The organism is Pseudomonas sp. ArH3a (assembly GCF_022648765.1).
In the GTDB taxonomy this organism is placed as follows: Bacteria; Pseudomonadota; Gammaproteobacteria; order Pseudomonadales; family Pseudomonadaceae; genus Aquipseudomonas.
Genome location: NZ_CP080330.1, coordinates 1,057,501 through 1,114,257, shown reverse-complemented (window position 1 = coordinate 1,114,257; position 56,757 = coordinate 1,057,501). Strand labels below are relative to the sequence as shown.

Genomic DNA, 56,757 nt, shown 5'->3' with positions numbered 1-56,757 from the left:
CAACTGCAAGTGGACGGCCTCCTGGACGGGATCGTCAATGGCAAGATACGCGCCAATACTCCCCAGTCAATGCTCGACAGGCTGGCGGTAGAACACCGTTTCCAGTGGTACTTGTACAACAACACCCTCTATATCAGCACCCTCGACCTGCAAGAGTCCGCGCGCCTGGAAGTTTCTGCCGAGACCGTCGCCGACCTTAAGCGAGCGCTGCTCGATATCGGCTTGCTCGATAGCCGTTTCGGCTGGGGTGAACTGCCTGATGATGGAGTTGTGCTGGTCTCTGGCCCCAAGCGCTACATCGAACAGATCAAGCAATTCAGCAGCCAGCGTAAAACACCCGACGAAAAGCAGAGCGTGCTCAGCTACCCGCTGAAATTCGCCAACGCAGGGGATCGCCAGATCGATTATCGCGGCGACAAAATCACCATCCCAGGCGTTACCAGCATGCTGCGTGGGTTATTGGAGCCTCGGTCCGCCTCCTCCCTTTCGACCACGCCACCAAGCCGCTCACAGCCCTCTCCCATCACACCCAACTTTCCCCGGTTGAACAACCCACTATTGGGGCAAATGCTTGGACAGACAGCGAACCAGGGGCAGTTGGAAACCGGCGCGACACTCACCCCGCGAGCGCCGGTGTCTGCCGGCAGAATCCGCGTCGAAGCCGATGTGCGCAACAACGCCGTATTGATCTATGACATTCCGGAACGGCAGGCGATGTACCGCGAGCTGATTGCCCAGCTCGACGTGGCGCGAAAAATGGTGGAGATCGACGCAATCATCCTCGATATAGAGCGCACCCAATTGCGCGAATTCGGGGTCAACTGGGGCAACAGTCACTTCAGTAGCGACACGAGAATATCGCCTGGGAGTTCATCGCAGCTGTCGATCACAAACCGTGATCTTTTCTTTGCCAAAATACGCGCACTGGAGCAACGTGGCCTGGCAACCATGGTGTCCAACCCGTCGGTCCTCACCCTGGAAAACCAGCCGTCAGTGATTGATTTCAACCGCACCCAATACCTGACGGCAGGCACAGAGGTCGCGACCGTTCTGCCCATCACTGTCGGTACCAGCCTACAGGTGGTACCGAGGGTGATTACCACCCGAGGCACCCATCAGGTTCACCTTTTGGTCGATATCGAAGACGGAAACTTCGACGAGTCAAACCCGGATCGCAAAGGCCCGGATGTACGCCGGGGCAATGTCAGTACCCAGGCGGTCATGGCGGAACAGCGCTCGCTGGTGATCGGTGGGTTCCATGTCACCGAAAGCACCGACAAGCGCAACAAGATTCCCCTGTTGGGGGATATACCGCTGTTGGGCAAGGCGTTGTTCTCCTCCACCGAACGCAAGAACAACCGGCGCGAACGCCTGTTTATCCTGACGCCACGCGTGATCGGTGACCAAGCTGACCCTTCACGTTATTTGCCGCAGGACGACCAGGCAGAGCTGCAAGCCGCACTCAAGCCACTGGCCAGGCGTTATGCCGCACACGAGCCGGTCATCAAACGCAGTGACATCACCAGCACCCTGGCGCATCTCGTCAGCGGGGAGGTTCCCCTGGCATTCAAGGCGGCCCCCATGCCGCTGGGCCTGGGCACCTTGTGCAACACCCGCGATCTACTGGCAATGAACACCGAACGCAGCCAGTGGTATGCCGGCCCGCAGTTCAATGTGGCGGTGATAGTGCTGCGTAACCAGTTCAAGCGCACGGTGCGGATCGACGAAAAGGAGTGCAGCAATTCGCAAACCTTGGCCGTCACCGTGTGGCCGCGTGCCTGGCTCAAACCGGGTGAAGAAGCCGAGGTGTTTATCGCCATGCGCCCGGTGGTGAAGGATGAACACATCGGCGTGCCCCGTCCCTCCTTGATCACTCCCGCTCAAAAGGCCAAGCCATGAAACGCCGTTTGTTGTGCCTCACCCTGATCAGCACCGTGCTGCTCATCGCCGGCTGCAGCCCCACCTGCAGAGGCGACTCCTGCTCACGCCCGCAAGCGACCAAGGATAAAATGGTGATCTGGTGGCCACCGCAGATGCGCGTCGAGCCAGGGCCCTCCGGTGAACGGGCGGACTACCAAACGATCTCGCTGGAACGCTGAACCTTCGGTTACTTCTCAACGATCAACACCAGGTGTTCCTGGGCTAACGGGTGAGCAGCATTGCTGCTCACCCGTTCTTGCTTGCGGTATACACCTGGCACCGATCAGCGCTGCTCAAGCTCCGGCAACTCCAGGGTTTCGCGCTTGGCTTCATCATCAAGCTCACGCAATGTGCGATAGATCAGCGCCACCGCCTGCAAGGTTTCGCGAGGGATGCTTGTTCCCAGTTTGTTCGTGTAGAGCGTGCGGGCCAGCCATACACACTGAATCACCGGAACCTCGGCAGCCTTCGCCTGCCGAATCAATTCACGTGCTCCGTCGTCCGTGCCTTTGTTGACCAACATCGGCAACGGCGTCTTACCGGGGCGGTAATACAGGGCGACAGCAAAGTGTGTCGGGTTGACCACCAGCATGTCGGCTTCCTCCAGCTTGGGCAATTTGACCTTCGGTTCCTCCTGGGCCAATTGCTGCGCCAACGCGCGGCGCTGCCCCTTCACATGGGGGTCACCCTCCATATCCTTGTACTCTTTAACCACCTCGACTTGGGTCATGCGCATGCGCTTGGCGAAGAAGTGCTTTTGCATCGTCAGGTCAATGAGCGCCAACACCAGCAATAGCCCCAGGCAGGTATGCAGCAAGTGGCGGAACAGAATGATCAGCGCAAGGATGTAGGTTTGCAGGTCGCTGTTGGCCAAGTTCATCAATGTGCCCAATGAAGGCCTGATGACCACGTACAAAACCACCCCTAACAGCACCGCCTTGGTAATGCTCATCAACAGATTCATGACCGATTGGGCGGAGAACATCTGCTTGAGCTGCTTGAGAGGGTTGAGACGATTGAAATCCAGCTTCAAGGTCTCTGGCGCAAACAGGAACCCGAACTGCATCCAGCTGCTGATCAGCTTCGCGGCAATGGCCATCCCAACCATCAACAGGGCGAACGAGAAAAACATCAACAACCCTTCAAACAGCACCTCCTCCAGCGCTCGAGTGAAGGGCTGAGCCATGCTCGACATCGGCAACACCATCAGTTGCTGAAAGCGTTGCAAGCTCGTTTCGGCGGTGAACAAAGCAACCTCGCTGATCGCTGTCAGCGCCAGCAACTTGCTGACATCCTGGCTTTGGGAAACCTGGCCTTTTTTGCGTTGATCGCGCAGTTTCTTGGCAGACGCCGGGTGCTTCTTTTCACCGGAGTCACTCATGGCGTCGAGACCTGGAACATCACTCCGAGTGAGTGCTTGAGGTCACCCAGTAGGTTCAAGCGCCCGACGATCAGGTCCTGCAGCAACGCAAAGTACAACAACAGAATACCGATACCCGCCAGGCTTTTGAGCGGTGGTGCCAACGTGCTCACCTGTAATTGCTGACTGTAGACCCCCAGTAGTGCGATACCGAACTCCAGAAATAACAACACGGCAATAAAGGGCGCAACGTAAAGCATCATGTGGGTAAAGGTATCGCCGAGTATGCCAAGGAACGTACTGAAACCATTGACTGCCGGCAGCGGCACCCAGGCCGTGGCCGGCCAGATCAAATAACTGTCCCAGATCACTTGGGTAAGCACGCTCAAACCCAGGACAGCGATCAACAAGTAAATCACCAACTGCTTGAACAGATGCCCGATGGGCGTTGCGTCCGGCCCCAGTGAAGGGTTGAGCTGACCACCCGCCAGGGCGCCACGCTGGTTATCCAACAGCGCGCCGACTGACTCGAACATCCAAAAAGGCATAGCCAACAGGACACCCAGCAAAATGCCCAAGGCGGCCTCCTTGAATATCAGGCCGATGATCATCAGCGCGGAGTAGTCCTGGTCCACCAGTACAGCATGGATACCTGGCGCCGGAATGAATGCCATGACCATCACGATGACGTGCCGAGGCATGCCGCGTATATGTTGGAAGCAGAACGCCGGCACCAGAATGGCACAGGGGTAGATCCTCGCCATGGCCACCAGCAGGCTTGGCAGATAGTCAAGATAAGGCAGCACGTGCAGGCCCTCAGTTCAGCGCCGAGCGGGCGATCATGTCGAACATCAGGTTGATCAGTTGAATCAGCTCCACGCCGATCCAGCGTCCCGTCAATATCAGTGTGATACCCACCGCGACCAGCTTGATGCCAAAGGGCAACGTCTGGTCCTGTATCTGCATCAGGGCTTGAACCAGGGACGTCAGCACGCCGACGACCACCGCTACGATCAGCGGCGGTGCCGACAACACCACCACCAGCAGCATGCCCTGCTTGAAAAGCACGATCGGTTCCATGGGCTACTCAAAGGTATGAAAGGAAAAGACTGTCGAGCAACCGCGACCATCCGGAGACCATCACGAACAGCAGCAATTTGAGCGGCAGGGCAATGGTCGCGGGCGAGACCATTTGCATCCCCAACGCCAAGAGCAGGTTGGACACAATCAAATCGATGACGATGAACGGAATGTAGATCAGGAAGCCGATCTCAAACCCCGCCTGCACCTGCGACAACACAAAGGAGGGGATTAGCAGGATCAGGTCGTCGCGCTGGGTGCTTTGCGCCATTTCCGGTGGCCACAAGCGCACGCTGTTTTCATGCATGTGGGTCAACACATCCGGATCAGTGTTGCGTTTCATAAACGCACGTAGCGGCTCTATAGCCACAAGGCCAGTCGCTTGAACCGTCTGAACATTGCTCATGTCCAGGGGCGCCCCCTTTAGGTTCTCGGCGATCTGGTAACCCATGGGGGCCATGATAAACAGGGTAGCGGCCAGCGCTATTCCGTTGATAGCCATGTTCGGAGGCACCTGCTGAACGCCGATGGCGTTGCGGGTGATCATCAGCACAATGACGATCTTCAAGAACGCCGTGCAAATGATCAACAGCATCGGCAGCAACGACAGCGCCGCGAAAAACAGCGCAATTACAATCGGGTCAACGCCCTGGAGTATCATCGGGAGAACACCACGCGAGACAATTTCAAGCCAAGACGTCCATCGACTTCCACCAACTGCCCCTGGCCAATAGGCCGTTCACCGTAATACAGGCCGGCCACGCCCGGGGCATACCCGCTGATGCCCAACACCGCACCGGGAGCAAGATTGCGCAGTTCGCCCAGGGTCAGGTTCAGGACACCACAGCGCACTGTCAGCGCCATACTCAAGTCATCAAAGAGCTCCCGGCCGAAAACATCCTCCACCGGTTGATCAAATTCAGGCCCCGGGACTTCTTCTATTAAAAACTCTTCGTCCATGGACGCTTCCTCTATCGCAATAAGGTTCAGGCATAACGGACCGGACTCATCGTCAATACGCCCTTGCAGCCGTTGACTGCCGATACTCAAATGACCACGGCCCTGTACATCAAAAAAGGCGCGTTCAAGCATCAGCACGTCACCCGCACGTACGCCACGCAATTGCGCAATGGGCAAACTCAAGCGGCCCAACGTCACGGCTATTGCCAGCGGAAACGATGCAGGTAATGGGCTGGCCGTCGACCGCCAAGCGCCAGCCGCACACATCGCCAGCAAGCTTTGCGGGGCCAGCCACAGGTAACCTGCGACCTTGGACGGCCCCAACATCACGGTAAAACGGCAACCAAAGCCCAACTTTTCAGGCGCCGGCAGCACGCGCAGATAACCGAACAACGCCCGCACCTGCGGGCTGAGGTGATGCTGGAACAATTCCCAGAACCAGGACTTCGGGTCGTTGCCAACCTCTGCCAGGGTTACCGGGCATTCGCCCATCAGGCTGAACATCGCATTGGGCTCCGAGAACGCCAGCACACCGAGGGCACTCTCGACACACAAAGGGCTTACCCCTTCAGGCGCGCGACCGGGTTCGAGCACAAATGCCCCCTCTTGATCGCCCACGTGGAACGGCATGCGTAACCCGCGCCCCAGTCGATGCAACGCCGCAACCCTTGCGCCCTCAACCAATGGCGGTGTCAAAGCGGACATGATCATGCGGGGCCCGCGCTTTTGATGTGGATATCGACAGGCTGCCCCAACGCCTCGACCAGCCTGTCCTGATAGCGCTTTTTCACCGTGCCGAGCCAATTCGCTGTGTGTTGTTCTTCGGCTTCCAGCTCGATGTTCCAGGCGCCAGGCTGCCGTTGGACACTGGCGTTGATCCGCCCCAGCCGTGGCACGTAAAGCACCGCCAGCAATGGCCATTGCGTGACGCCCTGAACGCGAAGCGCCAACTGCTCCGTCAATGCCTCGAGCATTACTTTATCCGCCGCAGCACTCTTCGTAGGCAAGCGGGAAGCGTAACCACCTTGGCCATCATCCTTGGCGAAAATTTGGGTGAATAACTGCACATGGACCCAGGGCACCACGGCCTCAACACCGGCCTCACGATCTTCCCTTGTCTCACGCATACGGGGCCGGTTAAACCTGCTCACAGGTAATCGTTTCATGACTCTCCTGCACCAGTAACTGGGATAATTCCGAAAGTTTTTCGACCTCGCGCAAGTATCGGGTGGCCTGTATTTGCATACTGTCGACGTGCACCACTTGCTGCTTCCGCTGCCCGTGTAATTCATGCAACTGCGCCTCTTCGCGCTGCGTACTGGCGGACAACGTGCGCTCCTGGGCACTCCACGATTTGAGTTCCTTAAACGAGAGCACTTGCCCTTGATGCTTGCTCAATAGCTGCGCAGTTTCTTGAGCTTCCTGCACACGCGTTTGCTCAAGGGCCTGCTGCGCCTGCTCAACTTGCAACTGCAACGCCCGTTGCTGCCTTTTAGCCTCACCCAATGCGCGCTCGGCCCTGTCCGCCCGGTGTTTGCGCAGACGCCTCAGGGTTTCCAACTCAGAAAGGAACATAGGCGGTCAGCTCCGTCAGTTGATCCAGGGTCGTCTCCATCGGTGAAGGCTCACGCAAGTCCTGGCGCAAAAAGCCATCCACTGCAGAACGGCTGTCCACCGCCAAGTCAGTCAGCGCATCGCTGCCGGCCTGGTACTCGCCCAGCTTCAGCATCAGCTCGATCTGCTGGTACGCCGACAGTAGGCGGCGCAGCCCCGTGCCCGCCTGGATATGCTCAGGCGTGGCGACGTTGCTCAAAATCCGCGAAAGGCTGGCCAGCACATCAACCGCTGGATAGTGACCGCGCTCTGCCAGCTTGCGGGACAACACAATATGGCCGTCGAGCAACGAGCGAACCTCGTCAGCCACGGGGTCACTCATCGAGTCCTGTTCGATGAGTACCGTGTAGATCGCGGTGATAACGCCGTCGCGGGTCAACCCGGCACGTTCCACCAACCGCGGCAACAAGCTGTATACCGATGGCGGCAAGCCGCCGCGGCCCAGGGGTTCACCGGCCGCCAGGCCGATTTCTCTTTGAGCGCGGGCAAAACGCGTCAAGGAGTCGATCAGCAGCAGCACCCGTTTACCCTTACGCCGATAGCCCTCAGCCAGCGCCGTGGCGGTGAACGCTGCACGGGCGCGCTCCATGCTTGAACGGTCGGACGTCGCACACACCAGCACAGCCTTGGCCCGCAATTGATCGTCCAGTTCATGGTCGAGAAACTCCCGTAGTTCCCGACCACGCTCGCCGATCAAACCAAACACAATCACATCGCACTCCACGTTACGGGCAATCTCCGCCAGCAACGTGGTCTTGCCACAACCTGCACCGGCAAACAGGCCCACACGCTGGCCCTCGCCAAGCGTCAGCAAACCATCGATCGAGCGCACGCCGGTCGCCAGGGCCCGATTGATCCTCGGCCGCTCGGTCGGCAACGGCGCCTCACACAACACCATGCTCGCATCCGGGCCGTCGGTGTCGACGAAGGCGCTTGGGCCAACGCCGGTAATCGGCCGCCCGAAACCATCCAGCACCTGGCCCAACAGCTCATCACTGACCCGTACCCGATGCGACACCCCCAGGCGCTGCACACTGGCACCCACGCGTATCCCTTCAAGGTTGCCCAAGGCACTGAGTACGGCATCCTGCTGATCGAAACCGATGATCTCAGCCAGCATGTATTCGTCGGCAGACTTTTCAACCTGGCACAAGTCACCGATACGCGCGCTGGGCAATCGGCACTGCAACAGCATGCCGTTGACGCGTTGGACGCGCCCGCGCATGGTCACCGGCATCAGGTTGGCCAGCGCCTGCGTCTGGCGCTCCTGCCAGGCATCAAGACGCGCCTGCATTTGCTCGTTCACCAACGCACCTCGTAACGCTGCGCGCCATCGAAAACCACCTTGCTATTGTCGATCAGCACCAGGCGCAAGCCGTCCACTTCATCACCGACGAACACCCGGCTACCCTCGTCCAGCACGACATGGCCATTGGGCCCACCGACGATTTGAACAATCTTGAACGGCAGGGCTCCGTCGCGTACACGTACGCGGCTGATCACTGGCACCGCGCTGTCAAACAGCTCACCAAAACGGCTGAGCATGCGCGACACCAGTTCCACATCGTCCTGGGAAACGTCGCCGTTAAGCGCGACTTGCCCATTGATCACCTGCAAGCTGACCCGTTGGCCCAACTCACGCTCACTGAGCATCTTCACCAACTGCTGGCGCACTTCAAACGGCGTGGCCAGCTCGTGTTTGGTTACTACGGGAGGCATCAACGAGGCCTGTGCCCCACGCTCCACCGAGGAGGCTATGCCTACCACTGCGACGATGATTGCAACCACCAGCACTACGCTGATCAGTCGTTTTTGCTGCGTGTGCGGGATCGACGATAACTGCAGCGCCCGCGGCGCTTCAGTAGTGCGCGGTGAGGGTGTTGGAGCGGGTACTTCAGGCCATGGTTGATCGGCCAAGGTGACGCACAGTCGGATAGCTCCGACTGAAAACGGTACGTTCAGTGCCAGGCTCGCGATCTGTGCCAGCACTTGTCCTTCATCGCCGTGCAGCAGCCCGGCCTCGGCCTGCACCGACCAGTTTGAGTCGATCAGTCGTAACCGCGCGTGATGCTCGGCAATGCCCGGATCATTCAGCATCAGGTCAGCGTCCGGGTGAGCACCGATGCTCCACTGCTCACCAAACAGCGGCAATGCAGCGCCCTGGTTCAGACCATTGAGCACCCGTAACTCAAACATTATCGAGCCCTCCCGTGCGTTGAACCTGGCTGACGATTCATGCCGCGGCACCCCGCATCAGCTCATCTTGACCAAGATCGAAGCGCCCTAATACTTTCACCTTGGACGTGCTTCCCAACTCAGCAAAGGACAGCACCGGCACATGGTTGAACTCTTCCAGCAGCAAGGTGCGTAAGGGGCTGCGAAGGTCCTGCGCCACCAACATCACGCTCTTGCTCTTGGCGCGTAAGGTAAAGGCCTGGTTGAGGAGGTTGATCAATGCGGCGCTGCTTTCGTTATCCAGTGCAAAGAACACATCGGTCTGGGTCTGACGCAACGCTTCGCGCAAGATGTTCTCGGTATGAGGCGACAGCAACCAGGCATGCAGGCCATCTTCCTCGCTGTACTGGTGGAAGATCTGCGCCTTGAGGGCAATGCGTGCATAGTCGGCGAGGGCATCGGGTTCACGCTCATGCTGGCCGTACTCGATCAGCGACTCCACAATCAGCCGCACGGCACGCAGCGGAACACCTTCACTGGCCAAGCGTTGCAACACCGCTGAAAACCGCGAGAGCGGCATGATGCGTTGCAGCTCCTGCACCAGTTCCGACTGGTTGTGCTCAAGCCAACCGAGGATCGCCTTGCTTTCCTGAATGCCCAGGAACTGCGGTCCGCTGAGCATCATCGCCTGTCTCATACGGTCGATGATCAGGCTCGTGGCGGTAAAGCGCTCCAGCTGCGGGTCATCAAGCAGAGGGTCATCAGGTGCCAGCCAGAGCCAGTCCTGTTCATCACGTTCGGCCAGCCCTCGTATTGCGTGCTCAGGCTCAATCGTCAGCGCCTTACGCTCGACGGCCAGGTAGTTGACAACCGATGCCTTGACCATCGGTACTTCATGCACGCAGAAACGCATTTCATCGGCGGCCAGTGAATCATCGAGTTCGACTTCGAACGGCGGCAATGTCAGGCCGATATTGGCGACGAGCGAATTTCGTGCCTGGCGGATTCCGTGAATAAGATCCGTAACCTCGGGAGTCCCGCGCAAGGCGGGGGGAAACTGCAACAGGTAAGGCCGCGATGGATCGAACCCGCGCAAGTCCTCTTCCCCGTTCTCTTCGGGCCGGACGGCTTCGGCAGCCTCATCAGCGGGCTTTTCCGCTCGCTGACGTTGGCGCATCAAGTAATAACCCAGGGAGCCGGTTACCGCCGAGAGCAGAATAAAAACCATCGTGGGCATGCCGGGCACTATTGCAAACGCGAGCATCCCTACCGATGCAATCATCCAGCTCTTGGGCTCACTGGTCATTTGCCGGGCGATTTCCGCGCCCATGTTAGTGATACCCCTGCGCCCATCTGGCGCCACGCGGGTGATGATCATGCCGGCAGTCAGGGAGATCAGCAGTGCAGGAATCTGCGCAATCAAGCCATCACCGATGGTCAGTACCGAATACAGTCGTATCGACTCGGCAGCGCTCAAGTCGTGTTGAAACATACCAGTGGTGAAACCACCCAACAGGTTGACCACGACGATAATCAAACCGGCGACGGCGTCGCCCTTGACGAACTTCATGGCCCCGTCCATGGCGCCGAACAACTGGCTCTCGCGGGACAATTGCTCACGTTTGTCCCGCGCTTGCATACCATCGATCAGGCCGGCACGCAGGTCACTGTCGATGGACATCTGTTTACCCGGCATCGCATCCAGGCTGAACCGCGCCGCTACCTCGGCGACCCGCTCCGAGCCCTTGGTGATCACCAGGAAGTTGACCAAGGTCAGGATCATAAAGATCACCATCCCCACCGCCAGGTTGCCGCCCACCACGAAATTGCCGAACGCCTCTACGATGTCACCAGCGTCCTGTTCCAACAGGATCAGCCGCGTAGTGGCGATCGACAGCGCCAGACGAAACATGGTGGTCAGCAGCAGAATCGAAGGAAACGATGAAAACGCCAAAGGCCCTGGCAAATAAAGCGCCAGCACGATCAACAGGCACGATATGCAAATGTTGACCGCAATCAGGATGTCCACCAGCCAGGTCGGCAGCGGGACGATAAAGATAAACACAATGCCCAGGACCACCACCGCGCCCAGCACTTCGGCACGCTGTGCCACTTTGAGCAAGACGTTGTTGATGGCCGACAGTGCAGTCACGCCAGCGTCCCCAGGTCACCGGCAAACTTCAGGGGGCCGCGCTCGACGCGGTCCAGTTCGCCCATCACCGCCAAAAAGCTGTCCAGGGCCCCCTGGCGTACGCGACTGTCGGGCCACAAGGCCAACGGCAACTCCCGAATCATCGGGTAAAGCGCGTTGAGGAGTACCACTTGCCGAATGGTCAGGCCACTGCCCAGATCATGCCCAAGTCGCAGGATTTCACCCGCATCGATACCGCTGCCGGCATACCCCAGCAGGCGCTGCAAAAGGCTCACGGAGTCATGGCTTATGCCCAGGCGCTGGATCAACGCCTGGCAGTCGGACAACACGGAGCCCAACTTCCCACAGCTCTGCAGGGCCAGCAACAAAGTGCGCAACCGCGGCGTGGTCATTGACGACACGAGGACCGCAATGTCGTCAGCCAAGGCTTTACGCATGCTACTGAGCCTGGCGGAAAACGTATCGCCACCGTACACACCTAGCAAGGCCTGCATCATTGTCACCAGGGACTGGCGGGTGGCCACGCTTGAGTAGTAGAGCGCCCGCAGCGCTTGGCGCTCCTGCGGATCACCACCGGCCTGCGTCAACGCCGTGGCAATTTTAAGGCCCGCCTGGATTTCCCCTTTGAAGCTGACCGTCAGCAGGGCAACCGCATCCCGCGCCAAGGTAGCGTCGGAGAGGCGTACTTCATTGTTCGCCTGGGCCTCCAAATGCTTGAGCACCACGAACGCACGAGCGGGGTCCCCCTCGGCAAGCTCCAGCAGCTTGTCGACACTGGGATGGTGCTGCAATTGGTGCCTGAACCGACGAGAAATAGCCGCCAAGGATTCCTGGGCCGGATGGCCCAACTGATCATAAAGTTGAGCAAGCTGCTCGGCGGGCGGAACGTGTATAGGCATCAACCGCGAGGCCCGATTGCTGGCAATCACTTCCTGGTCGAAGAACGGAGCAAGCTCATCGACTTTCGCTGAGGTGGGCGGCGAGACAGGCGCAGCGGCGGGTTGATCCAGGCGCTGGGTAGAGGGCGCATCTTGAAGGGATTCGACTTTCATAAGCATGCCAAGAAGGGAAGAGTGTGTCCCTATGTGGCGAGGCCTGCCGATACGGTTCCATCAAAACTCGACTTTCGACACTTTTGAAAAGACCGGCACAAATCATCAGCGCATTTTGCAAATTACTGCGCAAAAACGCTTCATCTCAATATATTTATTTATATAAATCAGAAAGTTGAGAGTTTTTTTCCTTTGGCACAGCCAGTGCAAAAGGGGTTCGCATCGTAAACATTTCGATAGCGTCTACCCTGAGGAAAAAATCATGAATATCCCTATTGAAGCTTTAGCCCACCTCGTTGGCAGCTCGCCTCAATTCATGCTTCACCTGACAGACGATCAACAAAAAAAACTTCGGCGCTTCATCCACAAACGCGTGCTCAACCACGAAGATGCAGACGACATCCTACAACTGACCTACCTGGAAGCTTGGCGCAACAGGGAGCGTTTCAGTGGACAGGCAACCCTCAGCACCTGGATGTGCGGCATTGCGCAGAACCTGGTCCGCAACCATTTTCGGCGCTTGTATGCCAAACCGGTGCATTGCGAATTCGATGAATCGCTGTGGCATGGCCAGGAGGAAAACAACAACCTGGATTGGGAGTTCGAGATCAACCGCCGGCTGGAAAAAACCCTGACGGCCATCGACCACCTGCCGGCAGAAATGCGCAAGACGCTGTACGCCTCGCTGGAAACCGACGGCAGCTACCAGGACACAGCCGACGTATTGGACATCCCTATCGGCACCGTTCGCTCACGCCTGTCACGGGCGCGTGAACACCTCAAGCGCGTCACGCACAACCCGCCGCAACCGTAAGGCGCTCTAAAGGGTAATCGTTGGGCGGCAGGGATATCTGCCCAACCGAATTACACCTGCGCACGCGCGGCAACTAGATCGCCAACTGCCCGACTGCCTCGTCGTCAACGAAAACCTCAGCGTTGAAGATACCCAGCTCTACCTCTCCCCCTGATCCGCAGCACCTCAGCCAACGCCTCGACTGCTGCGATCACCCGCAACCACGCGCGCAGTAACGCTAAACACCGATCAAATGTGAGAGCGGGCCTGCCTGCGATGACGGCGGCACATTCAACCTCGTCATCGGCTGACCCACCATAATCGCAGTCAAGCCCGCTCCCACAGGCGTTTTTTGTGTAGCCCAGAGACGTGAAAATCCCCGAGCCACTCGTCGCCAGACCCGGCATTTTCGGTTAAACAGTTGAAAGCGTAGATAAAAATTCAAAATAAACGCTTGACGCATTCCCGTTCTACGCGAATAATGCGCGCCACTTGGCTACATAGCTCAGTTGGTTAGAGCATAGCATTCATAATGCTGGGGTCCGGGGTTCAAGTCCCTGTGTAGCCACCAAGTACTAAAAACGGCTTACCGAAAGGTAGGCCGTTTTTTTATGCCTGAAGAAAAGCCCTGAGGCATACTCGCCCCCAACCACAAGGAGGCGATACGTGAACCCCCATTTCCCCACCCACGGCATCACCACCGAACGGCTGTCGCTGCAAGCCGCTCGCCCGTCTCACGCTGGCGCTCTGCAAACGTATCTGCTGCGAAACCGCGCTTACCTTCAACCCTGGGAACCCACGCACGGCGATGACTTCTTCGAACTCGACGCCATCACCCAACGCCTCAAAACCATGGCCGAGAAAACCGCCAGCGGCGAAGCGCTGCATCTGCTGATACTGCACGACGGCACAGTCATCGGCGTCTGCAACTTCACCAACGTCGTGCGCGGTGCATTTGAAGCCTGTCACTTGGGCTACGCGCTCGACGAATCTGCCCAGGGCCAGGGGCTGATGCACGAAGCGCTGAAAGCCGCGATTGCCCATGTGTTCGATGACATGAAACTGCATCGAATCATGGCCAACTACCGGCCTGAAAATGAACGCAGTGCGCGTCTGCTCAAACGGCTGGGGTTTGAGCGCGAGGGTGAGGCGCGGGCCTATCTCAAGATCAATGGCGTGTGGGCGGACCATGTGCTGACGGCGCTGATCAACGGCGCAAGCCACGCCTCATGAGCCTCCACGTATTCGCCATTATCATGCTGGGCGCCGCGCTCCACGCCACCTGGAATGCCGTGGTCAAAGGTGGCGTCGACAAGCTGTTGACCACCTGCCTGATTGCGTCAGTCGCCTCGTTGATCGCGTTGGCGGCCATCCCGTTTCTGACGCTGCCGGCGCCAGAAAGCTGGCCGTTCATCGGCGCGTCGGTGATTCTCCAAGTGCTGTATTTCGTGCTGGTCGCCTCGACATACCGCATTGCCGACATGAGCCAGACCTACCCGATCATGCGCGGCACCGCGCCGTTGGTGGTGGCGACGGTGAGTGTGTTTGTGTTGGCGGAGCCATTGTCGGCATTTGCCTGGCTCGGCATTGCGGTGATCTCTCTGGGCATCTTGAGCATGGCTGTAGCGCCGTTATCAGGACAGCGAAAAGGCTTGATTCTGGCGCTGATCAACGCGGGGGTGATCGCCAGCTACACCCTTATCGACGGCTTGGGCGTGCGCAAGTCCGGCACGCCGGTGGCCTATACACTGTGGATCTTCCTGCTGACCGGCATTCCGCTTGCCGCATGGGCTTTAGCGGCCCGGCGCGGCGTGTTCCGTGACTACGTAAGCCGTAACTGGCGCCTGGGGATCGTCGGCGGTGTGGGCACGATAGCGTCTTATGGTCTGGCGCTTTGGGCCATGACCGCTGCCCCCATCGCCACCGTTTCAGCGCTGCGGGAAACGTCGATCCTGTTCGGCGTGGGGATTTCGGCATGGGTGCTGAAAGAGCATCTGACCCGCGCTCGCATTGTTGCCGCATGTGTCATTGCCGCCGGGGCGATGCTGTTGCGCCTGGGCTGAGCAGGCCAGGGGGCGTGCGCTCAAAAAAACTGCGTATCTGTATTTTGACGCCCTCCTGACCCACTGTTAGTGTCCAGCCTCCACAAGACGGAGTGCCCCCGATGAAATTGGACATCTACCAAGTCGACGCTTTCAGCCAACATCCTTTCGGTGGCAACCCGGCAGCCGTCTGCCCGCTGACCGAGTGGCTGCCCGACGCACAACTGCAAGACATCGCCGCGGAAAACAACCTCTCCGAAACCGCCTATTTCGTGCCCCGTGGCGACTTCTATGAGTTGCGCTGGTTCACCCCGCAAGTCGAAGTGGACCTGTGCGGCCATGCCACGTTGGCAGCGGCGTGGGTGCTGATTCATCAACTGGCGGACGCACCTGAAGTGTTGCGCTTTGCCACCCGCAGCGGCGAGCTTCGCGTGACGCGCAATGGCGACGAACTGGCGATGGATTTCCCGGCTAAACAGCCTCAGCGCTGCGAGCCGCCCAGTGGACTGTTGAGCGCATTAGGGATTGAGCACGCCGAGGTGTTTGCCACCGATGACTACATCGTGCTGGTCGACGATGAGGCTCAAATCGCCGCCCTGACGCCAGACTTCGCGCGCCTCAAGGGCCTGCCCAAACGCGGGATCGCGGTGACGGCCAAAAGCACGCAGTTTGATTTTGTTTCGCGCTGGTTCGGCCCGAACGTGGGCGTCGATGAAGACCCGGTCACCGGCTCCGCACACACCTCGCTGGCACCTTTCTGGGCTGAGCGTTTGGGCAAGTCGCAATTGACTGCTGAACAGGGCGGCAAGCGCCGTGGGCAACTGCGTTGCGAGCTCAAGGGCGACCGCGTGATCATCTCGGGCCATGCGGTGCTCTACCTGCAAGGCGTGATTTACCTGTAAAAAGTACCACCCCAAGGACAACAGATCATTCTCAAAATGAACGGAGTTCAGCGCGTGTTTTTGATTTCCCGCCGTCAACTGTCAGTGATAGCCGCAGCCCTCGCCCTGGCCGGCTGTCACACCCCCGTCAATGAACAGCCGCCGGCACCGGAGTTGGGCTCGGGTTACCGCACCGACCTCACCACCCGCCACGCCGAGCGCCATATGGCCGCCGCCGCCAACCCACTGGCCGCCGAAGCCGGGCGCGAGATGTTGCGCCAAGGCGGTTCGGCAATTGATGCAGCGATTGCCATGCAGGCCGTACTGACGCTGGTGGAGCCGCAGTCTTCCGGCATTGGCGGCGGCGCGTTCATCATGCTGTGGGATGGCAAAAAAGTGCACGCCTATGACGGCCGCGAAACCGCCCCAGCCGGCGCAACTGAGCGCTTGTTCCTAAAAGCGGACGGCACGCCGATGGCGTTTCCCGAGGCGCAGATTGGCGGGCGGTCGGTCGGCACACCGGGGGTATTGCGTGCGCTGGAAATGGCGCACAAGAAGACCGGGCACCTGCAATGGGCCAGGCTGTTTGAACCGGCGATTCGTTTGTCGGAGCAAGGCTTCGCGATTTCGCCGCGCCTGCACGCGTTGATCGCGGCTGACCGTTACATCGCGCAATCCCCCGAAATGGCGGCGTATTTTCTGAATGCCGACGGCACGCCTAAAGCCACCGGCACCCTGTTGAAAAACCCGGCGCTGGCCGCTGTGTTCAAGCGCATCGCCAAGGAAGGACCGGACGCGCTGTATCACGGGCCGATTGCTGATGAGATCGCGCGTAAGGTCCAAGGCAACCGCAATGCGGGCAGCCTGTCACAGGCCGACCTCAAGGCCTACACCGCCAAGGAACGCACGCCGCTGTGCACCGACTACAAGCAGTATCAGGTGTGCGGCATGCCACCGCCGTCGTCGGGTGGGATTGCAATCGCACAGATCCTCGGCACATTGCAGGCAGTGGAAGCCCGCGCCCCACGCCAGGCCATAGCGCCGATGAAACCGATTAAAAGCGCATCGCCCGCAGGGCTTGAACCCACACCCGAAGCCGTGCACCTGCTTGCCGAGGCGGGTCGCCTGGCGTTCGCCGACCGTGGGTTGTACGTGGCCGATGCCGACTTCGTGCCGGTGCCGACCGCTGGCCTCGTCGCCCCAGACTACCTGGCCAAGCGCGCTGCGCTGATCGGCGAACGCAGCATGGGCATCGCCAAACCAGGCCAGCCTGTGGGCATTCAGGTGGCCTACGCGCCGGACCGCTCGCCGTTGCGCATCTCCACCTCGCAAGTGGTGGCGGTGGATGACCTGGGCGGCGCTGTGTCGATGACCACCACGGTGGAAGCGGCATTCGGTTCGCATGTGATGGTCCAGGGCTTTTTGCTCAACAACCAGATGACCGACTTCTCGTTCATCCCTGAAGAAAACGGCCAGCCGGTGGCCAACCGCGTCGAGCCCGGCAAACGCCCACGCTCGGCCATGGCACCGACCTTGGTGTTCGACCGCAAGAGCGGCGAGTTGCTGGCCACCGTGGGCTCACCGGGCGGCTCGCAGATCATTGAGTACGTGAGCAAATCCCTGGTGGCGATGCTCGATTGGAAGCTCGACCCGCAAGCGGCCATCAGCCTGCCCAACTTTGGTAGCCGCAACGGTGCGACCGAGCTGGAAGCAGGGTTGTTCAGCCCTGAGTTGAAACAGGCACTGAGGGACAAGGGCCATGCGTTGAGTGAGATCGATATGACCAGCGGCATCCAGGCCATTGTTCGCACACGCGATGCTCAGGGTAAGGTGTCGCTGAGCGGCGGCGCGGATCCTCGGCGTGAAGGCGAAGCGGTCGGCGACTGACTTTATTGAGCGCAGAGAGCCCCTTGCAACAGGCAAACAATCTCGGCGCCCTCCCCGGCGTCGACCACGGTTTTTGTTCGATCGATGATCCATTGCGGCCGGATGAGGTGTTCATCTGCAAGCAGGTGCACAGTGCGACGGTGATTGAATGGCAGCCTGATCAGGTGGCCAATACCGTTGAGGCCGATGGCGTGCTCACTCGCGCGCACCCGCCAATCTCAGTGATTACCGCTGATTGCTTGCCCATTCTTATTGCCGCGAAAAGTGGTGAAATGGTTGCCGCCGTGCATGGCGGCTGGAGGGGGTTGCAAAGCGGAATTATCGCCAACGCCGTGCAGCAATTTACCGCCGAGGGCATTGCCGTTGACCAGTTGCAGGTCGCTATCGGGCCGTCGATCAAGCCGTGCTGTTACGAGGTGAGCGAAGGGTTTATCGCCCAGTTTCAGGCGGACCAAGGCCACTTGTGGCGTGACGGACAGGCACCGTGGCGCTTCGAGCAGCCGGCGCCACGGCTGGCGCCGCAGATTGCACCGCCGCATGCGCGGCAGACGGGAAGTGCGTGGTTTGATTTGAGTGGATACGGGGTGATGCTGCTGCAAGCGGCGGGAGTTAAGCGTGAGCAGATCGAAGTCAGTGAGATGTGCACTTACTGCACATCACCGTCCTTCGCCAGCTACCGCAGGAGGACGCATCACCCGGAGGAGGCGAAGACGTTGATCTATTCGTGGATTGCTCGCAAAACCTAAAGAGCCTCTGTCCCCTATGGCTGGCAGGCTAACCGGCTTACTGTGGCGAGCGAGCTTGCCACAGTAAGTCGCGCGCCACAAAAGGTAGAGCGCCACAACAATCAGCGGCTTATCTTCAACCCCTTCCGCCCCGCATGCCGCTCCAGCGCCAGCTCAATCAACCGGCTTACCAGCTCGCTGTAACTCATCCCCGCCGCCTGCCACAGCTTGGGGTACATGCTGATGCGAGTGAAGCCAGGCAGTGAGTTGATTTCGTTAATCAGCACTTCGCCGTCGTCGGTGAGAAACACGTCGACCCGCGCCAGCCCGGCGCAACCCAACACCTCAAACGCTTCGATGGCGAGTTGGCGAATACGCTCGCTGGCCTCAACGCTGATATCGGCCGGCACCACCACTTGGGCGGCCTGGTCGTCGATGTATTTACTGTCGTAGGAATAGAAGCCGTTGCTCACCACGATTTCGCCGCAGCCGCTGGCGATGGGGTTGTCGTTGCCGAGCACGGCACATTCAATTTCGCGGCCTTGAACGGCGGATTCCACCAGCACTTTTTCATCAAAACCCAGGGCCAGCTCGACGGCGGCGTGGTACTCGGCGGCGTCGGCGACTTTGCTCACGCCCACCGAGGAACCCTGATTGGCGGGTTTGACGAACATCGGCAAACCGAGTTTGTTCGCCGCAGCCTCAAAGGAGGTGCGCGCCGCGTTGCCACGGGTCAGCGTGATGAACGGGGTGACGGCAATGCCGGCATCGCGCAGCAGGCGTTTGCTGATGTCCTTGTCCATGCACACGGCCGAACCCAGTACGTCGGAGCCGACGAAAGGCAGGTCGGCCATGCGCAGCAGGCCTTGCAGGCAGCCGTCTTCACCGAGGGTGCCGTGGACGATAGGGAAGATTACATCGATGTGTTGCAGCAGGCCCTGGCCCGAGGTTTCCACCACTTGCTGGCTGGCCTTGCCCGGCACCACCGCCAGTTCGCGGTTGGACTGGTTGAGGGCGATCAGCGCCGGGTTTTCCTGGTTGATCAGGAAGTTCGAGGTGTCGTTGAGGTGCCAGTGGCCGGCCTTGTCGATGCCGATTAGCACGGGCTCGAAGCGCGAACGGTCCAGCGCATCGACAATATTGCGCGCCGATTGCAGCGAGACTTCGTGCTCGGCCGAACGGCCACCAAAAATAATACCTACCCGCACCTTGCTCATGACTCGGCCTCACTATTGAAAGTAAGGCTTCTTACCATGAGCGGTCAGCGATTCGCTACCAGATGTGCGCCAAACAACAGGTAGCAGCCACCGGCAAACCGGTCGAGCCACTTGCGTGAACGGCTGTAAAGATTGGCCATGCGCTCGCTGGAAAACACCAGGGCTACGCTGGTGTACCAGCTGAACGACAAGGTGGTCATGGTGATGACCGCCAGCGCCAACAACGTTGGCGACGGTGACGGCGGCATGGTCGAGGCGAAGGCCGTGGCAACGAACAGTGCGGCCTTGGGGTTGGACAAGTTGCCCAGCAAACCGAAGCGCCAGGCAGAGAACAGCGAGCGCTGGGGCTCGTCAGGCAATGCGGCTTGATTGATAGGAGCCGAACGCTTGAACAGTTTCAGCCCCAGGTAGATCAGGTAGCAGCCGCCGATGATCTTGAAGGCCAGATAGAGCATGGGCGCAGCGGTGAACAGCGACTTGATGCCCAAGCCGCCTGCCAGCCCCCATATCACCGTGCCCGTGGCCACCCCGGCGGACGCCACCACGCCATGACGACGCGAGCAACTCGCCGCCAGTTGGGCAGTGTTGAAGAAGTTCGGCCCCGGCGTCACCACCGCGACAGCCCAAAGCAGCCCCAGCGACAGCAACGGTGCTGCGTACGGCAAGTCGGAGAACAGCATGGGGCGTCCCTCTTCGTCAGTGGTTAAACCTATTCGGCCGCCGGCTCAGGCGTGTGCACCAACAAGTCGCCAGGCTGGCACTCCAGGTAGGCACATATAGCATCCAACGTGCCCAGCCGTATGCCCTTGACCTTGCCTTGTTTGAGCAACGACAGGTTCTGTTCGGTAATCCCTATGGCGGCCGCCAGGTCTTTGGATTTGACCTTGCGCCGGGCAAGCATAACGTCCAGTTCAATCACAATGGGCATTTCGATCTCAAACAAAAGTACGGTTTTCAGAATCCACTTCACTGGCCTGCCACAGGATACGCGCGATTACCGCGATACAGGCAGCGAGAAACAACGCGACGAAGCTTGGCGCGGTGACACTCAGCGTAATCAATCGCTGGCCGACCGGCTCATTCATCGTGACCCAGACACTGAGCAACGGCTCGCATAAAAAGTCCAGCAGCACCCATATCGCCACTGCTCGCCCAACTTTGCCAAGGTGCTGCGCCGCGGCACTGGAGAAGTACTCACCCCGAGCGTAATTGCGAAACAGTTGGCGCAGATGGTTCAAGCCTGACGCCAACGCCATCAATGGGATGGTGGAAAGCACAATGCCACCCGCCGTCTGCCACCACGGGAACAGCGCAACTTTAGCGGCGTGCGCCTCGATCAGACGGTCAGTCAAGGCAAAGCCAAACCCCAGGCCATCGGCGGAGGAACCCAGCACCGGAAACAGCCACACGGCAGTGTTAAGCACCAGCATAACGACAAGCAGCAAAAGGGTAAGCAGCGACATGCGCTGACTGAGCTGGGCCAGACGTTGGGTATTCATAAACAACCTCGGTGAGTGAGTGAGCGCACAAAATAATAGATTAATTATCGTAAAACAATCATTTTTTAACGCAAAGCAATGCGATCATTACAAGAAGCCTCATCCAGATCACGCACAATCGTACAAGACCTCGGCAGACAACCCGCGCCAGACTGGGTTAACGTGTTTCCACCTCTACTTGTGACCAGTCACCATGGGCCAACCCACTTCTACCCTCGATTGGCTGCACCGCGCCCCGCACGCCAGCGGCCTGGACCGTATCGAAGCGTACTTTGCAGGCTTTGCGTTCGACCCGCATCGCCACGACACCTACGCCATCGGGCGCACGCTGTTCGGCGTGCAGAGTTATCACTACCGCGGCAGCATGACCCACAGCTTGCCCGGTACGACCATGGTGATTCACCCCGATGAATGCCATGACGGCCGCGCCAGCAGTGTAGAAGGCTTCAAGTACCGCATGATTTATGTGGAGCCGGCGCTAATCCAACAGATTCTTGGCGGCAGGCCGTTACCGTTTATCCACAACGGATTATCAACCGACCCGCGACTGTTCCGCGCCAGCGAAGTATTGCTGCAAAGCCTGGATTGCCCGATTGACCCGATGCAGGAACAGGACGCTCTGTACGACCTGGCCCAGGCGCTGAGCGCTGCATCGGGGGTGATCATCAGCCGTAAATCTTTCGATTACGTCGCCGCCGAGCGCGCCCGGGAATTTATCCACAGCGCCTTGGGCCGCAGCATCACCCTGGATGAAATGGCCGACCATTGCGGCCGTGATCGCTGGGCGTTATCGCGGGATTTTCGCTTGTTGTTCGGCACCAGCCCCTATCGCTACCTGACCATGCGGCGGCTGGACCTGGTGCGCAGCTTGCTCGTCCAAGGCCAATCGTTGGTGGATGCGGCATTGACCGCCGGCTTCACCGACCAGAGCCACATGACACGGCAATTTCGCAGCACCTACGGCATGCCGCCGTCGCGTTGGGTGAAGATGCTCGGGCGCTGAGCCTTTGGCTTGAAATGCAGTCAATGTGGGAGCTGGCTTGCCTGCGATAGCGGCGCGTCAGTCAACACATGTGTTGCTGAGCCGGCGTTATCGCAGGCAAGCCAGCTCCCACATTTTATCTATGTTGTTTCCAATATCGCGTGCGGCTCGGGCGAGCGTTGCTTGAGGCGCAACGCCAACACCGTGCCCACCAACGCAAATCACGCCGTTCGACCCCACCGACACCCGCACCGCCAGGCCCAACGCCCCGCCGATCTGCTGCCTGGCAGACGTACGCGGGTAAGGCTTACAGCTGACGCCCAACAATGGGCTCGCCGATGCTGAGGAAATTGCCGCCGGCGATATGGTGCAAGGTGCGTAACTCATCATGCCCTTCAAAGTGCCAGTGCCCTTCGCTGAACACGCGCTCGTCGGCATAGGCGGCCACGACTTCGCCGAGGAATAAATCGTAGGCCTGTTGGTTGTGGGGCTCGGGCAGCAGGCGGCATTCCAGCCAGGCGACACAACCTTCCAGCAGCGGCGCTTCGGTGTGTTCACCGTTGAACGTCTGCAGGCCGTAGGCGGCGAATTTGTCGGTGTCTGAGCCCGTGGTGTTGCCGACGGTCTGCACCAGATCGGCCTGGGCCACACAAGGCACTTGGAGCACGAAGGTGCCGGCGCCTTCCAGCAGTTGGCGGGTCCAGGTGGCCTTGTCCAGCACCACGGCGACTTTCGGCGGTTCAAAATCCAGCGGCATCGCCCAGGCAGCGGCCATGATATTGCGCTTGCCGTCGTGGGCCGCGCTCACCAACACGGTCGGCCCGTGATTGAGCAAGCGGTAAGCCTTGGACAACGGAACGGGGAGAAGGTGGGTAGGGCTCATGGAGGGGCGGCTCTTCAAGCAAGAAAAAACCTACGATACCTCAAGCGCAAGTCCCACGGGTTAGGTCGACAGCTGATTTGCGAATTGTCCTACCGCACTGACCACCTTTTTTGCACCGTCCTGGATCTCGACAATCACCGTGCCCGCCTCGGCCGCCAGCGCTAAACCTTGCTCGGCCTGCTCGCGGCCTTCAGTCATCAAGGACACCGCATCGCGGGCCATGTCCTGGTTCTGACGCACCACACCGACGATTTCCTCGGTGGCCTTGCTGGTACGCGAGGCCAATTGACGAACTTCATCAGCCACCACCGCAAAGCCACGGCCCTGCTCACCGGCACGTGCTGCTTCGATGGCCGCATTGAGTGCCAGCAGGTTGGTTTGCTCGGCGATGCCGCTGATGGTCTTGACGATGGTGCCGATCACTTGGGACTGCGCGTTCAGCGCCTCGATGCCATCACCGGCCTGTTGCATGTGCTTGGCCAGATCACGCATCACATCCACCGCCTGGGTCACGACGGTGCTGCCGCGCTGGGCACTGTCGTCGGTTTGCAGCGAGGTGCTGTAGGCGATGTTGGCGGCCTCGGCCACCGCTTGCTCTTGATTGACTTGATCGGTGATCACCGTGGCGAACTTGACCACTTTGTACAACCGTTCATTGGCATCCAGCACCGGGTTGTAGGTCGCCTCCAGCCACACCACACGGCCATGGCTGTCGACCCGTTTGAAGCGCGCGGCAACAAACTCACCGGCATTCAAACGTTTCCAGAAGTGCTGATACTCCGGGCTGTTGTATTCCTGTGGCTCGCAGAACATACGGTGATGTTTGCCCTGGATTTGCGCCAGGCTGTAACCCATGCCGCTCAGGAACCGGTCATTGGCGGTCAGCACATGCCCGCCGAGGTCGAACTCGATGACCGCGGTGGAACGCACCAGCGCGGTGATCAGGTTTTCGTGCTCGCGCGACGCCTCGATGGTGCGAGTGAGGTCGCTGGAATAAATCGAAAAATGTTTGATGCACCCGTCCGAGTTGCGCACCGGCTGCAGGATCGAACGCAGCCACGCTTCCTTGCCGTTGCCACGCATCAGGCGCACGGTGCCGGCGAAGTGTTCGCCCCGCACCAGGGCATTCTTGAAGCGCCGCTGGAATTCGTCCTGACGCAGATATGCGGGCACCAGCTCATCAATGTGGCGCCCCAGTATGTTTGTAGCCTGGTACGACAGTTCTTGCAGGAAGTTGGCGTTCGCCCACTCCACCCGGCCTTCGGCGTCCAGCGTCAGGCACAGCATTTCGCTTTCCAGGCTCTCCTTGACCTGCTGCAAGCTGGACAACTCTTCACGAAGAGCCGACAGCTCCTGCTTCAAACGGGTGTTGAACATGGGGCACCGATGGTCATATTGGGAGAGGATTCTCACCTGCATCGGCGCTGCCGGCGTTTTCTGAAGCGCTTTTTTGCGCCGCCCCCAACTGTTTTTTGGCCCGATCAACCACCGTTGTTTCGGCAGATGCCCATCACTTGATACTCAAGGGTATTGAGCTTGCCGCTGGAGTCTTCATAGGTCATGCGCGACGGCACCGGGTTGCACGAGCGGATCGGCGGTGTGACGTTGACCACGTTGGCAATGTCCAGCTTCATGCCATAGCGGTAGGCCTGTACCTCGGGCATCGGTTTGCCCTTTTTCTCGGCGTAGGCCGCCATGGCTTTTTCATTGCGCTCCATCATCAGGGCAAAGGTGCGATCACCCCCGCCTTCGGCCAACGCGCCAAATGACAAGACTGCCGTTAATACACCCAAGCCAATTTTATAAGCGTTCATAACAGGTTCCTCGATTGAAAAGTTCAGTAACGAGACTAATCAACCAACCCTGTCGCCATGTTCACTGAAACATTACTTATCTGTTAGGTGGTCGCGAGCTGCCAGAATTGTAATGTTCACGCAACGAGTTCGTTATCTGCGGTTTGCAACTATCAGCCTGGGCCAAATCAATAAGAACGCCCGATCCTATAAAAAGCTGAAAACTGCCGACACCCAGGAGCGAAACATGAGTATTGCTTACTACACCCTACCCTTTTCACTGATTGCCGCACTGCCTCTGGCCGCCGTGGCCGTGGAAGACAAACCCGAAGGTTTTATCGAAGGCAGCAGCGTGAGCGTGCTGGCGCGCAATTTTTACTTCAACCGTGATGACCGCAAGGGCCAGTCCAGCCCCACCGGCAATGGCTATTCCGAAGCCTGGGCGCAGGGCTTGATCGGCAAATTCGAATCGGGTTTTACCCAAGGTACCGTGGGGTTCGGCCTGGATGCGTTTGCCATGTATGGCCTGAAACTTGACTCGGGCACCGGCCGCAGCGGCGGTAAGGGCTCGTTCGGCGTGTTGCCGGTGGACAGCGACAACCGCCCCGAAAGCAGCTACAGCAAATTCGGCGGCGCGGCGAAATTACGCGTGCTGGACACCGTCATCAAGGCCGGCGACGTATTCCCCGCCACCCCCGTGGTGGCAGCCGGCGACTCGCGCTTGTTGCCGGAAAGCTTTCGCGGCGTCACCGCGCAAAATACCAGCCTTGAGGGCCTGAGCCTGCAAGGCGGACGCCTGAGCGGCATGAGCCAACCCAGTGAAAGTGGCATGAACAAAGGCTTTGCGACCTTCTATGCGGGCAAGGTCGACTCGCCGTGGATCGGCTATCTAGGCGGTGAATATGCCGTCAATAAACACCTTACAGTCAGCCTGTACAGCAGCCGTTTGAAGGACGCGTGGGACCAATACTACTTCGGCAGCGCCGCCAATTACCCGTTGACCGACGACGTCTCATTGTTCGGCGACTTCAACTATTACAAGGCCGTGGACGAAGGCAAAAAACGGCTGGGTGAGTTCGACAACAACATCTGGAGCGCCAGGCTTGGGGTAAAGGTCGGCGCCCACAGCGTGGCCGTGTCGCACCAGCGCAACAACGGCGATGACGACTTCGATTACTTGCGCCAATCGGACTCGATCTTCCTCAACAACTCGATCCAGTACAGCGACTTCAACTCGCCCAAGGAGCGCTCGTGGATGGCCCGTTACGACCTGGACATGCAGGCGTTCGGCATTCCCGGCCTATCATTCATGACCCGCTACGCCAAAGGCTCCGGCGCCGATTACAGCAACGCCAACTCGGTGTATATGCGCCGCGATTCGGCGGGCAACCCGCTGACGGACCAACGCCGCTGGGAACGCAACGTCGAGGCCAAGTACGTGGTGCAAAGTGGCAGCCTGAAGGATTTGTCGTTGCGCTTGCGCCAAGCCACCGTGCGCTCCAGTACTTTCGAGTCGGACTTGGAGGAAGTGCGCTTGATTGCCGAATACCCACTGGTGGCACTCTGAATAATCACCACGGTGAGTGCTTACATTCGTTCGCCCTTAACTAACATTTGCTCACAAATGCACAAGTAACAAGACTGTAATATTAGCCTCAGCTTCCCGTTAAGTTGAACGCCTATACTCGCGTCAACTTATGTGCACCGAGCAACATTCGTCTCTGAAGCTTTTTTGGAGCTCCTTTGGAAAGAGATGAATTTTTAACGCCCCTCGGGGCGTTTTTTTTTGCGCACCGGCACTGCGTTGCGACCGATGGTCGCAGTTGACCCTGAAGCTACTTCACCGTTCAGACTTTCCCTACTCCCAAAGCACCCGATTCCATAAGGAAATGGAGCCCTTCTTTCACCTAAAAAAGGTAAATACCCCATGCGTATCCTTGTCGTTGAGGACGAGCAAAAAACCGCCGACTACCTGCAGCAAGGCCTGAACGAAAGTGGCTATGTGGTCGACTGCGCGTCCAATGGCATCGATGGCTTGCACCTGGCAGGGCAGCACGCCTATGAGCTGGTCATTCTCGACGTCAACCTGCCGGGCAAGGATGGCTGGGAAGTGCTGGAGCAATTGCGCCGCAACGGCAGCCAACGCGTGATGATGCTGACTGCCCGTGGCCGGCTCGCCGACAAGATCAAGGGCCTGGACATGGGCGCCGATGATTACCTGGTCAAACCCTTCGAGTTTCCCGAATTGCTCGCGCGGGTGCGCACCCTGTTGCGGCGCAGCGAGCATATCCCACAGCCGGACGTGTTCCGTGTGCTGGACCTGGAACTGGACCCGCGTCGCCATCGCGCGTACCGCGGCAGTCGGCGTATCGACCTGACCACCAAGGAGTTCGCGCTGCTGCAGGTGCTGATGCGCCAGACCGGCGAAGTGCTGACCCGCACGCAGATTATTTCGCTGGTGTGGGACATGAACTTCGACTGCGACACCAACGTGGTGGAGGTTTCCATCAGCCGCCTGCGCGCCAAGGTGGATGACCAGAGTGAGGTCAAGCTGATCCACACCATTCGCGGTGTGGGTTATGTGCTGGAGGCACGGCAATGAAAGTCAGCAGTTTGTCGATGCGCCTGGGGCTGACGGTCAGCCTGATGGGCGCAGGCCTGGTGCTGTTGCTGGCAACCCTGGCGTACCTGGCCCTGACCCACGAGCTGGAAAAACTGGCGCGCAAAGGCCTGGAAAGCAAGATGGAACAGATCCAGCACAGCCTGTCACAGGGCCTCAACGCCAGCGGCATCCGCGCCCGCCCGCACTCGCTGATGGACCTGGTGATCGGCCATGACAATTTCTACCTGACCATTGTCGGCACGGCCCCCGATAACAGCGTGTTACTGAGCGCCGGCGCCAAGCCTCAGGAACCGTTGCTGACCGACTTCACGCCGCGTGAAACTCTCGGTTACCTCAACTGGGCCGACAGCGATGGCAACCAAGTACTCAGCGCTTCCAGCCTAATGCGCCTGGCCAGCGGCGAACGCGTGCGCGTTTTGCTGTCCCTGGACCGCAGGGACGACCAGGCACTGCTCAGTGCCTACCTGCGCGCCACGGTGATCGCGTTGCCGATGCTCTTGATATTGATCGGCATGGGCGCCTGGTGGCTGGTGCAGCGCGGGCTGGCGCCGCTGAAGCAGTTCAGCCGAGTGGCGGCCAAAGTCACCACGCAGGACCTGACCCATCGCCTGTCCGTCGACAACCTGCCGCACGAACTGGGCGAGCTGGCGCAAGGCTTCAACGTGATGCTCGACCGCCTGGACGCCGGGGTGCAGCAGCTGTCGCAATTCTCCGATGACCTCGCCCACGAACTGCGCGCGCCGCTGACCAACCTGATGGGCAAGGCCCAGGTGACGCTGTCGCGCGAACGCCCGCCGGAGGCCTACAAAGCGGTGCTGGAATCCAACACCGAAGAGCTGGAGCGCCTGGCGCGTATCGTTTCCGACATGTTGTTTCTGGCCCAAGTCAGCCACCCGGCGGCGCGAGCTTCGTTTACTGCCGTGTCGCTGACGGCTGAGGCAAACCGGGTGATGGACTTGTTCGCCCTGAGTGCCGAAGACAAACAGCTGACCCTGACCCTCAGCGGCGAGGCCCAAGTACACGGCGATCGCCTGATGATTCAACGTGCCCTCTCCAACCTGCTGTCCAACGCCATCCGCCATAGCCCATCGGGCGCGCATATTTCGTTGCTGGTGGAGGCTTACGACAACAACGTTTCGTTGTCCGTCAGCAACCCAGGCTCGGGGATCGAAGCGCAACACCTGCCGTACCTGTTCGAGCGTTTTTACCGTGTCGACAGCAGCCGCGCACGCACTGAGGGCGGCACCGGCCTGGGCCTGGCGATCGTACGGTCGATCATGACCCTGCACCAAGGGCAGGCTGATGTGCGCAGCCTGCCCGGTGGCTTTACCTTGTTCCGCCTGGTGTTTCCTCAAGTCTAAGCCGCCTCTAGGCTGAGCCTGATCGGTGTGGCAAGCGCACCTGTTGTGGCGAGCGGGCTTGCCACAACAGCCCCGCTCGCCACAGCAAGTCCATTCAACACAGCAAGCCCGCTCACCAGCTACTCGTCATTCCTCCTTGCGATGCGCCCACTGATACAACGCCGGCAGCACCAGCAAGGTCAGCAACGTGGAAGAAATAATCCCGCCAATCACCACCGTCGCCAACGGGCGCTGCACCTCGGCGCCGGTGCCGGTGGCCAGGGCCATTGGGATAAACCCCAGGGACGCCACCAGCGCCGTCATCAGTACCGGGCGCAAACGGGTGAGCGCGCCTTCGTTGATCGCCACCGACAATGAGCGCCCTTCCTCGCGCAGGTTGCGGATGAAGGCAATCATCACCAGCCCGTTCAACACCGCCACACCCGACAACGCGATAAAGCCCACCCCCGCCGAGATCGACAATGGAATATCGCGCAACCACAGCGCCATGATCCCACCGGTCAACGCGAACGGAATCCCGGTAAACACCAGCAGCCCGTCCTTGAGGTTGTTGAACATCATAAACAGCAGCCCGAACACCAGCAGCAACGCCACCGGCACCACGATGCGCAAACGTTCGGAGGCTTCCTTCAACTGTTCGAACTGGCCGCCCCATGTCGTCCAGTAACCCGCCGGCACCTTCACCTGGCTGCTGATGGCCGTCTCGGCCTCATCAACAAACGAACCGATATCCCGCCCGCGCACGTTGGCGCTGACGATCACCAGACGCTTGCCATTCTCGCGACTGATCTGGTTCGGCCCGAGTACCAAATCCAAACTGGCAACCTGGGACAAGGCGATAAAACCCAACTGCCCCGACGCGTTACTGGCCAGCGCCGGTACCGGGATCAACAGCCGTGATAGCCCGTCGATATCGGTACGCAACGCGTCGGACAAACGCACAACCATGTCGAAGCGGCGGTCACCTTCGTACAACGTACCGGCCTGGCGCCCACCGACAGCGACGGCAATGGTGTCCTGCACATCGCCCACATTCAGGCCGAAACGCGCGGCCTTGTCGCGGTCAATATTGATCGTCAGTACCGGCAGCCCGGAAGTCTGTTCCACCTTCACTTCCGAGGCGCCCTCAAGCTTTTGCAGGGTCTCGGCGATTTCCCCGGCGGTCTTGTTGAGCACCGCCATGTCGTCGCCAAACACCTTCACCGCCACATCACTGCGCACCCCAGAAATCAGCTCGTTGAAACGCAGTTGGATCGGTTGCGACAGTTCATACGCACTGCCCGGCACAATCGCACTGGCGCGCTGGATATCTTCGATCAGCGCTTCACGAGATTTCTTCGGGTCCGGCCATTGGTCCTTCGGCTTGAGCATCACATAGCTGTCGGAAATATTCGGCGGCATAGGGTCGGAAGCGATTTCCGCGGTGCCGGTACGCGCGAAGACCCGTTCGATTTCCGGCACCTGAGCCATCAAGGTTTTTTCCAGCTGCTGCTGCATCTGCACCGATTGCGTCAGGCTGGTGCCCGGCACACGCAAGGCTTGCTGGGCGAAGTCACCTTCACTGAGGCTGGGGATAAATTCGCTGCCCATGCGGCTGGCCACCACGCCCGAGGCGACGATGGTCAGCACCGCCAAGCCAAACACCAGAGGGCGGCGCGCCATCACCCAATCCAGCACCGGCGCATAGACCCGACGTGCCGTGCGCATCACCAGGTTTTCTTCTTCCTTGACCTTGCCAGTGACGAACAGCGCGATCGCGGCTGGCACGAACGTCACCGACAGAATCATCGCGCCGAGCAGGGCAATCACCACGGTAAAGGCCATGGGGTGGAACATCTTCCCAGCCACACCCGTGAGGGCGAAGATCGGCAGGTACACCACCATGATGATCAGTTGCCCGTAGATCAAAGCCCGTCGAGCCTCCTTGGCGGCCGCGAACACTTCGTGCAGGCGTTCGCTGCGGGTCAGCAGGCGGCCATGGCGCTGCTGCGCATGGGCCAGTCGGCGGATGGCGTTTTCGACGATCACCACCGCGCCGTCGACAATAATGCCGAAGTCCAGCGCGCCAAGGCTCATCAGGTTGGCGCTGACTTTGTTGGTGAACATTCCGGTAAACGTGAACAGCATCGCCAGCGGGATCACCATCGCAGTGATCAACGCCGCGCGGATGTTGCCCAGGAACAGGAACAGCACGGCGACGACCAGCAGCGCACCTTCGAAGAGGTTTTTCTTCACGGTGGCGATGGCTTTTTCCACCAGGTTGGTGCGGTCGTAGACGGTGACGGCCACCACGCCTTGGGGCAGCGAACGGTTGATCTCTTCCAGTTTTTTCGCCACCGCCTGGGACACGGTACGGCTGTTTTCACCGATCAACATAAACACCGTGCCCAGCACCACTTCACGGCCATTTTCCGTGGCGGCACCGGTACGCAGCTCACGACCGATTTCGACGTGCGCCACATTGCGCACGCGAATCGGCGTGCCATCCGAGGTGGTGATGACGATATTGGCGATGTCATCGATGGACGCCACTTGCCCCGGAGCGCGGATCAACAGTTGCTCGCCGCTGCGCTCGATGTAACCGGCGCCGACGTTGGCGTTATTACGCTCCAGCGAAGTGACCAAATCGGTCAACGTCAGGTTGTAGGCCGCCAGACGCTTGGGGTCCGGGGCGATCTGGTATTCCTTGGCAAAGCCGCCGATGGTGTTGATCTCGGCCACGCCCGGCACATTGCGCAGTTGCGGCTTGATGATCCAATCCTGGATCACCCGCAGGTCGGTCGGTGTGTAAGGCGTACCGTCTTCTTTGAGTGCACCGTCTTCGGCTTCGACGGTCCATAGGAAAATCTCCCCGAGACCGGTGGAAATCGGCCCCATCGCGGTTTCGATGCCGGTGGGCAATTGTTCGCGGGCCACTTGCAGGCGCTCGTTGACCAATTGGCGGGCAAAGAACAGGTCGGTGCCGTCTTTGAAGATCACCGTGACCTGGGACAAGCCGGAGCGCGACAACGAGCGCGTCTGCTGCAAACCCGGCAAGCCGGCCATGGCGGTTTCAATCGGAAAGGTGATGCGCTGTTCGGTCTCCAGCGGCGAAAACCCGGCCGCCGCCGAGTTGATCTGCACCTGCACATTGGTGATGTCGGGCACTGCGTCGATGGGCAACTTCTGATAGCTGGCGATGCCGACACCGGCCATCAACAGCACCGCCAGCAGCACGATGATGCGCTGTTCGATGGCGAATTGGATAAGGCGCTCAAACATGGGAAATCACTCGCAGGATCAATGGGCGTGCTCGGCCGAGCCTTTACCCAGTTCGGACTTGAGGATGAAGCTGCCTTCGGTCGCCACTTGCGCCCCGACGTCGAGGCCTTTGCGTACTTCGACATAGCCGTTTTCACTCACGCCCAGTTCGAGGTGGCGGGTGATGAAACCGTCCGCAGTGCGCACAAACACCGAAGGTTTGTCCTCGACGGTCTGGATCGCGGTTTGCGGCACGGTGACCTTGGCCTGGTAGGTGTCGGTGGCCAATTGCACGGTGACAAACAGCCCGGGGCGCCAGGCGTCGTCGGGGTTGGGCACGGTCACGCGCACGGTGGCGGTACGCGTCTGCTCGCCGAGCAGGTTGCCGACGTAGGCCACGGTGCCTTGTACTTCAGTGCCCATTTCCGTGGAGGTGACTTTCACCGGTTTACCGACGCGCACCTTGTTCAAGTCCTTGGGAAACACGCCGAAGGTGACCCACACCTGGGACAAATCCGAGAGCGTGAAGGCATTGCTGGTTTCGCCCACCACCTCACCGACGCCCAGGTGTTTTTCCACCACCACACCGGCGAATGGCGCACGCAGCTCATAGCGATTGCCGCCCGCCAGAACGGCACTGCCGCTGAGCGCCGTCATCTTCTGACGAGCGTTGTTCAAGGCGATTTCAGCTTCCTGCAAGGTCTGGCGCGCCAGCAGGTAATCTTGCTCGGCGGAGATCTCGTCCTTCCACAGTTGGCGCTCGCGCTGGAAAGTGGTGCGTGCCAGTTCGACACGACGCTCACTGGCCGCCAGCTCGCTGCGTTGATCAGAAATCTGCTGGCTGGAGATCACCGCCAATAGTTCGCCTTTCTTCACCGACTGGCCGAGGTTGACCTTGACCTCCTCCACCACACCGGCCGCACGCGGGACGATGTGCGAGGTACGGTCCTCGTCAAAACGCACTTCGCCCGGCAGCGTCAGCAGGGTGCTGATCGCGCGGGGTTGGGACTGGGCGAGTTGGATACCGGCAGCCTGGATCTGCTGCTCAGTGAGTTCGAGTTTGCCTTCTTCTTCCTCTTCGGCATGGGCAAAACCAGACAGCATCAGGCCCAGGGCGACGGCAAGCGCCACACCGTGTTTATGCTTCATAAAAGACTCCAGAAAAAATCAAAACCGGGCGAGGTCGCCGTAAATCCGTTCGATGCGTACCCAGGCGTCAGTCGCCTGGGCGGTCGCCGTGAGGTATTGGGTGCGGGCTGCGATCAAGGTGCGCTGGGCGTCGAGCACGTCGAGGAAGTTGAACTTGCCCATCTCGAAGCCACGAGTGGCGCTGTCCACCGCGCTTTGGGCGGCGGGCAGGATTTGTTGGTTGAACGTGCGCACTTCAGTGTTGGCGGTTTGCCACAGGTCCAGGGCCTGACGGGTTTCGGTGCGCAGGCGCAGCTCAACGGCATTGCGCAGGTCGCGGGCCTGATCGGCGCGGCGGCTGGCGGCGAGCACGTTGCCCTGGTTGCGGTTGAACAGCGGGATCGGCATCGACACGCCCACCAGGTTCACCCGCTCACGCACGCTGGCGTCGTACTGGCTGCCGATCGACACATCGAGGTCAGGAATGCGCTGGGCTTTTTCCAGGCCCACGCTGGCTTCGCTCTGGATAATCTGCATGTCGGCCAGGCGCAGTTCGGTGGTTTGCTCAAGTCGCGCCAGCAATTGTGCGGAGGCCGGCAAGGGCGGTGCGGATTGGCTTTGAGTGGCCACGGCCTGGAAGTCGGGGGTGGCGCTGCCGGTGCTGGCGGCAAGGCGGCGATAGGCATCGCTCAGGCCGACCTGCGCGCGGTTCAACTCCAGGCGGATCTCCGACAGCTGCACCTGCGCGCGCGTGGCTTCCACCGGCGATGACTTGCCGGCGGTGACGCGGCCCTTGGCGACCACTAGGCCGCGCTCGGCAAGCGCCATCGAGCGTTGCGCCAGGTCGAGGCGTTCCTGGGCTCGCAGCGCGCCGTAATAGCTGTCGATCACATCGGCGCGCAGGCCATTGCGACGCTGCTCAAGGGTCAGCGCGGCGGCATCCTGGGCACGTGTCGCCACGTCAATCCGCGCACCGCGCTTGCCGCCCAGTTCCAGGGTTTGGCTGAGTTTAATCGTGGTGGTGCGCGTGTTGCGGCGCGTGTCTTCGGCATCCCATGAGGCTACCGGGTTGGGGATCAAGCCAGCCTGTTGGCGACCGCCTTGGGCAATCTCGATTTCCCATTGCGCGGCAGCCAGGTCGGGGTTGTTGGCGAAGGCAGCTTGCAGGGCTGCATCAAGCGTGAGGGTTTGCGCCTGAGCAGCACTGGCTGCCACCCACAACGCAGTCGCCCCTAACAGTGTTCTAACGGCCAACAGTGTTCTAACGGAAAGTGCCATAACGAGAGTTCCAGGCCCAGAAAGTCGCTGAGGTTTCCCAGCGAGGGCAATGTAACTTTCGGTACTTATCAGGGCGGTGGGCGGAACATTACAAATCTGTTAGCCGGGATCAGGCATGCACGTCGTCATGTTCATCGTGCTCAAACCCCTCGCCTTCCACCTGCAACGTGACGTGGGAAATATCGAATTGTTCGTGCAGCAACTCCGTCACCAGCGTGAGGATTTGTTGTTCGGTGCCCAGCGCCGAGTCCGCCACCAAGTGCGCACTCAGCACATTCTTGCCACTGGTCAGGGCCCAGATATGCAGGTCGTGCACGTCCTTGACCCCAGGCACGTTGCGGATGCCCTGCTCGACCTGATCAATATCAATGCCGTCGGGCACGCCTTGCAGCAGCACGTTCATGCTTTCCTTCAGCAAGATCCAGGTGCGTGGTAATACCCAGAAACCAATCCCTGCCGCCACCAAGGAATCGACCCAGCCCCAACCGGTGAGCATGATCACCAGCGCCGCGATGATCACGCCAATGGAGCCGAGCATGTCGCTCCACACTTCCAGGTAGGCGCCTTTGACGTTGAGACTTTCGCCGCTGCCGGCACTGAGCAGGCGCATCGAAATCAAGTTGATGATCAGCCCCAACACCGCGATCACCAGCATGCCGGTGGACTGGATTTCAGGCGGCGCCTGCAGCCGTTGATAGGCCTCATACAGAATGTAAAAGGCCACGGCAAACAGCAGCAGCGCATTGAACGACGCCGCCAGAATTTCGAAACGCGCATACCCGAAGGTGCGCTTACGGTCAGCGGCGCGCTTGGCCATCTGGATGGCAACCAGGGAAATCGCCATCGCCAGGGTGTCCGTCATCATGTGGGCCGCGTCGGACAACAGCGCCAGGCTGCCGGTGACGAAGGCGCCGATGACCTCGGCGATCATAAAACTCCCGGTTAAGCCGAGCGCCATCCACAACTTGCGTTCGTGACCTGCGCGTACCTGGGCGTGATTGTGTCCGGCGCTCATGTGATGTCCTCGTCATAACGGAATGGGCTGATCATAGGGCCATAAAACCATAGCACCGGCACGCCTTGCGAAATTGTCATTCAGCTGTCAGCCAAGCGTTAACCAGGCTCGCACCAAAACTGCGCAATAGCGCTGTGGCACGGTTCTATCAGGTATGCTTTTCGGACAGGAAACAAAAAGAAACAAATTAGCCAACCTGTTCGATAAGGAGCCCCGTTTTGGAGTTATCGACTGCCGCGTGGATGGTTCACGACACCCGCCTTATGTTCTGCGTGCTGCTGGCGATCGTCAGCATCATTGTGTTGATCAGCGCGACCAAGCTGCCGCCGTTCCTGTCGATTCTGATCGGTACGTTTATCGCCGGTGTCGGCGCCGGGTTGCCCCCGGAAGAAGTCGCCAAAGCCTTCAGCAAAGGCGCCGGGGCGATCCTCGGTGAAGCCGGGATCATCATCGCCCTGGGCTCGATGCTCGGTGCGTTGATGGCCGAATCCGGCGCGGCCGACCGCATTGCCACCACCCTGCTCGGGCTGGGCAAAGGCAAGTCGCTGCCCTGGGTAATGGCGCTGGTCGCCATGGTGATCGGCCTGCCGCTGTTCTTCGAAGTCGGCTTGGTGATGATGGTGCCGATCATCTTCGTGATGGCCAAACGCTCGAACCAACCACTGCTGAAAATCGCGATCCCGGCGCTGGCCGGCATGACCACCCTGCACGCCCTGATGCCACCGCATCCGGGCCCGCTGATTGCGGTGAGCGCGCTGCACGCCGACCTGGGCCTGACTATGCTGCTGGGCTTTTGCCTGGCGGTGCCGGCGGTGATTCTCGCGGGCCCGCTCTACGGCAACTGGCTGTCCAAACGCCTGCACGTGGATGAACCGGCCGACATCGGCGCGCTGTTCAGCGCACCGCCCAAGGCGCCACGCCAGCCGAGTTTCGGGGTGTCGTTGCTGATCATCTTGCTGCCGGTGATTCTGATGCTCGGCAGCACCTTGGCCAAGGTTGCGATGTCGCCGGAAAACCCGGTGGCATTGACCTTGAAATTCCTCGGTGAGCCGCTGATCGCACTTGGCCTGGCCGTCATCGCCGCTGTGATCTGCCTGGGCTGGGCCGCCGGTATGCCACGCAGCGACGTCGGCAACACCCTGCGCAAAGCCCTCGCGCCTATCGCCGTGCTGCTGTTGACCATCGGTGCCGGCGGCGGCCTCAAGCAAACCCTGCTGGACGCCGGCGTCAGCCAGACTATCAGCAAGGTCGCCGAAGGCGCACACATGCCCTACTTGCTGCTGGCATGGTTGATCGCCGTGGCCCTGCGCCAGGCCACCGGCTCGGCGACCGTTGCTACCACTACCACGGCGGGCATTCTCGCACCGATGATGGCGGGTTTGGCGGCGACCCAGAGTTCATTGGTAGCGCTGGCGATTGGCGCCGGCTCGGTGTTCTTCTGCCACGTCAACGACGCCGGGTTCTGGATGGTGCGGGAGTACTTTGGCTTGCAGCTGAAGCAGACGATCTGGGTGTGGTCGGTGTTGCAGACCATCGTTTCCGTCGTCGGCTTGGTGGGTACGTTGGTGCTGTGGCACTTTCTGACTTAAACCTCAGGAGGCCAAGGTGTGGCGCTTACCAAAAATCGCCACACTCGCCACCCCCACCGCGCCCATCACCACGCAATAGCCCACGCAAATCCACGGGCTGGTAGGCATCAGCGCAATCAACAGCAGCGGCGTAGTACTCGCCCACAACGCGTAGGCAATGTTGTAGGTGAAGGAAATTCCCGACACCCGCACCTGCGCCGGGAATAGGCCGACCATCACCGACGGCACCGCGCCCACTACGCCGCAACTCAAGCCCGCCACGGCATATGCCGCGCCCAGCCATACGCCGCCGTTGATCAGGCTGGCGTACAGCACCGCAATGCCCACCGGCAGCAACAAGCTGTAGACCTGCACCGCGCGCCAGGCGCCGATGCGGTCCACCAGCAGGCCGGCCAGGACACAGCCGATATTCAGGAAGACGATGCCCAATGCGCTCAAGGCGAAGGTGTGGCTGGGGCTCATGCCGAAGGTTTTTTGCATCATGGTTGGGGTGATGACCACCAGCACCACCACCGCCGAGGTGAGCACGCAGGTGAGGATCATCGCCGGCAGCAACACGGCGCGATGGTCGCGCAGCACGGTGCGCAGAGGCAGTTCGGCGGCGGCCTGGCGACGCGCCTGCATTTCGAGGAACACCGGGGTTTCGTTGAGCCAGCGGCGCAGCCACACGCCGATCACGCCGAACACACCACCGAGCAGGAACGGGAAGCGCCAGGCGTAATCGAGGATTTCAGCGGGGGTGAAAACTTGCGCCAGCAGGGTGGCAGTCAATGCGCCGAGCAGGTAGCCGAAGGTCAGGCCGGCCTGCAGGAAGCCCAGGGCATAGCCGCGATGCTGGGTTGGCGCGTGTTCGGCGACGAAGGTCCAGGCGCTGGGCACCTCGCCGCCCACTGCCGCGCCTTGCAGCACGCGCAGCACCAGCAGGATCAATGGGGCGAAATAACCGATTTGCGCGTAGGTCGGCATGATCCCGATCAGCAGGCAGGGCAAGGCCATCATCAGGATGCTCAGGCTGAACACGCGTTTGCGCCCCAGGTGATCGGCGAAGTGCGCCATCAAAATGCCGCCCAGCGGACGCGCCAGGTAGCCGGTGACGAAGATGCCGAAGCTTTGCAGCAGGCGCAGCCACTCGGGCATTTCTGGCGGGAAAAACAGCTGGCTGAGGGTCAGCGCAAAGAATACGAAGATGATGAAGTCGTAGATTTCCAGGGCGCCGCCGAGGGCGGCCAGGCCCAGGGTTTTGTAGTCGGAGCGGGAAAAACGCTGCGCCTGTGGAGAAAAGGTGGCAGTCATGTGGAGGCTCGGCAGACAAACAAAATGGCGTGCAGGTTATGAGCTGAGCCCAATGATGGCAATCACGACAGATATATTTGTTTTCCTCATGGATCGATGAAAATAACTGCATTCCCATATCAATGGCCGTAGCGGAACATGCCGTAAAACTGCCAACACCATAATAAATACAAGAGGAAAGACTCGTGGCCGATGCTATCGAAGAAAGCCGCTATGCCCGATTTGCCCTGCGTTGTTCCAATTTCGCCGAACGCTGGTTTCCTGACTCCTGGGTGTTTGCCGCCCTTGCGGTGATCATCGTCGCCGTGGCGACCCTGGGCATGGGCGCCGCGCCGACCGAAGCCGCCAAAGCCTTTGGTGATGGGTTCTGGAGCCTGATCCCGTTCACCATGCAGATGGCCTTTGTGGTGATCGGCGGTTATGTGGTGGCCAGCTCACCGCCTGCGGTGAAACTGATCGACCGCCTGGCACGCATCCCGAAGAACGGCCGTTCGGCCGTGGCCTGGGTGGCGCTGATCTCGATGGTTGCCTCCCTGCTCAACTGGGGCTTGTCCTTGGTGTTCGGCGGTTTGCTGGTGCGCGCACTGGCCCGTCGCACGGATTTGCGCATGGATTACCGCGCGGCCGGTGCTGCCGCCTACCTGGGCCTGGGCGCGGTGTGGGCGCTGGGGCTGTCGTCGTCGGCCGCGCAATTGCAGGCCAACCCGGCCAGCTTGCCGCCGTCGATTCTGTCGATTACAGGGGTGATTCCATTCACCGATACCATCTTTCTATGGCAATCCGGGGTGATGTTGCTGGCGCTGATCGTGGTGTCGCTGATCATCGCCTACGCTACCGCGCCGGGGCCGAACAGCGCCCGTGATGCAAAAGCCTGCGGCGTCGACCCGGCCTTTAACCTGCCCAAGATTCAAGCACCAACCCGCCCGGGCGAATGGCTGGAACACAGCCCGCTGTTGACCATTTTGCTGGCCCTGCTGGCGGCCGGCTGGCTGTTCCATGAGTTTTCAACCAAGCCGGCAATCAGCGCCATCTCGGGGCTGAACACCTACAACTTCCTGTTCATCATGGTCGGTGCGCTGCTGCACTGGCGCCCACGCAGCTTTCTGGATGCGGTAGCGCGCGCCGTGCCGACCACCACCGGCGTGCTGATCCAGTTTCCGCTGTACGGCTCGATCGCCGCGTTGATGACCGTGGTCAAGGGCGGCGACGGCCAGACCCTGGCGCACCACATTTCGACCTTCTTCACGTCCATCGCCTCCCACGACACCTACGCGCTATTAATGGGCGTGTACTCGGCGGTGCTGGGCTTCTTTATTCCGTCGGGCGGCGGCAAGTGGATCATCGAAGCACCTTACGTAATGCAAGTGGCCAACGACCTGCAATACCACCTAGGCTGGGCGGTGCAAATCTACAACGCAGCTGAGGCGCTGCCGAACCTGATCAACCCGTTCTATATGCTGCCGCTGCTGGGCGTGTTGGGGCTCAAGGCGCGGGACTTGATCGGTTTTTCGTTTGTGCAGTTGCTGGTGCACACGCCGTTGGTGTTGTTCCTGCTGTGGGCGTTGGGGACGACGTTGAAGTATTTGCCGCCCGTCATGCCCTGACGCGGTCAGTGTGGGAGCGGCGGTGTGACTGGCTCGCTCCCACATTATTAACGACAAGCCGCAAGCTGCCGTTCTGATGCAATGTGTGGGGTTCGTCCCACTCTGTGTGTCGACAACGCCTGACTTCTATCGCCAGCGCCTTTGATTAACCTGACTCGGATTACCACTCACCAATCGCCAAGGAAAATCCGATGACGCCCCTGTCCAAATCACTGGAAGAGTTGATCAATGATATTTATAAGGACGACAACGTATCGGTCGTTGAGTACACAACCCTGCGAGACGATGCCGATCGGCGCATGGCTGCCGTGATCAAAGAGTTTGGTCTGCATAACAACGTGACAGCCTTCCAAAAAGCCATGGATGTCGCCATGCAACTGCTGCAGACCAGTGTCATCGATGCGAAGAAAGCCAGGTTGACCGATACCGGCGAAGCCATCGTCAAGGATGCGGTGACGGCCCAGGTTGAGTACTTGCGCGCGGGTAGCCAATTGGCGCTGCGCCTGTTGTAATCGCCCGATTCATTTCGCTGTCTTCGTTCGGTCATATTCGGTTGCTACCGTCCTGGCGAAACATCTTGCAACAACTAGCCAGCAGGGACTCCCAGTAATGAGTGACGAGCACCAAGACCGCCCTTCCTCCGATTCCACAGCTCTACCACCGGTGGATACCAGCCGCCGGCGCTTCCTGGGAGGCGCAGCGGTACTGGGGGTCGGCGCGACCTTGGGTGCCTGCGGCAATACCGGCGAGCCCTCGGGCAAACCGCAAGTGCGCCCACTCACGCCGCAAGAGCTGGACAAGGCCCTGCACGACAACGTGAAAAATGTGGTGGTGATCTACGGTGAAAACCGCAGCTTCAACAACCTGTTTGCCGGCTTCCCCGGCGTAGAGAGCCCGCTGTCCGCGCTCAAACCCGCCGACTACCAGCAACGTGACCGTGATGGCAGCCTGCTGCAGACGCTGCCGCAAGTGTGGGGCGGCGTGACTCAGCTTGGGCCGCAGACGATCGACGGCGTGGTTTACCCCGTCGCCACCCAATATCAAGAACACTTACCCAATGCACCTTACGCATTGAAAGGCCCGGACGGCGAAGACCTGCCGTTGAGCCTGATCACCCGCGACCTGTGGCACGTGTTTTATCAGAACCAAATGCAGATCAATGGTGGCAAGAACGACCAGTTTGTCGCCTGGGCCGACTCGGGTGCGCTGACGTTTGGCCATTACCCGCAAACGCGCTACTCACTGCGCCTGTGGGACGTCGCCAAGGAGTTCGTGCTCTGCGACAACTTCTTCCAGGGCGCCTTTGGTGGTTCTTACCTCAACCACCAGTATTTGATCAGCGCTCAAGTGCCGTTTTACCCGGATGCTGCCAATTCAGTGGCCAAATCGCAGATCGCCACGCTGCAGAGCGACGACCCGACCGACACGCGCCTCAAGCCGCTGGACAAGTCCCCGGCCAGTGCCATGACTGGCCCGCCACAATTCGGCCCCAGCGCATTGACGCCGGACGGCTACGCGGTGAACACCATGGCGCCGCCGTATTGGCCGACCTGGATCCGCGACCCGGAGCGCCCGGACTACGCCAAACCCGACTTGCCCAGCGTGCTGGTGCCGCAGTCTCACGAACACATCGGCGACAAGCTGTCGAAGAAAAACGTGGACTGGGCCTGGTATGGCGGTGCCTGGCAGGCGACGATCGACGAACACAAGGATTCGGCAGCGATCCCGAAGATTCCGAGTTTTCAGTATCACCATCAGCCGTTCAACTACTTCAAGCAGCAAGGCCCGCAAAACCCGGTTGAGCGCAAGAAACGCCTGCGCGACGGCGGCCTGGGCGATGAACCGAGCACCAACCACTTCCTGGCTGATGCCCAGGCGGGAACACTGCCGGCGGTGACCTTCTACAAACCCCAGGGCAACCTCAACATGCACGCCGGTTACGCCGACGTGGCCTCGGGTGACCGCCATATCACCCGCGCCCTGAAGGTGCTGCAGGAAAGCCCACAATGGAAAAACATGGTGGTGATCATCACCGTCGATGAAAACGGCGGCTGGTGGGACCACGTTGCACCGCCAAAAGGCGACCGCTGGGGCCCGGGCACGCGGATTCCGGCCGTGGTGGTCTCGCCATTTGCGCGCAAAGGCACGGTGGACCATACGGTGTACGACACGGCGTCGATCCTGCGTTTGATCACCCGGGTGTTCCAGCTGGAGAAACTGGACGGCCTCAAGCTGCGTGATGACGCGATGACCGCCCGCGGCCAGAAGCCCATGGGCGACTTGAGCAACGCGCTGGAATTCAAGGCGTAGGTTTTCTTATCCAATAGCGACACGCCTGGCGATTTAACACGCGATTTTCCTGGTCAGCCGCTACTGTGTGGAGGTGGGCTTTCAACCCGCGCAGACGGGCTTTCGCTGACAAGGAACCAACTATGTTTAAACCGACCAGGCTGTCCTTCACCCTGGCCGCACTGCTGGCCAGTGCGGTCGTACAGGCCGATATCGAAGTACCACTGGGCAGCACGCAACGCGTCACCCAGTTGTTCGCGTTCCCCAATAACTGCAACGTGATCTGCTTTCGGCCATGGACGCTGGAGCAGACTGCCGAGCACTACTTGAACCAGAGCCTTCAGCGCGACGGCTACAGCCGTGCCAAGGTCAGCGTGAAGACCCACGACGGCCAGGTCTCAGCCACCTTCAGCGGCGTGCCGGACCACTACGGGCAGCCGTTGACCACGTTGCTCAATACCGCTGACCTTGCCTACCAAGGCGCCAGCAAACTCAACGCCGACGGCAAGTGGGCCTACAACTGGTACCTGTTCCTGCCGCTGGGCATGGCGCTGGAACACCGCAAAAGCATCGAGTTGCTGCACTTCCCGCCTGACTATTCGCTGACCCAGGCCCAGGATTACCTGGAATCGGCCACCACTGACCGATGGGCCAGCTTGCTCACCGACAATGGCATCCCGGCCACCGAAACACCGGCTTACCAGACCATCATCGATATTGCACCGATCGCCGCGCCGTCCAACGCGGGTAAAGACCTGGAAAACGTCTACAGCTACTTCGCCGACTATCAGACACGCATGGTCAAGGAACTGAGCCTGCGCGCTAACGGCTCGTTGCCGATGGTCGCGTTCGGTGCCCCGGTGCGCAGCTGGATCAAGCAACAGTACGGCCAGACGGTGAGCGTGCTGGGCTTGGCGCAAATCAGCCCGGCAGCGGGCAAAACCGTGTCGGTACTGGGCGCCAACCATCCGAGCTACATCTGGTATGCGGCAGACCCGGCCACCTATGACGGCAATGAACAAAAGGCCGACGAGGCTGGTTTAAAGGTGATGGGCCAGGATCTGAGCGCTGCCTGCTGGCAGGCCGGCATGGGGCAAAAACCCGCCAGCGACCCGAATGTATTGCTCAAGGCCTGCATGAACACTTGGCAAGTCACGCGCAAGGAGCAGACCTGTGAGTTGTTCTACACCTCGGTGCGCAGCCTGACCCCGGAGCAGGCCAACGCAAAATGCGCCACGCCCGCCATCAAGGCACAGTTGAAACAGCTCAAGAACACCGCCCCAGCCCCCCTAGTCACAGCGCCAGCGCTGTAGTGCGCACAAAAAATCAGCGAGTTCTACTGTGAAGGTTGACAGTAGAAATCGCTGACGTGTTCAGCGAGTCTTGATCCAGGCCCATTCGCTGCAAGACTGGCAGTCAGACACCGTTCGCAAGTCGATGCAGCCCACCACAGGAGAGTGATGAAAACTCAAGCCATGGATAAGGCTAATAGTGCGGACGATGACTGCCTGTACCCCTTCGCGACAACGCTGGCCGTGTGCGGCTATCCGTCGTCCCGGCAATTTGAGGTAATACGTGACAAACACGGCGAGGTCATCGGCATCAAAGCCCGTGTGGGCTTCGACAGCCGCACACTCATTGCCCGCGTGTTCGGCTATGCCTTGAGCGAACGGCGCCCGCATACCTTCCAGATCTCGGCACGCATCCGGCTGTACGACCCGTGGGTCTGCGGCCAACTGCATCACTCCTGCGATCCAAATGTATATCTCGATACATCCTATCTGGAGCTCTGGTCAGTCATGCCGATTGCCGCCGGCACGTGGCTGACCATCGATTACGCCAAGACCGGCGACGTCTTGCACCGCCAGTTCGCCTGCCAATGCGGCAGCCCCAACTGCAGGGGCTGGATCAAAGGCCCGGAGGAACAGTTCAGCCTGGAAGGCAAGCTGTTCCTGGAGCAACGGGACGACAAGACGCGCCTTTAAGCTTCACCCAACGGGCGTAGGCGGTATTGCGGCGGCAACTGCTCGAAGCCACTGATGGTGGTGTTCAAGCTCTTCCAACGACCGTCCTTGATGCCGTAGATGCAGCCATGGATCGACAGACTCTGCCCACGGTGCCAAGCGTTTTGCACAATGCTGGTATGACCGACGTTGGCCACCTGCTGAATCACGTTCAGCTCGCAAAGGCGGTCCACGCGTTCTTCTTCGGTCGGCAGTTGGGCCAGCAGGTCGCGGTTTTCGTAGTAGAGGTCACGAATGGTGCGCAGCCAGCCGTCGATCAGGCCGAACTGGCGGTCCTGCATCGAGGCGCGCACACCGCCACAGCCGTAGTGGCCAGTGACAAGGATGTGTTTGACCTTGAGCACATCGACCGCGTACTGGATCACCGACAGGCAATTGAGGTCGGTGTGCAGCACCACGTTGGCGACGTTGCGGTGCACAAACAGATCGCCCGGCAGCATGCCGACGATCTCGTTGGCCGGCACCCGGGCGTCGGAGCAGCCGATCCACAGGTATTCCGGGGTTTGCTGGCGGGCGAGCTTGGCGAAGAATTCGGGATCTTCCTGTTTGATCGCGTCCGCCCAGCGTTCATTGTTATCAAGCAGGTCTTGTAGTTCGTTCATCAGGGAAAGCCTCAGGAATGATGCGCAGCTGTGTGACAGACAACCGCTCGTCCGGGTCACGCCAAGCCGTAATTAGCTTGAATTTTTAGGGCGCCGTGCCTGTCCACACACTATAAGCCCCACAGTATGAGGATTGGCCATGACTGAATCACGACGTCCCTACGGCGCTACACAGCCGGAACCGATTGATGACAACGAAGATCGCATGGGCGAGATGCGCGAGCTGGACTTTGACGAGGAGACACCGACTGCAGAAATCGGCGATGAAATCCCACCTCGCGAGCGTGAGCACCTGATGCCCGACGAACGGGTACGCGAAGCTGGGATGACCGGTGCTTCGACGGATGACCATGAGTCCACCGATGATGATATGAGCCCGGAAACGCTGATCCATGAGGATGGCGCGCGGGATGCGCAGGAGGCGGGTGAAGACAACCCGGCGGATTACGATTTGAGCATCGTCGAGGAAGATGAGATCGGCGGCGGGAATGGGCTGGATGAAGCCGAGTTGGCCGATATCGATCCCGTAGACGGTAACCGCTGACGCACCACAGGCCCAGCGGTGAACACTGCCCCTGTGGGAACCGGGCTTGCCCGCGATGCAGGCGCCTCAGTGCCCGAGTGAGGCCGAGGTGAGGCTCTCGCAGCGGTTCGACAAGCCAGCCCCCACAGGGGCCTGCTTGCACATGGGATGCCTGCGTTTTAGTCGATCAGGGTGCAGGCCATGACGACCGCATCTTCACGCCCGCCCACAGCGGGGTAGTAATCGCGGCGGCGGCCGATTTCGTTGAAACCGTAGCGCTCGTACAGGCGGAACGCGCCGGTGTTGCTGTCACGTACCTCCAGGAAGCACTCGCGCGCACTGGCCGCATACGCGCGGGACATCAAGTGCTCAAGCAGCGCCAGGCCAAGGCCACGGCCCTGGTTCTCCGGTTTGACGGTGATGTTCAGCAAATGCGCCTCATCGAGGATGATTTGCACCACACCGTGCCCCACCTGCTGCTCGCCCTCGAACATCAGCCAGATCTGGTATTTGCCCAACCCATCGAGAAAAATCCCACGGGTCCAGGGATGGCTGAACGCCGCGTATTCGATCTTCAGTACAGCGTCGAGGTCCGCCTCGGTCATCGGGCGGAAGGATAAAGCTTCACTCATCGGTACTTTTCCAGCGCGCCATCAGCCGGCGCATGGCTTGCCAGACATCAGCCTTACGCTGTGGCTCTTCCATTAATAATTCAAGGCCCGGCAGGGCCCACACCGAGCCCAGGCCTTCGACCTGCAGTTCGCGGTACCAGGCTTCGGCATTCGCTTCGCCGGCAAACCGCACGGCGGGCAGGCCGATCAGCCACAGGCACACGCAGGGTTCGTCTTCCAGGCGTGCCGAAACAAAACCTTGTACAAAATCCCGCGCGGCTTCCGGGCCCTGGTCCATGGTGCCGCGCACCAGCAGCGGCCAGCGCACCGGGTCGCCGACAATTTGCGGGCTGTCGGGCAGGCCGGCGGCGCGCAGCATGTCTTTGAGCAGCATGTAAGCCGGGTCGCGGGTCTGGAAACGCTCGCCGGTGGGCAATTCCACCAGCAGTAGGCAACGCCCGGCGCGCAACAATTGCAGGGCAAAGCGCGGCGGCGGCACCACCGGGGCCTTGGCGACCGGCGCAGGCTCTTCAACCACTGCCGGCTTGACCATCGCAGAGGGGCGCGGCACTTCAATCTTCGCCCGCTCGACGGCAGGACGCGCCTCGGGGGCGGGCTTGACCACCGCCACCGGTGCGGCGGCCTCCTCCCCCGAAACTTCGAACGCCTCAGAGGGCTCAAGCGCTTGCAGCAGCTCGGGCCGCGACGGGGCGGCGAACGGCAGTTCGGTGCGGGGCAGCCAGTTGACCACCTGCATGGCGGTCAAGTAAGCGCGACGTCGGGACTCGATAAGCACAGCTCGGCCACTTGTGGATAAGTAAAGAGCGGGGATTCTACCGCTGTTCGGTAACAATCGCCCACTGCGCACTGACCGGCTGTGGATAAATCCCGCGCCTGATGCAGTACAATCGCGACTTTTAATCGCCAACCAGCCGGCCATTCCATGATCGAACCCAAGCGCGTCCTGCGCGCCCTCGCCGAACACTGGGCCTTACTTGAGCCACTGTGCGAACACTTCGACCAAGGCACCTTGAGCCTGGGCGAGCTGCGCGCGCAATTGGCCGCCCAACAACTGGACAGCACGCCCCAGGACATCACCAGCCTGCTGGACGTGTGGATTCGCCTGGATATCCTGGTGCCTGTCGCCAAGAGCCCGAACCGTTTCGAGCTCAACGCACAGATCCACGACTTCCTCGCTTATCTTCGCAAGGAGCACCGGCTTGGCCTGTGCCTGGAAATCGAAGCCTACCTGCGCCACCTTGAGCGCCTGGCCGGTTATATCCAGGACGCCTTCGACATCCGCGATGGCCACGACCTGGCCCGTCAACTGCGCCTGCTGGATATGCGCGTACGCGACGTGCTGAAAAAGCTCGCCAACGACGAACAAGCCCTCGCCGCCGTGGCCGACCGCGCCAAGACCAGCGACCGGCAGATCCCATTGCGCCAGCGTTACGCCGAGGTCCTGGCGACGTGGGACGAATACGTCGAACCGATGATCCAACTGGTGAACGCCGACGGTGCCTTCGAGCAAGGCGTGCGCAAGGTCGAGAACGTGCTGCTGCGCATGCTTACCGAACAGCAGCGCCTCGGCCACCTGGTGGACGATGACATGCTGCTGCGTACCCACGCGCGCATCCTCGAAATGCAGACCAGCGCCCAGCTGACCTTGCGTCACGCCCGCGAACTGCTGTTGCCGCTGCGTGAAGAAGCACGCCGGCACAACGCCGTGACCCGTGGTGCGGCGTTGGCCTTGTCGGCCATTCGCCGTAAAGGCCTGGACGCGGTGCCGCAGGCGGCGATGCCGATGTTCACCCGGCCGCAAAGCACCTTCCTCGGCAGTGCCAGCCAGGTCGAGGCCTATGTGTATGCCCTGGCGAATTTCGAGCCGAAACCGGCGCGTTTCCCCAAGGCGCACAAATCCCACAAGGGCGAAGCCCAGCGTGCACCGCGCACGGTCAAGGAAATGCTCGAGCGCTGCGAAGATGCACTGCCGATGCCGGACCTGATGACTTGGCTGCTGGAGCAGGAACCGGACGGCGCCACCGACGAATTGCTGTACTGGTTCTCGCGACTCTCACGCGAGAAACGTTTCAAGCGCGAACGCCTGGAACGCCGCGACTATCACACACACGAGCACCAGGTCAGCCTGCGCTCATTCGCCCTGCTCCCGGCCGGCTCTGATACGGCCGAGAATTCTGCGAGTACACCTAATGCAACTTGATCTATCCGAACTGTCCCAGCTGGCGCCGATCTTTCGCGAGCTGTTCAAGGGTTATCACGTCAGCCGCCGCGACCCGGAGCTGTACGCGCAATTGTCGAACTTCCAGGACCAGTACCGCACGCTGTTCAAGGCCCTGGGCTTTGAACTGGTGTGCGATACCCGTGGTTTCTATTACTTCGTACCGGACTCCGCCATCGCCAGCGCGCAGGTGAACAAGACCGCCCAGCGCCTGGCGCTGTTCACCTTCATCATCGTCGAGCATTTGGCCGACCAAGGCCGCGACCCGATCGCCGTGCTCGACGGTGGCAGCTTGGGCCGCGATGAGTTGCCCTCGCTACTGGAGAAGTACCGCGACCTGTTTATCCAGGCCGAAGTGCAGACCCAGGAAGAACTCGAAGAAAAGATCATGCGCCGCATGACCCAACTGGGCTTTGCCAGCGAAGACAACGGCGTGTACCGCTTCTTACCGCCGATGCACCGTTTCCTCGACGTGTGCCTGTCGGTGCAGCAAGACCGTGACCTCGCGGCCAGCGTGCACAGCGTGTTGCCATTGCCGGCGCCGGTGATCATCGACGAAGACAGCGACGAGAAACTGCTGAAGACCGATGACCCGCTGGATTTGAGTGACTTCGAAGAAGAAAGCGAAGAAGACGCGATGGCCCGCGCCATTGCCGAAGAACAGGAGACCGATGCATGAGTAAGGAACGCTACGGCATCCGCCGCTTCGCCCTATTGAACACCGCCGGTTACAGTTTGGGCCTGTTCCCGCTGGAAGAGCCGCTGTCGGTGTATGGCGCGAACAACCTGGGTAAATCCGCGTCGATCAACGCCCTGCAATTCCCGATTCTGGCGCGCATGTCGGACATGAGTTTCGGCAAGTACACCCTGGAGCAATCGCGGCGCTTCTACTTTGCCACCGACACCAGCTACATCCTCGTGGAAGTCTCGCTGCCCCACGGCCCGCACGTGATCGGCGTGGTCGGGCGTGGCCCCGGCGGTGGTTTTGGTCACCAGTTCTTTGCCTATGCCGGCAAGCTGGATTTGGCCCACTACCAGAAAAACGACACCTGCCTGCGCCAGAAAGAGCTGTTCACCAACCTTGAGCGCGAAGGCCTGAAAGCCTACGAACTCAAGCCGGATGAACTGCGCCGTTTGCTGGTGGGCGGCCACACGTCGATCCCGCTGGACCTGACCCTGATTCCGCTGCGCTCCACCAGCGAGCAGAGTCTGAAGACCTTTCGCGCACTGTTTATCAACCTGCTGCACATGCGCGAAATCACCGCGGCCAAACTCAAGCAATTGTTCCTGGATGCCTTCGAACACAGCCTGCGTTCCGGCAGTGTCGATTACATCGCCGCGTGCGAAGAAGCCTTCCGCGATGTGCGGCGCATGGAGCAGGACTACAACTCGCTGGTGGCTGCCGGCCCGTTGGTTGAAGCCCTGGCCAATGGCGTTCGCCAGCGCGACACGTTGCGCGGCAAATTGCATCGCCTGTCGCCATTGCTGGACTCGTTGCTGGGCACCTGGTCGGACTACGCCAGTGCGCGCAAGGAAGAGCTGACCATCCAGGCCGAGCACTACCGCAATGAACAGGACGCGCTGCAAAACGATCAGCGCGGCGGCACCCAGGAGCTGATGCGCCTGGAGCGGGAAATCAGTGGCATTCAGCGTTGGTTGGGCGAGCTGTCGGTGCTCAAGCATCGCTTTGCGCTGGTGGATGACGTCAAGGTGCTGGAGCAGCAACTGCTGGCCGCCAAGGATGCCCACGATGAGTTGGCAGGTGCGTTGGCACAGTCCCGGCAGTTCAGCGCCGAGGACTTGGACGAGCGTCTGCGCGACCTGGAAAAGCGCCTGAAGTCGGTCAAGCAACAGCTCGACCACGCAGACAACAACAGCTACGCCAAACTGCGCGAGGAGTTTTCGCAGCAGGATGTCGAGCGTCTGATGCGTTTGTTCAACAGTTCGTTGTTCAGCCTGCCATTGGGCGAGCATGGCATCACGCTGGACGAGGACGGCCAGTGGGTAAAATCCCTGGAGCAGATCCTTGATGGCTTCAAAGGTGAGCATTTTGAAGTGCCGGGGCTGTCCATCGACATTTCCCACATCGAGCCACCTGCGTTGCAGGCCTTGGCGGATCGCGCGGCGTTGCGTGACCAGAAAGAGCGCCTGGAAAAAGAACTCAAGCAGCTCAAGACGCAGCAGGCTGTAGCTTCTGATCGTGCGGCGAGCAAGACCCAGACCGAAGCGCTGTACCAGCAAGTGCTGGATGCGCAGAAAGCGCTGGAAGACTTCCGTCGTGCGCAGACCTTGAGCGCCGAAGAAGGCGAGAAGCTGGAAAACCTGGCGCAGATGGAAGCCGCGCAGGATGAGTTGAAGCGCTCCAGTGATGCCTTCACCGAACGTGTGCAGCAACTGTCGGCCAAGCTGCAATTGGTTGGGCGTCAGATCGGCGATATGGAAGCCAAGCAACGCACGCTGGATGACGCGCTGCGCCGTCGCCAGCTGCTGCCGGCGGACTTGCCGTTCGGCACGCCGTTCATGGACCCGGTCGACGACTCCATGGACAATCTGCTGCCGCTGCTCAATGACTATCAGGACAGCTGGCAAGGTTTGCTGCGCGCCGATGGCCAGATCGACGCACTGTATGCACAGGTGCGCCTCAAAGGCGTGGCCAAGTTCGACAGTGAAGATGATATGGAGCGTCGCCTGCACCTGCTGATCAACGCCTATGCACACCGTACCGATGAAGCCCTGACACTCGGCAAGGCACGCCGTGCGGCGGTGACCGACATCGCGCGGACCCTGCGCAATATCCGCAGCGACTACGACAGCCTGGAACACCAGTTGGCCTTGTTCAACCGCGAGATCAACAAGCGCCAGGTGTCCAACCTGCAAAGCTTCCGCATCGTGCTGGCGCCGAACAAGGAAGCCCTCAAGCATATCGACCAGATCATCCACAGTGCCGGTCAGTATGAAGAAGGCGAAACCCTGTCGGTGTTCGACTTAAGCCAGAGCGCCGAGCAGGACAACAAGAACGAAGAGGCCAAGGAATACCTCGCGCGCCTGGTGGCGGCCAACCATAACCAGTTGGGCCTCAAGGACTTGTTCGAGCTGGCGTTCGAGATCACCAAGGTGCATGGCCAGCCGGTGATTCACACCGACATCGACGGTGCGGCGTCCAACGGCACCACCATGACCATCAAAGCGCTGACCAACATGTACTTGTTGCTGCACTTGATGGACCGTGATCAGGCCGGGCGTGTGCGTTTGCCGTACTACCTCGACGAGGCGGCGGACATCGATGAGAAGAACCAGGCGGCGCTGCTGGAAACCAGCTTGCAGTTGGGCTTCGTGCCGATTCTGGCCAGTGTGAAGCCGCAGGTGTCCGCCCAAGTGGCGATCGACCTGGAAGGCGGCAGCGGGCCGAATGGCATCTACATTGATGAGGCGGACTGGAAGTACATCCGTCGTCACGATGCAGTAAAGGCTACGGTGAATGTGCAGGCGGATGAGCCGGAGTTGGATGAGGTTTGATCGGTTGAACTGAAATGCAAAAAGGCCCCTGGGTGAGAATCCAGGGGCCTTTTTTGTCGCCTGTTACAGCCTCTTCGCGGGCAAGCCCGCTCCCACAGGTGAGCGCATTCCTACAAGATAAATGCGGTTGAATGTGGGAGCCGGGCTTGCCCGCGATGGCCGCGCCTCGGTTTATTTGCCGAGCGGGATTTTAGGCGCCCACGTCAGCCACTCGTCCTCAAACTTGTCGAACAGCGGGAAAGTCTGCTGCGGCCGTGCAGTGTTGCCCATGCGCTCGCCATCTGGCGTAGCGAAGGCGATGCCGCCCGCGACCAGGGTCTCCAGGGACTCGGTACGTACCGTCGCGCCTTTGAACAGGCCGAAGTCGAGCCCGAAGCCGCTGGTGTTCCAGAAGCGGCTGCCGCTGCGTACCAGTGGCGCGTACTTGGGCTCAATCAGGATATGGATCAGTACGCGGTCGGCGGTCTGGCCCAGCTCGTAGCCGGTGACTTTGCCGACCGTGACTTCGCGGTAGGTGACGGGGACGCCTTCCTTCAGCGAGCCACGGCGTGCAGCGCTGAGCACCAGGCTCAAGCCTTCCTCCTGATGGACCGCCTCGGGTGGCTTATCCAACGCAACGAAGCTTTTTTGTGGCCCGGCGTTTTTCGCGGAGGGCTGTACTTCGATGTATTGGCCGGTGACCAGGGTTTCCAGGTTCGAGGTTTTCATCAGGCCCAGTTCTGGCTTGACCACCCAGAACTGGCTGCCGGTGCGTGCGATCCGGTCAGCCACTTGGGTGATGCGCGCGCTGAGCAACACCGACTGCATGTCGGCACTCAGGTCGACGCTCTCGATCTTGCCCACGTCCAGGCCTTTGAAGCGTACCGGCGTGCCGGGGCGCAAACCGTCGGCACGATCAACCTTGATGGTTACCAAGGTGCCGTGTTGATTGGCAGCCTCGCGATCAGCAAACAGACGGAAGCGCGGAATACGTTTTTTCAGCGGCACGTTCGGTTCCGGGGTTTCGAAGGCGATACCGCCGGCCATCAGGCTGGCCAGGGATTCACTTTTCACTTGGATGCCGCCGGTGAGCCCGCCCGTCAGCGTGACACCGCTGGCATTCCAAAAGCGTGTCGAACCGTTGACCAGGTTTTCATATTCCTTCTCGATGTGAACGCCGATCACCAGTTGCTTGTTCTTGCGCGAGAACTGGTAGCTCTGCACCGAACCGACCTTGACCTGCTTGTAGAGGATCGGGCTGCCGACATCCAGCGAGCCGAGGTTATCGGTGAAGAGCACCATGTGCAGGCCAGGGGAACGCAGGTCCAGCGGTGGCGCCTTGGCCCGGGCAACGAACTCACGTTGTGGTGCGCTGCCTTTGTCACCGGGGCGAATGGCGATGTAGTTACCTTTGACCAAGGCTTCCAGGCCAGTGATACCGGCCAGGGAGATGGACGGCTTGACCACCCAGAACTGGGTGTCTTGCACCAGGTAGTCTTCGGCGAGTGGGTCGAGGGTCAGCTCGGCATTGGCGCTGGACAGGTCCGGGTCGATCTTCAGGGTTTTCAGGCTACCGACCTGAATGCCTTTGTACATGACCGGGGTGCGCCCAGCCTGCAGGCCTTCGAAGTCGGTGAGTTTGACCTTGACCTTGATACCGGCGGCGGCAGCGTCAAAGTCTTCGTACAAGCGGAACGGCAGGCTCGGGTCGGTTGGCGGGCTGTCCTTGCGATTCTCCGGTGTGGCGAAAGCGATGCCGCCGGCGACGATGCTGGAAAGGGATTCACTGCGCACTTTGACGCCGGAGAGGTTGGCGTCGATGCTGATGCCGCTGGCGTTCCAGAAACGCGTATGTTTGCGCACCAGGCTGGCGTAGGTCGGTTCGATGTAGACCTTGATTTCGACGGTGCTCTGGTCTTCGGACAGCAGATAGCTTTTGACCTGGCCGACCTGGATCTGCTTGTAGAACACCGGGCTGCCACGATTCAGCGAGCCGAGGCGATCGGCTTTGATGGTCAGGTGCAAGCCGGGCTTGGCATCAGATAAAGGCGGCTCTTCGGAGAGGGCCTTGAACTTGCGAGTCGGCTCACCGTCGCCTGGGCTGGCGGCAATGTAGTTACCCGAGACCAGGGTTTCCAAGCCGGTGATACCGGCAAGGCTGACGCTGGGTTTGACCAGCCAGAAACGCGTATTGGTCTTGAGGTATTGCTCGACATCCTTGTTCATCTCGACGGTGGCGATCACCCCACGATTGCTGCCCTCATCGTCCAGCGCCAAGGTCTTGACCTTGCCGACGGTCATGCCTTTGTAAACCACTTCGGTCTTGTTGACCTGGATACCTTCGCCACTTTCAAAGCGCACCTGGATCTCGATGCCTTGCTGGGAATAAGCACGCCATCCGAGCCAGCCGCCGATGATCAGGGCAATCAAGGGCAACACCCAAATGGCCGACCAGTTGGAGGCTGGGCGGGTTTTAGCTTTTGGCAAATCACTCATGGTCGTCGTCCGACTCCGTGTTGTCCCAAATCAGTCGGGGATCAAAAGTTACTGCGGCAAGCATCGTCAAGATCACCACACTGGCGAACGCTGCAGCACCGAGATTGGCCTCGACACTGGCAAGTCGCCCAAAGTTAACAACCGCAACCAGGATGGCGATCACGAAGATATCCAGCATGGACCAGCGGCCAATGAATTCGATAAAGCGGTACATGATAATGCGTTGTTGCGCGGACAGCGGTTGGTGACGCTGCACCGAGAACAGCAGCAGGCCAATGCCTACCAGCTTGAACGTCGGCACCAGGATACTGGCGATAAACACCACCGCTGCGATGGGGAACATGCCGTGCTGAACCAGCTGGATCACGCCGGCCATGATGGTACTGGGTTCGCCCTGGCCAAGGGAGTTGACGGTCATAATTGGTAATAGATTGGCGGGGATATACAAGATCGCCGCCGTGATCAGCAACGCCCAGGTACGCGTGAGGCTGTTGGGGCGACGGGCATGGATCAGCGCGCCGCAACGGGTGCAGAGCTGCTCATCAGTATCGGTCTTCTGCTTGTTCAACTCGTGGCATTCAGTACAAATCAGAATGCCCGCATCAATCGCCCGCATGATCATCCTCTCCTGACAACGCCTGCCAGATCTGGTGGGGCGACATCACCACCTCAAGCAGTACCTGAACGATTAATAGACTGACGAAACAAATGAGCCCGAGGCCGATGGTGATGGAGGCCATGTCGGCGAGCTTTACGATCGCGACGAGCACACCCATCAGGTAGACCTCTAACATCCCCCAATCCTTGAGGTGATGGTAAATGCGGTAGAGCAGCAGCCCATAACTGCGGCCGATCTTCCAGCGAATGCTGAGCAGCACGGCCAATTGGCAGAGCAATTTGAGCAGCGGGATGCCCATGCTGCACAGAAACACTACGGCCGCGACACTTTGCATACCGGTATCAAACAGGCCGATAACGCCGCTCCACACGGTGTCGTCTGAGGACTGCCCGAGTAGATTGAGCTGCATGATGGGTAAAAAGTTCGCGGGGATGTACAGCAATAGCGCTGCCAGCACCAAGGCGAGGCTGCGCTCAACGACGTTGTGGCGGTGAGCATAGAGCTCGTAACCGCAGCGTGGGCATTGGGCTTTTTCACCGAGGGCGAGTATGGGCTTGCGCATCAGCAAGTCGCACTCATGGCATGCCACCAGATCCTCCAGTGGTAAGTCCGACACCTCGAGGGTATCAACCGGATCGGGCATAGATAGGGCTCGAGCTCTAAAAAAGGTAGGTGCCTATTCTAGTGGTCTGGTTCAGAAATAACTGTGCAATTTTGTCGGGAGGTATTGGTGGATTTGAGATGCAAGAACGGTGGGGCACTTAGGTGATGCTTAGTATCAGTTGGCCGCTTAACGTTAACGTGCTTGGCGAGCAAACTTGCCTCTACGCTTTTCGACCGCCCAAAACAAAACCCCTGTTTGCGTTAGCAAACAGGGGTTCTGGAATTTAATCTTGACGATGACCTACTCTCACATGGGGAAACCCCACACTACCATCGGCGATGCATCGTTTCACTGCTGAGTTCGGGATGGGATCAGGTGGTTCCAATGCTCTATGGTCGTCAAGAAATTCGGGTACTGAGTCGTGACCTTATGGCCTCGCTTCAGCAAATTGGGTATGTGATAGCTTTCGGTGTTTTGTGAGATCGAACTTTCGGTTCTATCGTCTTCACACACCGCAATCTGATGCTTCTACTTGTTTCCAAGTCCGAAGTAGTCAAATTGCTTGGGTGTTATATGGTCAAGCCTCACGGGCAATTAGTATTGGTTAGCTCAACGCCTCACAGCGCTTACACACCCAACCTATCAACGTCGTAGTCTTCGACGGCCCTTCAGGGGACTCAAGGTCCCAGTGAGATCTCATCTTGAGGCTAGTTTCCCGCTTAGATGCTTTCAGCGGTTATCTATTCCGAACATAGCTACCCGGCAATGCCACTGGCGTGACAACCGGAACACCAGAGGTTCGTCCACTCCGGTCCTCTCGTACTAGGAGCAGCCCCTCTCAAATCTCAAACGTCCACGGCAGATAGGGACCGAACTGTCTCACGACGTTCTAAACCCAGCTCGCGTACCACTTTAAATGGCGAACAGCCATACCCTTGGGACCGGCTTCAGCCCCAGGATGTGATGAGCCGACATCGAGGTGCCAAACACCGCCGTCGATATGAACTCTTGGGCGGTATCAGCCTGTTATCCCCGGAGTACCTTTTATCCGTTGAGCGATGGCCCTTCCATACAGAACCACCGGATCACTAAGACCTACTTTCGTACCT

51 protein-coding genes, 1 tRNA gene and 2 rRNA genes (2 of these 54 cut by a window edge) are annotated in these 56,757 nt (G+C 59.9%); 23 read left to right on the top strand and 31 right to left on the bottom strand.

Annotated elements, in window-relative coordinates; genetic code table 11:
• Positions 1-1,899 carry the 3' portion of a type III secretion system outer membrane ring subunit SctC gene (gene sctC / locus K0P33_RS04860; RefSeq protein WP_242154263.1) on the top strand. 228 nt of this gene lie to the left of the window's left edge, so only the last 1,899 of its 2,127 coding nucleotides appear in the window; its start codon lies beyond the left edge, outside the window; it ends in the stop codon at positions 1,897-1,899.
• Positions 1,896-2,099: an HrpT family type III secretion system protein gene (gene hrpT, locus K0P33_RS04855; RefSeq protein ID WP_094948885.1), complete on the top strand. Its 204-nt coding sequence runs from the start codon at positions 1,896-1,898 to the stop codon at positions 2,097-2,099. Before sctC ends, hrpT begins: the two co-directional genes overlap by 4 nt.
• A gap of 104 nt (positions 2,100-2,203) precedes the next feature.
• Here the strand turns inward: hrpT and sctU are convergent, their stop codons facing one another.
• From sctU to K0P33_RS04800, 11 genes are read right to left on the bottom strand one after another with little or no spacing between them, the layout of a single operon-like run.
• Positions 2,204-3,301 (bottom strand): type III secretion system export apparatus subunit SctU, encoded by a 1,098-nt coding sequence (gene sctU, locus K0P33_RS04850; RefSeq protein WP_242154261.1) that lies wholly within the window; start codon positions 3,299-3,301, stop codon positions 2,204-2,206.
• Positions 3,298-4,086, bottom strand: coding sequence for a type III secretion system export apparatus subunit SctT (gene sctT / locus K0P33_RS04845; protein WP_094948883.1), 789 nt, complete (start codon positions 4,084-4,086; stop codon positions 3,298-3,300). Before sctT ends, sctU begins: the two co-directional genes overlap by 4 nt.
• A gap of 10 nt (positions 4,087-4,096) precedes the next feature.
• Positions 4,097-4,360, bottom strand: coding sequence for a type III secretion system export apparatus subunit SctS (gene sctS, locus K0P33_RS04840; protein WP_003208363.1), 264 nt, complete (start codon positions 4,358-4,360; stop codon positions 4,097-4,099).
• Between the two features lie 7 nt (positions 4,361-4,367).
• On the bottom strand, positions 4,368-5,021 hold the full coding sequence (gene sctR / locus K0P33_RS04835) for a type III secretion system export apparatus subunit SctR (RefSeq protein ID WP_242154258.1): 654 nt from the start codon (positions 5,019-5,021) through the stop codon (positions 4,368-4,370).
• Entirely contained in the window at positions 5,018-6,031 is a 1,014-nt protein-coding gene (locus K0P33_RS04830) for a FliM/FliN family flagellar motor switch protein (protein WP_094948880.1), read from the bottom strand. Before K0P33_RS04830 ends, sctR begins: the two co-directional genes overlap by 4 nt.
• Positions 6,028-6,447, bottom strand: a complete 420-nt coding sequence (locus K0P33_RS04825; protein ID WP_242154257.1) for a type III secretion system HrpP C-terminal domain-containing protein — start codon at positions 6,445-6,447, stop codon at positions 6,028-6,030. The genes K0P33_RS04830 and K0P33_RS04825 overlap by 4 nt, the downstream gene beginning before the upstream one ends.
• Before the next feature lie 10 nt (positions 6,448-6,457).
• On the bottom strand, positions 6,458-6,895 hold the full coding sequence (locus tag K0P33_RS04820) for a YscO family type III secretion system apparatus protein (protein WP_094948878.1): 438 nt from the start codon (positions 6,893-6,895) through the stop codon (positions 6,458-6,460).
• Complete coding sequence (locus K0P33_RS04815; RefSeq protein WP_094948877.1) at positions 6,882-8,240, bottom strand: FliI/YscN family ATPase; 1,359 nt, start codon at positions 8,238-8,240, stop codon at positions 6,882-6,884. The genes K0P33_RS04820 and K0P33_RS04815 overlap by 14 nt, the downstream gene beginning before the upstream one ends.
• A complete protein-coding gene (locus K0P33_RS04810; protein WP_242154255.1) occupies positions 8,237-9,130 on the bottom strand; it encodes an FHA domain-containing protein in 894 nt (297 codons plus the stop codon). The genes K0P33_RS04815 and K0P33_RS04810 overlap by 4 nt, the downstream gene beginning before the upstream one ends.
• A 37-nt stretch (positions 9,131-9,167) precedes the next feature.
• Positions 9,168-11,261: a type III secretion system export apparatus subunit SctV gene (sctV, locus tag K0P33_RS04805; RefSeq protein ID WP_242154253.1), complete on the bottom strand. Its 2,094-nt coding sequence runs from the start codon at positions 11,259-11,261 to the stop codon at positions 9,168-9,170.
• Entirely contained in the window at positions 11,258-12,313 is a 1,056-nt protein-coding gene (locus tag K0P33_RS04800; protein ID WP_242154250.1) for a TyeA family type III secretion system gatekeeper subunit, read from the bottom strand. The genes sctV and K0P33_RS04800 overlap by 4 nt, the downstream gene beginning before the upstream one ends.
• Positions 12,314-12,575: 262 nt before the next feature.
• On the opposite strand from K0P33_RS04800, the gene K0P33_RS04795 reads away from it, so the two are divergent.
• The 7 genes from K0P33_RS04795 (at position 12,576) to pgeF (ending at position 18,662) form a co-directional block, all read left to right on the top strand.
• Positions 12,576-13,127: an RNA polymerase sigma factor gene (locus K0P33_RS04795; protein ID WP_094948873.1), complete on the top strand. Its 552-nt coding sequence runs from the start codon at positions 12,576-12,578 to the stop codon at positions 13,125-13,127.
• Positions 13,128-13,600: 473 nt separating this feature from the next.
• Positions 13,601-13,677: transfer RNA gene (locus tag K0P33_RS04790), tRNA-Met, on the top strand.
• A 95-nt stretch (positions 13,678-13,772) separates the two neighbouring features.
• Positions 13,773-14,339, top strand: a complete 567-nt coding sequence (locus tag K0P33_RS04785) for a GNAT family N-acetyltransferase (protein WP_242154248.1) — start codon at positions 13,773-13,775, stop codon at positions 14,337-14,339.
• The gene (locus tag K0P33_RS04780; RefSeq protein ID WP_242154246.1) at positions 14,336-15,169 is read left to right on the top strand and encodes an EamA family transporter; all 834 of its coding nucleotides are present in this window, start codon (positions 14,336-14,338) and stop codon (positions 15,167-15,169) included. Before K0P33_RS04785 ends, K0P33_RS04780 begins: the two co-directional genes overlap by 4 nt.
• A gap of 101 nt (positions 15,170-15,270) precedes the next feature.
• Positions 15,271-16,050, top strand: a complete 780-nt coding sequence (locus K0P33_RS04775) for a PhzF family phenazine biosynthesis protein (RefSeq protein WP_094948870.1) — start codon at positions 15,271-15,273, stop codon at positions 16,048-16,050.
• A gap of 36 nt (positions 16,051-16,086) precedes the next feature.
• The gene (gene ggt / locus K0P33_RS04770) at positions 16,087-17,916 is read left to right on the top strand and encodes a gamma-glutamyltransferase (RefSeq protein ID WP_242154244.1); all 1,830 of its coding nucleotides are present in this window, start codon (positions 16,087-16,089) and stop codon (positions 17,914-17,916) included.
• A 23-nt stretch (positions 17,917-17,939) separates the two neighbouring features.
• On the top strand, positions 17,940-18,662 hold the full coding sequence (pgeF, locus tag K0P33_RS04765; protein WP_242154242.1) for a peptidoglycan editing factor PgeF: 723 nt from the start codon (positions 17,940-17,942) through the stop codon (positions 18,660-18,662).
• A 101-nt stretch (positions 18,663-18,763) separates the two neighbouring features.
• Here the strand turns inward: pgeF and ddlA are convergent, their stop codons facing one another.
• Genes ddlA through K0P33_RS04745 form a run of 4 tightly spaced genes read right to left on the bottom strand, consistent with a single transcriptional unit; the run spans position 18,764 to position 21,357 of the window.
• Positions 18,764-19,858, bottom strand: coding sequence for a D-alanine--D-alanine ligase (ddlA, locus tag K0P33_RS04760; protein ID WP_094948867.1), 1,095 nt, complete (start codon positions 19,856-19,858; stop codon positions 18,764-18,766).
• 44 nt (positions 19,859-19,902) lie between these two features.
• The gene (locus K0P33_RS04755; RefSeq protein ID WP_242154240.1) at positions 19,903-20,538 is read right to left on the bottom strand and encodes a LysE family transporter; all 636 of its coding nucleotides are present in this window, start codon (positions 20,536-20,538) and stop codon (positions 19,903-19,905) included.
• Positions 20,539-20,567: 29 nt separating this feature from the next.
• The gene (locus K0P33_RS04750) at positions 20,568-20,786 is read right to left on the bottom strand and encodes a helix-turn-helix transcriptional regulator (RefSeq protein WP_094948865.1); all 219 of its coding nucleotides are present in this window, start codon (positions 20,784-20,786) and stop codon (positions 20,568-20,570) included.
• A gap of 7 nt (positions 20,787-20,793) precedes the next feature.
• Complete coding sequence (locus K0P33_RS04745; protein ID WP_094948864.1) at positions 20,794-21,357, bottom strand: DUF2975 domain-containing protein; 564 nt, start codon at positions 21,355-21,357, stop codon at positions 20,794-20,796.
• Positions 21,358-21,550: 193 nt separating this feature from the next.
• On the opposite strand from K0P33_RS04745, the gene K0P33_RS04740 reads away from it, so the two are divergent.
• A complete protein-coding gene (locus tag K0P33_RS04740; protein WP_094948863.1) occupies positions 21,551-22,360 on the top strand; it encodes an AraC family transcriptional regulator in 810 nt (269 codons plus the stop codon).
• 286 nt (positions 22,361-22,646) lie between these two features.
• On the opposite strand, the gene K0P33_RS04735 is transcribed toward K0P33_RS04740, so the two are convergent.
• The 3 genes from K0P33_RS04735 to K0P33_RS04725 all read right to left on the bottom strand — a co-directional run bounded on the left by K0P33_RS04735 (position 22,647) and on the right by K0P33_RS04725 (position 25,036).
• On the bottom strand, positions 22,647-23,222 hold the full coding sequence (locus K0P33_RS04735; RefSeq protein ID WP_094948862.1) for a flavin reductase family protein: 576 nt from the start codon (positions 23,220-23,222) through the stop codon (positions 22,647-22,649).
• A 60-nt stretch (positions 23,223-23,282) separates the two neighbouring features.
• Positions 23,283-24,599, bottom strand: coding sequence for a PAS domain-containing methyl-accepting chemotaxis protein (locus K0P33_RS04730; RefSeq protein ID WP_094948861.1), 1,317 nt, complete (start codon positions 24,597-24,599; stop codon positions 23,283-23,285).
• A 104-nt stretch (positions 24,600-24,703) separates the two neighbouring features.
• Positions 24,704-25,036, bottom strand: a complete 333-nt coding sequence (locus tag K0P33_RS04725; protein ID WP_094948860.1) for a DUF2790 domain-containing protein — start codon at positions 25,034-25,036, stop codon at positions 24,704-24,706.
• Between the two features lie 226 nt (positions 25,037-25,262).
• On the opposite strand from K0P33_RS04725, the gene K0P33_RS04720 reads away from it, so the two are divergent.
• The 3 genes from K0P33_RS04720 (at position 25,263) to K0P33_RS04710 (ending at position 28,999) form a co-directional block, all read left to right on the top strand.
• Positions 25,263-26,582, top strand: coding sequence for an OprD family porin (locus K0P33_RS04720; protein ID WP_094948978.1), 1,320 nt, complete (start codon positions 25,263-25,265; stop codon positions 26,580-26,582).
• 360 nt (positions 26,583-26,942) lie between these two features.
• Positions 26,943-27,617, top strand: a complete 675-nt coding sequence (locus K0P33_RS04715; RefSeq protein WP_094948859.1) for a heavy metal response regulator transcription factor — start codon at positions 26,943-26,945, stop codon at positions 27,615-27,617.
• A complete protein-coding gene (locus tag K0P33_RS04710; protein ID WP_094948858.1) occupies positions 27,614-28,999 on the top strand; it encodes a heavy metal sensor histidine kinase in 1,386 nt (461 codons plus the stop codon). Before K0P33_RS04715 ends, K0P33_RS04710 begins: the two co-directional genes overlap by 4 nt.
• 126 nt (positions 29,000-29,125) lie before the next feature.
• Here K0P33_RS04710 and K0P33_RS04705 read toward each other — a convergent pair whose 3' ends face one another.
• From K0P33_RS04705 to K0P33_RS04690, 4 genes are all read right to left on the bottom strand, one after another.
• On the bottom strand, positions 29,126-32,260 hold the full coding sequence (locus K0P33_RS04705) for a CusA/CzcA family heavy metal efflux RND transporter (RefSeq protein ID WP_242154238.1): 3,135 nt from the start codon (positions 32,258-32,260) through the stop codon (positions 29,126-29,128).
• Between the two features lie 18 nt (positions 32,261-32,278).
• Positions 32,279-33,388, bottom strand: coding sequence for an efflux RND transporter periplasmic adaptor subunit (locus K0P33_RS04700; protein WP_242154236.1), 1,110 nt, complete (start codon positions 33,386-33,388; stop codon positions 32,279-32,281).
• 18 nt (positions 33,389-33,406) lie between these two features.
• The gene (locus K0P33_RS04695) at positions 33,407-34,645 is read right to left on the bottom strand and encodes a TolC family protein (protein WP_094948856.1); all 1,239 of its coding nucleotides are present in this window, start codon (positions 34,643-34,645) and stop codon (positions 33,407-33,409) included.
• Between the two features lie 109 nt (positions 34,646-34,754).
• Positions 34,755-35,660 carry a cation diffusion facilitator family transporter gene (locus tag K0P33_RS04690; RefSeq protein ID WP_094948855.1) on the bottom strand — a complete coding sequence of 302 codons (906 nt, stop codon included), beginning with the start codon at positions 35,658-35,660 and terminating at the stop codon, positions 34,755-34,757.
• A gap of 218 nt (positions 35,661-35,878) precedes the next feature.
• Between K0P33_RS04690 and K0P33_RS04685 the strand changes: the two genes are divergently transcribed.
• Positions 35,879-37,249: a gluconate:H+ symporter gene (locus tag K0P33_RS04685; RefSeq protein ID WP_094948854.1), complete on the top strand. Its 1,371-nt coding sequence runs from the start codon at positions 35,879-35,881 to the stop codon at positions 37,247-37,249.
• A 3-nt stretch (positions 37,250-37,252) separates the two neighbouring features.
• Here K0P33_RS04685 and K0P33_RS04680 read toward each other — a convergent pair whose 3' ends face one another.
• Positions 37,253-38,542 (bottom strand): MFS transporter, encoded by a 1,290-nt coding sequence (locus K0P33_RS04680; RefSeq protein WP_094948853.1) that lies wholly within the window; start codon positions 38,540-38,542, stop codon positions 37,253-37,255.
• A 185-nt stretch (positions 38,543-38,727) separates the two neighbouring features.
• Between K0P33_RS04680 and K0P33_RS04675 the strand changes: the two genes are divergently transcribed.
• The 5 genes from K0P33_RS04675 to K0P33_RS04655 all read left to right on the top strand — a co-directional run bounded on the left by K0P33_RS04675 (position 38,728) and on the right by K0P33_RS04655 (position 44,420).
• On the top strand, positions 38,728-40,146 hold the full coding sequence (locus K0P33_RS04675; RefSeq protein WP_221293829.1) for a TIGR00366 family protein: 1,419 nt from the start codon (positions 38,728-38,730) through the stop codon (positions 40,144-40,146).
• Between the two features lie 191 nt (positions 40,147-40,337).
• Entirely contained in the window at positions 40,338-40,658 is a 321-nt protein-coding gene (locus K0P33_RS04670; protein ID WP_094948851.1) for a hypothetical protein, read from the top strand.
• A 97-nt stretch (positions 40,659-40,755) separates the two neighbouring features.
• Entirely contained in the window at positions 40,756-42,456 is a 1,701-nt protein-coding gene (gene acpA, locus K0P33_RS04665; RefSeq protein WP_242154234.1) for an acid phosphatase, read from the top strand.
• A 122-nt stretch (positions 42,457-42,578) separates the two neighbouring features.
• Complete coding sequence (locus K0P33_RS04660; RefSeq protein ID WP_094948849.1) at positions 42,579-43,748, top strand: hypothetical protein; 1,170 nt, start codon at positions 42,579-42,581, stop codon at positions 43,746-43,748.
• Between the two features lie 147 nt (positions 43,749-43,895).
• The gene (locus tag K0P33_RS04655; protein ID WP_242154232.1) at positions 43,896-44,420 is read left to right on the top strand and encodes an SET domain-containing protein-lysine N-methyltransferase; all 525 of its coding nucleotides are present in this window, start codon (positions 43,896-43,898) and stop codon (positions 44,418-44,420) included.
• On the opposite strand, the gene can is transcribed toward K0P33_RS04655, so the two are convergent.
• Entirely contained in the window at positions 44,417-45,061 is a 645-nt protein-coding gene (gene can, locus K0P33_RS04650) for a carbonate dehydratase (protein WP_010213394.1), read from the bottom strand. The genes K0P33_RS04655 and can overlap by 4 nt on opposite strands.
• 139 nt (positions 45,062-45,200) lie before the next feature.
• On the opposite strand from can, the gene K0P33_RS04645 reads away from it, so the two are divergent.
• Complete coding sequence (locus K0P33_RS04645; RefSeq protein WP_094948847.1) at positions 45,201-45,605, top strand: serine kinase/phosphatase; 405 nt, start codon at positions 45,201-45,203, stop codon at positions 45,603-45,605.
• A 158-nt stretch (positions 45,606-45,763) separates the two neighbouring features.
• On the opposite strand, the gene rimI is transcribed toward K0P33_RS04645, so the two are convergent.
• Together rimI and K0P33_RS04635 are read right to left on the bottom strand one after the other, a co-directional pair.
• Positions 45,764-46,216, bottom strand: coding sequence for a ribosomal protein S18-alanine N-acetyltransferase (gene rimI / locus K0P33_RS04640; RefSeq protein WP_094948846.1), 453 nt, complete (start codon positions 46,214-46,216; stop codon positions 45,764-45,766).
• Positions 46,209-46,952, bottom strand: a complete 744-nt coding sequence (locus K0P33_RS04635; protein WP_094948845.1) for an energy transducer TonB — start codon at positions 46,950-46,952, stop codon at positions 46,209-46,211. The genes rimI and K0P33_RS04635 overlap by 8 nt, the downstream gene beginning before the upstream one ends.
• Positions 46,953-47,138: 186 nt before the next feature.
• On the opposite strand from K0P33_RS04635, the gene mksB reads away from it, so the two are divergent.
• From mksB to mksF, 3 genes are read left to right on the top strand one after another with little or no spacing between them, the layout of a single operon-like run.
• A complete protein-coding gene (gene mksB / locus K0P33_RS04630; RefSeq protein ID WP_094948844.1) occupies positions 47,139-48,416 on the top strand; it encodes an Mks condensin complex protein MksB in 1,278 nt (425 codons plus the stop codon).
• The gene (mksE, locus tag K0P33_RS04625; protein WP_094948843.1) at positions 48,406-49,113 is read left to right on the top strand and encodes an Mks condensin complex protein MksE; all 708 of its coding nucleotides are present in this window, start codon (positions 48,406-48,408) and stop codon (positions 49,111-49,113) included. The genes mksB and mksE overlap by 11 nt, the downstream gene beginning before the upstream one ends.
• Entirely contained in the window at positions 49,110-51,950 is a 2,841-nt protein-coding gene (gene mksF / locus K0P33_RS04620) for an Mks condensin complex protein MksF (RefSeq protein ID WP_242154230.1), read from the top strand. The genes mksE and mksF overlap by 4 nt, the downstream gene beginning before the upstream one ends.
• Before the next feature lie 171 nt (positions 51,951-52,121).
• On the opposite strand, the gene K0P33_RS04615 is transcribed toward mksF, so the two are convergent.
• The 5 genes from K0P33_RS04615 to K0P33_RS04595 form a co-directional block, all read right to left on the bottom strand.
• Positions 52,122-54,425: an MlaD family protein gene (locus K0P33_RS04615; protein WP_094948841.1), complete on the bottom strand. Its 2,304-nt coding sequence runs from the start codon at positions 54,423-54,425 to the stop codon at positions 52,122-52,124.
• Positions 54,418-55,041: a paraquat-inducible protein A gene (locus K0P33_RS04610; RefSeq protein WP_094948840.1), complete on the bottom strand. Its 624-nt coding sequence runs from the start codon at positions 55,039-55,041 to the stop codon at positions 54,418-54,420. Before K0P33_RS04610 ends, K0P33_RS04615 begins: the two co-directional genes overlap by 8 nt.
• Complete coding sequence (locus K0P33_RS04605) at positions 55,028-55,687, bottom strand: paraquat-inducible protein A (protein WP_094948839.1); 660 nt, start codon at positions 55,685-55,687, stop codon at positions 55,028-55,030. Before K0P33_RS04605 ends, K0P33_RS04610 begins: the two co-directional genes overlap by 14 nt.
• Before the next feature lie 248 nt (positions 55,688-55,935).
• Positions 55,936-56,051, bottom strand: a 5S ribosomal RNA gene (rrf, locus tag K0P33_RS04600).
• 170 nt (positions 56,052-56,221) lie between these two features.
• Positions 56,222-56,757, bottom strand: a 23S ribosomal RNA gene (locus tag K0P33_RS04595) (it continues 2,356 nt past the right edge of the window).

What these genes read in the sequence shown, in the direction of transcription:
- K0P33_RS04755 (WP_242154240.1), bottom strand. Translation starts at nt 20,538, where the DNA reads ATGCTGTTCTCCGACTTGCCGTACGCAGCACCGTTGCTGTCGCTGGGG.
- K0P33_RS04645 (WP_094948847.1), top strand. Translation starts at nt 45,201, where the DNA reads ATGACTGAATCACGACGTCCCTACGGCGCTACACAGCCGGAACCGATT.
- K0P33_RS04830 (WP_094948880.1), bottom strand. Translation starts at nt 6,031, where the DNA reads ATGATCATGTCCGCTTTGACACCGCCATTGGTTGAGGGCGCAAGGGTT.
- K0P33_RS04670 (WP_094948851.1), top strand. Translation starts at nt 40,338, where the DNA reads ATGACGCCCCTGTCCAAATCACTGGAAGAGTTGATCAATGATATTTAT.
- K0P33_RS04660 (WP_094948849.1), top strand. Translation starts at nt 42,579, where the DNA reads ATGTTTAAACCGACCAGGCTGTCCTTCACCCTGGCCGCACTGCTGGCC.
- K0P33_RS04710 (WP_094948858.1), top strand. Translation starts at nt 27,614, where the DNA reads ATGAAAGTCAGCAGTTTGTCGATGCGCCTGGGGCTGACGGTCAGCCTG.
- acpA (WP_242154234.1), top strand. Translation starts at nt 40,756, where the DNA reads ATGAGTGACGAGCACCAAGACCGCCCTTCCTCCGATTCCACAGCTCTA.
- K0P33_RS04715 (WP_094948859.1), top strand. Translation starts at nt 26,943, where the DNA reads ATGCGTATCCTTGTCGTTGAGGACGAGCAAAAAACCGCCGACTACCTG.
- K0P33_RS04720 (WP_094948978.1), top strand. Translation starts at nt 25,263, where the DNA reads ATGAGTATTGCTTACTACACCCTACCCTTTTCACTGATTGCCGCACTG.
- K0P33_RS04615 (WP_094948841.1), bottom strand. Translation starts at nt 54,425, where the DNA reads ATGAGTGATTTGCCAAAAGCTAAAACCCGCCCAGCCTCCAACTGGTCG.
- K0P33_RS04690 (WP_094948855.1), bottom strand. Translation starts at nt 35,660, where the DNA reads ATGAGCGCCGGACACAATCACGCCCAGGTACGCGCAGGTCACGAACGC.
- K0P33_RS04725 (WP_094948860.1), bottom strand. Translation starts at nt 25,036, where the DNA reads ATGAACGCTTATAAAATTGGCTTGGGTGTATTAACGGCAGTCTTGTCA.
- mksB (WP_094948844.1), top strand. Translation starts at nt 47,139, where the DNA reads ATGATCGAACCCAAGCGCGTCCTGCGCGCCCTCGCCGAACACTGGGCC.
- K0P33_RS04695 (WP_094948856.1), bottom strand. Translation starts at nt 34,645, where the DNA reads ATGGCACTTTCCGTTAGAACACTGTTGGCCGTTAGAACACTGTTAGGG.
- K0P33_RS04810 (WP_242154255.1), bottom strand. Translation starts at nt 9,130, where the DNA reads ATGTTTGAGTTACGGGTGCTCAATGGTCTGAACCAGGGCGCTGCATTG.
- sctU (WP_242154261.1), bottom strand. Translation starts at nt 3,301, where the DNA reads ATGAGTGACTCCGGTGAAAAGAAGCACCCGGCGTCTGCCAAGAAACTG.
- sctS (WP_003208363.1), bottom strand. Translation starts at nt 4,360, where the DNA reads ATGGAACCGATCGTGCTTTTCAAGCAGGGCATGCTGCTGGTGGTGGTG.
- K0P33_RS04680 (WP_094948853.1), bottom strand. Translation starts at nt 38,542, where the DNA reads ATGACTGCCACCTTTTCTCCACAGGCGCAGCGTTTTTCCCGCTCCGAC.
- K0P33_RS04750 (WP_094948865.1), bottom strand. Translation starts at nt 20,786, where the DNA reads ATGCCCATTGTGATTGAACTGGACGTTATGCTTGCCCGGCGCAAGGTC.
- mksE (WP_094948843.1), top strand. Translation starts at nt 48,406, where the DNA reads ATGCAACTTGATCTATCCGAACTGTCCCAGCTGGCGCCGATCTTTCGC.
- K0P33_RS04655 (WP_242154232.1), top strand. Translation starts at nt 43,896, where the DNA reads ATGAAAACTCAAGCCATGGATAAGGCTAATAGTGCGGACGATGACTGC.
- rimI (WP_094948846.1), bottom strand. Translation starts at nt 46,216, where the DNA reads ATGAGTGAAGCTTTATCCTTCCGCCCGATGACCGAGGCGGACCTCGAC.
- mksF (WP_242154230.1), top strand. Translation starts at nt 49,110, where the DNA reads ATGAGTAAGGAACGCTACGGCATCCGCCGCTTCGCCCTATTGAACACC.
- K0P33_RS04735 (WP_094948862.1), bottom strand. Translation starts at nt 23,222, where the DNA reads ATGAGCCCTACCCACCTTCTCCCCGTTCCGTTGTCCAAGGCTTACCGC.
- K0P33_RS04635 (WP_094948845.1), bottom strand. Translation starts at nt 46,952, where the DNA reads ATGCAGGTGGTCAACTGGCTGCCCCGCACCGAACTGCCGTTCGCCGCC.
- K0P33_RS04730 (WP_094948861.1), bottom strand. Translation starts at nt 24,599, where the DNA reads ATGTTCAACACCCGTTTGAAGCAGGAGCTGTCGGCTCTTCGTGAAGAG.
- K0P33_RS04795 (WP_094948873.1), top strand. Translation starts at nt 12,576, where the DNA reads ATGAATATCCCTATTGAAGCTTTAGCCCACCTCGTTGGCAGCTCGCCT.
- K0P33_RS04610 (WP_094948840.1), bottom strand. Translation starts at nt 55,041, where the DNA reads ATGCGGGCGATTGATGCGGGCATTCTGATTTGTACTGAATGCCACGAG.
- K0P33_RS04740 (WP_094948863.1), top strand. Translation starts at nt 21,551, where the DNA reads ATGGGCCAACCCACTTCTACCCTCGATTGGCTGCACCGCGCCCCGCAC.
- K0P33_RS04800 (WP_242154250.1), bottom strand. Translation starts at nt 12,313, where the DNA reads ATGAAAGTCGAATCCCTTCAAGATGCGCCCTCTACCCAGCGCCTGGAT.
- K0P33_RS04775 (WP_094948870.1), top strand. Translation starts at nt 15,271, where the DNA reads ATGAAATTGGACATCTACCAAGTCGACGCTTTCAGCCAACATCCTTTC.
- ggt (WP_242154244.1), top strand. Translation starts at nt 16,087, where the DNA reads ATGAACGGAGTTCAGCGCGTGTTTTTGATTTCCCGCCGTCAACTGTCA.
- K0P33_RS04700 (WP_242154236.1), bottom strand. Translation starts at nt 33,388, where the DNA reads ATGAAGCATAAACACGGTGTGGCGCTTGCCGTCGCCCTGGGCCTGATG.
- K0P33_RS04605 (WP_094948839.1), bottom strand. Translation starts at nt 55,687, where the DNA reads ATGCCCGATCCGGTTGATACCCTCGAGGTGTCGGACTTACCACTGGAG.
- ddlA (WP_094948867.1), bottom strand. Translation starts at nt 19,858, where the DNA reads ATGAGCAAGGTGCGGGTAGGTATTATTTTTGGTGGCCGTTCGGCCGAG.
- hrpT (WP_094948885.1), top strand. Translation starts at nt 1,896, where the DNA reads ATGAAACGCCGTTTGTTGTGCCTCACCCTGATCAGCACCGTGCTGCTC.
- can (WP_010213394.1), bottom strand. Translation starts at nt 45,061, where the DNA reads ATGAACGAACTACAAGACCTGCTTGATAACAATGAACGCTGGGCGGAC.
- K0P33_RS04745 (WP_094948864.1), bottom strand. Translation starts at nt 21,357, where the DNA reads ATGAATACCCAACGTCTGGCCCAGCTCAGTCAGCGCATGTCGCTGCTT.
- sctR (WP_242154258.1), bottom strand. Translation starts at nt 5,021, where the DNA reads ATGATACTCCAGGGCGTTGACCCGATTGTAATTGCGCTGTTTTTCGCG.
- K0P33_RS04825 (WP_242154257.1), bottom strand. Translation starts at nt 6,447, where the DNA reads ATGCGTGAGACAAGGGAAGATCGTGAGGCCGGTGTTGAGGCCGTGGTG.
- K0P33_RS04780 (WP_242154246.1), top strand. Translation starts at nt 14,336, where the DNA reads ATGAGCCTCCACGTATTCGCCATTATCATGCTGGGCGCCGCGCTCCAC.
- K0P33_RS04820 (WP_094948878.1), bottom strand. Translation starts at nt 6,895, where the DNA reads ATGTTCCTTTCTGAGTTGGAAACCCTGAGGCGTCTGCGCAAACACCGG.
- K0P33_RS04705 (WP_242154238.1), bottom strand. Translation starts at nt 32,260, where the DNA reads ATGTTTGAGCGCCTTATCCAATTCGCCATCGAACAGCGCATCATCGTG.